This is a genomic window from Streptomyces sp. NPDC006544, from assembly GCF_040611715.1.
GTDB lineage: Bacteria > Actinomycetota > Actinomycetes > Streptomycetales > Streptomycetaceae > Streptomyces.
The window spans coordinates 1-42,049 of sequence record NZ_JBEXOV010000066.1 but is presented as its reverse complement, the minus strand read 5'-3'; the positions used below and the strand labels follow the sequence as shown (position 1 = coordinate 42,049).

The window sequence follows — 42,049 nt, the reverse complement described above, 5'->3', positions numbered from 1 at the left end:
CAGCGGCTCCAGCTTCGGGCCCCGACGAGGAACAGACGCACCAGCAGCAGAAGTCACACAACAAATAACGATCAACTACTGGCGCAGGACACTAGGGCTGGACGCCGTACGGGGGCTGAAGGCCGACGCCTGACGGGGGCGCGCGATGCTGAGGGTGCACTTCACCACCGAGGACCTGCTCAACGTCACTTTCGCGAGCGAGCCGCTCCCGATGGTGGAGACGGCGATGGCGCTGGTCGCCTGGCAGCGCCGGGACGAGCAGGCGGTTTTCGGCCGCTGGCGCAGCCGCGTGGGTCAGGAGTTACCGGGCCGGGTCCGGCCGCTGCTGGACCTGCTGCGGCCCGACGGAGACAACCCGCAGTTCGTCGAGCCGTACTCGCGCACCGTGGAAGAGGGGCTGGCAGCCGTACGGGAGGCCGGTCCGCTGCTCACCGCCGATCAGCTGGACCGCGTCATCGCGCGGGCCCACGGCCCGGCCTCGTGGCTGCGCGCGCTGTGGGGCCAGGACCGCGAGGCCTGGGATCAGCTCGGCGGCGCGCTCAGGTCCGCGTACGAGGTGCTCATCGCCCCGCAGTGGCCGCGGATCCGGCAGTCCTTCCAGGCGGACGTGGCCTGGCGCACCCGGCTGCTGGCCGCGCACGGGATCAAGGCCTGCCTGGCCAGTACGCATCCGCAGGCCGACTGGACGGGCCCGGTCTTCCAGGTCGGGCTGCCGCCGGACTACCCGACCGCTCTCGGCGGCCGGGGCCTGGTGCTGATGCCCTCGCCGTTCTGGACGGGGCGGCCGTTGCTGGCCGAGGGCCCGGAGGGACCCGACGGCAGGCGCCTGCTGATGTACCCGGCGCTGACCCCGCTCCCCCTGGTCGCCCCGGGGCCGGTCGAGGGCGCGCTGGACGCGCTGCTGGGCCGCACCCGGGCGGCGGTGCTCCAGCTGCTGATCCAGCAGCGCACCACGTCCGAGCTGGCCCGTGAACTCGACATCAGCCTCCCCTCGGTCTCGGAGCACACCCGCACCCTGCGCGCGGCCGGCCTGATCACCACCCGGCGCGACGGCAAGGCGGTCCTCCACTCGGTGACCGGCCTGGGCGTGGACCTGCTCCACAGCAGCGGCTGAGCGATGGTGTCGGCGGGGGCGCCCTCGGCTCCCCCGCCGCGGGTCCGACGGGTCGGGGAGCCGGTCGAGCAGGACCGGAAGGGCGCCGACCTCGACCGTCCGATCGGCAGGGACGGCCGGGACGGTGCCGTCGAGGTGGCGCACCGCGGTCACCTGCTTCGGTGCGGGGACGGGGGCCGTGCCCGTCGCGTGCCGGACGATCACCAGCTCGGTCCCTCCCCGGTCGAATGGGCCCCGCCGGACGCCGACCGGCAGGCCGGCCGCGTGTGCCGCTCCGTGGACCCGGCCCGCACCGGCTGAGTCCCGGCCGCGCGAGGAGCCGGGGCCCCGGGGGAATTCCCCCGGGGCCCCTTCTGTTCTGGCGGGTGTGGCAGAAAGTTCGAGTTTCAACTAAACTCGACGCAGAAGGAGGTTCCGACCATGCCTGCAGTGACTGTGGAGAACCCGTTGACGCTTCCCCGCGTCGCGGAGCCCGCCCAGGAGACGACGACCGCCCGCAAGGTGCTGGCCGTCACGACCGCCCCCGGTGGGTTCGAGGGCGAGGGGTTCCCGGTACGTCGCGCGTTCGCCGGGATCAACTACCAGTACCTCGACCCGTTCATCATGATGGACCAGATGGGCGAGGTGGAGTACGCGCCGGGCGAGCCCAAGGGCACGCCCTGGCACCCGCACCGCGGCTTCGAGACCGTCACCTACCTGATCGACGGAACCTTCGTCCACCAGGACAGCAACGGCGGCGGCGGAGTCATCAACGGCGGCGACACGCAATGGATGACAGCCGGGGCCGGTTTGCTTCACATAGAGGCCCCGCCGGAGTCGCTCGTCGTGTCCGGCGGACTCTTCCACGGCCTCCAGCTGTGGGTGAACCTCCCCGCCTCCGACAAGATGATGCCCCCGCGCTACCAGGACATCGGCGGCGGCCAGGTCCAGCTGCTGGCCTCCCCGGACGGCGGCGCCCTGCTCCGCGTGATCGCCGGCGAGCTGGACGGCCACCAGGGCCCCGGCATCACCCACACCCCGATCACGATGATCCACGCGACGGTGACCCCCGGCGCGCGGCTCACCCTTCCGTGGCGCGAGGACTTCAACGCCCTGGCGTACGTCATGGCCGGCCGCGGCACGGTCGGCGAGGACCGCCGGCCCGTCCACACCGGGCAGACGGTGGTCTTCGGCGAGGGCGGCTCGCTGACCCTGAGGGCGGACGAGAGCCAGGACTCCAACGCCCCGGCGCTGGAGATCGTCCTCCTCGGCGGGCGGCCGATCCGCGAACCGATGGCGCACTACGGTCCGTTCGTCATGAACAGCCAGCGCGAGCTGCAGCAGGCGTTCGACGACTTCCAGGCCGGACGGCTGGGCCGCATCCCCACCACGGCCCGCACCGGCCTCGGCCACCGCGGTACGGGCGAGGCGTCGGAAGCCTGACGGTCCGGGACGGCCGACGGGCCGACGGCACGGCCGACGGGCCGACGGGCGACGGGCCGGCCGAGGGGCCGACGGCCGACGGGCGGACGGGCCCCCTAACGGGGGCCCGTCCGCTTTTCCGCGTCCGCCCCCGCGCCCGCCGCCGCCTCGCCCGCGTACCGGGACCGCAGCTCCGCGACGATCCCGAACACGGCCGCGGTCAGCGGGACGGCCAGGAGCATGCCGAGGATGCCCGCGACGCTCGCGCCGGCCGTGATGGCCAGCATCACCACCGCCGGATGCATCTGCACCGTGCGGCTCTGCACCAGCGGCTGGAGCACGTACCCCTCGATCATCTGGACCGCCAGGACGAGACCCAGCGTCCACAGGCCGGTCACCCAGCCCCGGTCGGCGAGGGCGACGAGGACCGCCACGGCTCCCGAGAGGAACGCGCCGAGGTAGGGGATGTACGCGGTCACGAACACCAGGGCGGCCAGGCCCACGGCGCCCGGCACGTCCAGGACCAGCAGACCCGCGCCGATCAGCACGGCGTCGACCAGGGCCACGAAGGTGGTCCCGCGCATGAACCCCTCGACGGCCTCGTAGGCGCGCCGCCCCATCGCCTCCATCAGGTCGCCCGAACGGCTCGGCACCATCGAGCGGAGCGTCTCCACGGACCGGTGGGAGTCGCGGAGGAAGAAGAAGATCAGCACCAGCGCCAGCAGAGCCGTCGCGATCATCGTCCCGACCACGCTGAGACCGGTGACCACGCCGGAGGCGGCCGTGCCGCCGAACTTCGTGAGCAGGTCCCTGGAATGCTCGGCGACGTCCTCCACGGAGGTCCCGAGCGCCCCGAAGTGATCGGCGACGCTCTGGCCGGCCCGTCGCAGGGCGTCGACGATCTGGTCGCCGGTCTCGAGGAGCGCGAGGACCACGACGTACGCGGCCCCGCCGACCACGGCGACCACGGCGAGGCAGGTGAGGGCCGCGGCGAGCGAGCGGTTGACCTTCATGCCGACCAGCCGTCGGTGCAGCGGCCCGAGCAGGGCCGTGCCGAGCACGGCGAGCAGGACGGGTGTGACGACCAGTTGGAAGACGGTGCACAGCCACACGACGAGGGCCAGCACGGCGGTCACGAGGAGGACGACGGCGCACCAGGCGGCCAGTCGCCGCACGGGCTCGGGCAGCGGAGAAGTCGGCACGCTGTATCCAAGCACGGGAGGGGCCGGGCGCCCGGAAGTCAGTCCAGCCGGTCGGACTCCGGTTTGGAACGCTCGCCGAGTTCGAACCAGGCCGCGCGGATCCACGCCCCAGGCGTCCGCCAGCATCTCCAGCAGCAGGACGCCGCGCCCGCTCGACGCCATCTCGCCCGGCTGGCGCTTGTGCGGCAGCTCGTCGGAGCCGTCCGCCACCTCGACGCGCAGGCGGCGCGCACCCCGCTCACCCACCGCCTGCGCCGTCAGCAGGGCGTCCCCGTCCGTGTGCACCAGGACGTTCGTCACCATCTCGGAGACCATCAGCACCGTCGCGTCCACCTGCTCCGCGTCCGCCCAGTCGTGCAGCAGCTCCCGGATCTGCTGGCGCACCCCCGCGACCCGCTCCGGCTCCGCCTGCGCGACCGTCAGCATGGTGCGCCGGGTCGGCGCCGCCGGGTGCAGCAGCGGGGTCTCGCAGCCGCACCCCGCACCCTCGCGGCACAGCAGGACGACGGCTATGTCGTCCTCCCGCCGGTCGGCCAGCGGGCCCGTGGTGTGGTGCGAGGACGGACCGTGCACCGCTTGGACCAGCAGGTCGGCCAGTCGTTCGAGGTGCGGGGGCTCGAGGTGGCGGGGCTCCGGGTCTTCGGGGTCCCGCAGGCCGTCCTGCACGTCCTGCGTGTCCGACTCCAGGATCGCCCGCAGCCGTGCCCAGCCCGTGTCGAGGTCGTGGCCGCCCGTCTCGATGAGCCCGTCGGTGCACAGCATCATCGTCTCGCCCGGTTCCAGGGTGAAACGCGTCGTCGGGTAGTCGGTGTCGGGCACGATGCCGAGCGGCAGTCCGCCGGCGGTCGGCCGGATCAGGACCGTGCCGTCCGTCATCCGGATCGCCGGGTCGGGGTGCCCGGCGCGGGCCACCTCCAGCAGGCCGGTCTGCGGGTCGCACTCCACGTACAGGCAGGTCGCGAAGCGCGGGCTCTGGAAGTCGGCGTCGTCCGAGTCCGCCGTGTCGTCCGGGGCCTCCTGGGCCGAGCACAGCCCGGCCAGGAAGCGGGAGGCGCGCGAGAGCACCGCGTCGGGGCGGTGGCCCTCGGAGGCGTAGGCGCGCACCGCGATGCGCAGCTGGCCCATCAGCCCGGCCGCCCGGACGTCGTGGCCCTGGACATCGCCGATGACCAGCGCGAACCGTTTCGACGGCAGCGGGATCATGTCGTACCAGTCGCCGCCGACCTGGAGCCCGCCGCCGGTCGGGACGTAGCGCGCGGCGATCTTCATGCCCGGGATCTCGGGGCCGAGCTGGGGCATCATCGACCGTTGCAGACCGGTGGTGAGTTCCCGCTCCGATTCGGCCACACCGGCGCGCTGGAGCGCTTGCGCGAGCATCCGGGCGACGGTGGTCAGCACGGAGCGCTCGTCCGGGGAGAAGGACACGGGGTGCTTGAAGGCGGCCATCCAGGCGCCCATGGTCCGCCCGGCCACGATCAGCGGCAGGAAGGCCCAGGAGATCCGGCCGAAGCCCTGGGCGAGCGGCCAGGTGGCCGGAAAGCGTCGTTTGTAGTCCTCGGGGCTGGGGAGATAGATCGCCCGCCCGGTACGGACCACCTCCGCGGCCGGGTAGTCGGTCTCCATCGGCATGTCCGCGAAGGGGCCCTCGTCCCCGGGGTCGTGCCCGTGGTGCCCGATGATCGACAGCCGGTCGCCGGACACGCCGAAGACGGCCAGCCCGTCGGGGATGAAGCCGGGCATGGAGAGCGAGGCCGCCACCCGCAGGACCTCGGCGGTGGAGCGGGCCTCGGCCAGCGCCCGCCCCGCGTCCAGCAGGAACGCCTCGCGCGAACGGCGCCAGTCGCCGGTGATGGGGGTGTGCACGGCCGTGGTGCCGGGCTGGGCCTCGGCGATCTCCTGGATGGTGCCGATCAGCTCGTAGTCGACGCGGCCGTCGGCCGTCCGGTTCTCCACCGGCTTCGAGCGGCTCCGTACGGTGCGCAGCACGCGCCCGTCCTCGTCCATGATCCGCAGCCGGGCCTCGGCGAGGGTGCCTTCGGCGACCGCGAGGTTGATGATGCCGTTGATCTCGTTCCAGTCCACCGGGTGGAACCGGGAGCGTACGGCGACCTCGGGCAGGTCCACGGGCTCCGCGGGCAGCCCGAGCAGCCGGGCGGCCTCGCTGTCGAGGGTGACCGTCCCGGAGGCGTTGTCCCATCGCCACAAGCCGGTCGCGATGGCGGCCAGGACGTCCTCTGTGCGCACCCCGTCATCTTGACAGGTCATACGCCTGACGTGCCTGTTCACCGTCCTGCGCGGGCGCGCCCGCACGGCACCCGGCCCGGACGGTAACCTTGGGACGGTTGAATCCACCCTCGTATCCCGTAGAACTGGATGACTGATGCATCGGTACAGGTCCCACACGTGCGGCGAGCTCCGTGCCTCCGACGTCGCTTCCGACGTCCGGCTGAGCGGCTGGCTGCACAACCGTCGAGACCTGGGCGGCATCCTCTTCATCGATCTGCGTGACCACTACGGCATCACGCAGCTCGTGGCCCGTCCCGGCACCGCCGCGAACGAGGCGCTGAGCGCGGTCAGCAAGGAGACGGTCGTCCGGATCGACGGCAAGGTCGTCTCCCGCGGCGCCGACAACGTCAACCCGGAGCTCTCCACCGGCGAGATCGAGATCGAGGTCTCGGCGGTCGAGGTGCTCGGCGCCTCCGCCCCGCTGCCCTTCACGATCAACACCGACGACGGTGTGAACGAGGAGCGGCGCCTGGAGTACCGCTTCCTCGACCTGCGCCGCGAGCGCATGCACCGCAACATCATGCTGCGCTCGGCCGTCGTCGCCGCGATCCGCTCCAAGATGGTGGCCCTCGGCTTCAACGAGATGGCGACGCCGATCCTCACCGCGACCTCTCCCGAGGGCGCCCGTGACTTCGTCGTCCCCTCCCGCCTGAACCCGGGCAAGTTCTACGCCCTGCCGCAGGCGCCGCAGCAGTTCAAGCAGCTGCTGATGATCTCGGGCTTCGACCGCTACTTCCAGATCGCGCCCTGCTTCCGCGACGAGGACGCCCGCGCCGACCGCTCGCCGGGCGAGTTCTACCAGCTCGACGTCGAGATGTCCTTCGTCGAGCAGGAGGACGTCTTCCAGCCGATCGAGCGCCTGATGACCGAGCTCTTCACCGAGTTCGGCGGGGGCCGCGAGGTCACCTCCCCGTTCCCGCGGATCCCGTTCCGCGAGTCGATGCTGAAGTACGGCAACGACAAGCCCGACCTCCGTTCCAAGCTGGAGCTCGTCGACATCACCGACGTGTTCGAGGGCTCGGAGTTCAAGGCGTTCGCCGGCAAGCACGTGCGCGCCCTGGCCGTCCCGGACACCGCCGCCCAGCCGCGCAAGTTCTTCGACGGGCTCGGCGAGTACGCGATCTCGCTGGGCGCCAAGGGCCTGGCCTGGGTCCGCGTGGGCGAGGACGGCGGCCTGACCGGCCCGATCGCCAAGTTCCTCACCGAGGAGAACGTCAAGGTCCTCACCGAGCGTCTGGGCCTGGCCGCCGGGCACGCCGTGTTCTTCGGGGCGGGTGAGTTCGGCGAGGTCTCCAAGATCATGGCGGGCGTGCGCGTCGAGGCCGCCAAGCGCGCCGGCCAGTTCGAGGAGAACGTCTTCCGGTTCTGCTGGATCGTCGACTTCCCGATGTACGAGGCGGACGAGGAGACCGGCAAGATCGACTTCTCGCACAACCCCTTCTCCATGCCGCAGGGCGGGATGAAGGACCTCGAGGAGAAGGACCCGCTCGACATCCTGGCGTGGCAGTACGACATCGTCTGCAACGGCATCGAGCTGTCCTCGGGCGCCATCCGCAACCACGAGCCCGAGGTCATGCTGAAGGCCTTCGCGATCGCCGGTTACGAGGCCGAGACCGTCGAGCGCGAGTTCGCGGGCATGCTCCGCGCGTTCCGCCTCGGCGCCCCGCCGCACGGTGGCATCGCCCCGGGTGTCGACCGCATCGTGATGCTGCTGGCCGACGAGCCGAACATCCGCGAGACCATCGCCTTCCCGCTGAACGGCAACGCCCAGGACCTGATGATGGGGGCGCCCACCGTCCTGGAGGAGTCCCGCCTGCGCGAGCTGAACATCGCGCTGCGCAAGCCGGTGGAGACCAAGACCACCGAGCCCGTGGAGAAGTCGGTCAAGCCCCACCAGTAGGCCGTAGCGCCCGCCGTGGCGCCCGCCGTACGCGAGGGGCCCGGGATCCGTTCGGATCCCGGGCCCCTCGCGCGTGTCCGGAGGCACCGGCCTTCGGTCAGAACTGCTCCAGGACGCCCTTGAGCAGGGCGGCGGAGGTCAGCTCGGCCGGGGCGGGGCCGGCGTGGAAGAAGCCGGCGTTGTCGGCGTCCAGCTTGCGCAGGAAGTCGAAGGCCTTGGACTCGGTGTCACCGAAGGCGACGAACTGCCAGTGGATGTCGTACGCGGCCGCGTCGGCGATGGCCTGGCGGGCGGGCTGGCGGTTGTCGGGGGCGCCGTCCGTCTGGAACACGACGAGGGCGCGGCCCTCGCCGCCGTCCTTCTGGTAGCGGGTCAGGACTTCCTCGACGGCGCGGTGGTAGCTGGTCCGCCCCATGCGCCCGAGCTCGGCGTGCCGGGCCTCGACCCAGGAGCCGTCGTGGGCTTCGAGGGTGAGGTCGGCGGTGCCGTCCACGTCCGTGGAGAAGAACACCGTGTGCACGGTGGCCTTCTCGTCGAGGTGCGCGGCGAGGGCGAGGACGTGGTCGGCGAGGTACTGGGCGCTGCCGTCCTTGTAGAACGGCCGCATCGACCCGGAGCGGTCGAGGACGAGGTAGACCGTGGCGCGCGCGCCGGTCTTCCCCCGGGCCTTGAGCACCTGGCCGGCGGCCTTGTGGGCCCCAGCCAGTGCGGGTGCCTGCCGCTTCACCGCGGCGAGGGCGTGCGCGGGGCCGCCGACGGCGACGGGCTCGGCCTCGGCCTCGGCGTCGGCCTCGGCGTCGGGTGCGGTTTCCGGCGCGGCTTCGGCCTCGGGCGCGGCTTCGGCTGCCGGCTCGGCCTCGGGTGCGGTCTCGGCTTCCGGTGCGGCAACGGCTGCTTCGGCGACGAGGACTTCGGCTTCGGTGGCGAGGGGCTCCGCATCGGCGGCCGCCGCGAGCGCCTCGGCCTCCGCCTCAGGGGTCGCGGCGGCGGCCGGGGCGGCCTCCGTTTCCGCTTCCACCGCTGCGTGCGCCACGGCGGCGACGAGGACCTCCTCGGCCTCGGCCGCGGTCTCGGCCGGTACGGGCTCGACGGTTTCCCGAGCCTCCGGCTCCACGGCCTCCGGCTGCACGGCCTCCGGCTCCACGGCCTCCGGCTGCACGGCCTCCGGCTCCACGACCTCCGGCTCAACGGCCGGGGTCTCGGCAGCCTCGGCCGTGACCGGCTCCGCCTCGGCGGCAACGGCGGCCAGGGGCTCCGCCTCGGCCTCGGCCTCTGCGGCCGCGGCCGCGAGCGGCTGGGCGTCCGTCTCCGGCGCCGCGGTGGCGGCGGGCTCGGCCGCCGGCCCGACGACGTCCGCCTCGGCGGCGACGAGGATCTCGGCCTCGGGCTCGGCCTCAACCGCGACCGCGACCGCGACCGCGACCTCGGCCTCGGCCGGTACCGGCTCGGCAACGTCCGCCTCGACGGCGGGCGTTGCGGATGCTTCGGCCGCGACGGGCTGCGGCTCGGCCACGGCCGGGGCGGTGGCCGCGGCCGGCTCGGCGGTCGCCGTCTCCCGTGCGGCAGGCGCCTCGGAGGCGTGCCGGCGGGCCTCCGGGACCGTGGGGTCCGGGGTGGGGGCGGTCGGCGCCGGAGCCGTGAGGACGGTGCCCGGCTCGAGTTCGCGCGGTGCGGACTGCGGGGGGACGGTGGGGTTGTCGAAGGACGCCGCGACCAGTTCGGCCGCCGCGTCCAGGGGGGTGCGTTCGGTCTGGCTCGGGAGGGCCGCCGAAGGGGCGCCGGTCGTCTCCGGAACCGCCTCGGTGGTCCGTCCGAATACCTTGCGCAACAAGCTCCGAATACCCATGGGCCAGGCCTTTCGCATGAGTGCGTGCGTCATTTGTCCGTACTGCGCGGTAGATCCTTGCCCAGAGTGGACACGTAAGGTTATCGGCCCCTTGGCTGGAACTTCGGCAGGGGCACCTTTCGTGGCGCCTCGCGCCCTCCCACGCATCGCGCACCTGCGAACTCCCGCCCCGACGTGCCGGATTCACCCGGCGTTCATCCGTGCGCCGCCGCTTCGGCGCAACCCGCGCCTAGCGTCACCGACGGATTGTTCCGACACGCTGTCGGGGACCGGGTACCAACGGAGGACATTCGTGCGCAAGCTCCTGCCGCTCATCGGCACCCCGCATGGGGGCGGCCGTTCCGCCCTCACCTGCCGCTACCGCTGTGGCGACGCCTGCTTCCACGAGGTGCCGAACACCAGCGACAACGAGTACGTCGGCGACGTCATAGCCCGCGCCTACTCGCGCCGGTCGATGCTCCGCTCGGCCGCCGTCGTCACGGTCGCCTCCGCCGCCGGTACCGCCCTCACGCTGAGCGGCAACGGCTCCTCCGCCAACGCCGACCCCGCCGCCGACACCCGGAGCGCGGCCGGTGGAGCGGGCGGCAACGCCGACGGCGCCCGCGGCCTGCGCTTCAAGGCCGTCGCGCCGAACACCGCCGACAAGGTCACCGTCCCCGAGGGCCACGAGCAGAACGTGGTCATCCGCTGGGGCGACCCGATCGTCAAGGGCGCGCCCGCGTTCAACCCCGACAAGCAGACCGCCGCCGCGCAGGCCGGTCAGTTCGGTTACAACAACGACTTCCTGAGCCTCCTCCCGCTCGGCGACGACTACGAGCGCCAGCAGCTGCTCGTGGCCAACCACGAGTACACGGACGAGATCCTCATGTTCAAGGGATACGACCCGGCCAACCCGACCCGCGAGCAGGTCGAGATCGCCTGGGCCGCGCACGGCCTCGGCGTCGTCGTGGTCCAGGAGGACCACCGCAGCGGCAAGCTGACCGCGGTCAACCGCCACCAGCTCAACCGCCGCCTCACCGCCACCAGCGAGTTCAAGCTGACCGGTCCGGCCGCGGGCAGCGCCCTGCTGAAGACCTCCGTGGACGCCACCGGCACCAAGGTGCTCGGCACCCTCAACAACTGCGCCGGCGGCACCACCCCGTGGGGCACCACCCTCCACGGCGAGGAGAACTTCAACCAGTACTTCGCCAACGCCGGCCAGGTGACCGACCCGGTCGTGGCCGCCCGCCTGAAGCGCTACGGCGTGACCGCCGGCGCCTCCGAGCGCAAGTGGGAGCGGTTCGACAAGCGCTTCGACGTCGCGCAGGAGCCCAACGAGTCGCACCGCTTCGGCTGGGTCGTCGAGCTCGACCCGTACGACCCCAAGTCCACCCCGCGCAAGCGCACCGCGCTGGGCCGCTTCAAGCACGAGGCCGCGCAGCCCCGGCTGACCGAGGACGGCCGCCCGGTCATCTACATGGGCGACGACGAGCGCTTCGACTACTTCTACAAGTTCGTCTCCTCGAAGCAGATGAAGAAGGGCGACTCGCGCGCGGCGAAGGAGCACAACCTCACGCTGCTGGACGAGGGCACCCTCTACGTCGCCAAGCTGACCGGTGACTCGCCCGCCGCGGGGATCGACGGCACCGGCAAGCACCCCGCCGACGGTGAGTTCGACGGCTCCGGCGTCTGGATCAAGCTCGCCACCGGCAACGTCTCGCACGTCGAGGGCATGACCGCCGAGGAGGTGTACGTCTTCACGCGCGAGGCCGCCGACAAGATGGGCGCCACCAAGATGGACCGCCCCGAGGACGTCGAGCCCTCCCCGCGCACCGGCCGCGTCTACATCGCGCTGACCAACAACACCGACCGCGGCAAGCCCGGCAAGGCGGGCGCGGACGAGGCCAACCCGCGCAACCTGAACAAGCACGGGCAGATCCTGGAGCTCGCCGAGAACTTCGACGACCCGGCGGGCGACGGCTTCGCCTGGCGGCTCTTCCTCGTCGCCGGCGACCCGAACGACCCCGCGACCTACTTCGCGGGCTTCCCGAAGGAGAAGGTCAGCCCGATCTCCTGCCCGGACAACGTGGCGTTCGACCCGCACGGCAACCTGTGGATCTCCACGGACGGCAACCAGCTCGGCTCCCACGACGGCCTGTTCGGTGTCGCGACCGCCGGTGAGCGCCGCGGTGAGCTGAAGCAGTTCCTCACGGTGCCGCGCGGCGCCGAGACCTGCGGTCCGCTCATCCAGGACAAGCGGGTCCTGGTCTCCGTCCAGCACCCGGGCGAGATCGACGGCGCGTCCGTCGAGAAGCCGCAGTCGGTGTGGCCCGACGGACCGGGCAAGATCGTCCGCCCGGCGGTCGTGTCCGTCTGGCGCAAGGACGGCAAGAACATCGGCGTCTGATCCGATGAGTTGAACGCCGCGGGGTGGATGTTTCACGTGAAACATCCACCCCGCGTGCGTGTTTCACGTGAAACACTCCCCGGCCTCCGCTCAACTTCCGTCAGGCGGTCCGGCCCGCCGTCCACAGCCTGTGTGCAGAGCGCGGCCCGCCCGGCCGTGCGCGGGTCGACGAGCTGCCCGGTCCCGCCGTCCCCGGCGGCCGCGGAGGTGAGGTCCGCGCGGAGGACCTTCAGCGCGTTCACCCCGCGCAGGGACGGCCGGGGACCTTGGGGAGTCCGGGTACCACGGTGGCCGTCCCGGGCTTCCGGTCGGGCCCGCCGCTACGGGGCTTCGTGCCGGGGGCCGGCCAGGGCGCGGGCCGCCGCCAGCTCGTGGCGGACCGGGGCCAGGACCGAGGTCTCGTCCACCACGGGCGGGGCCGGAGGGTTCAGCTGGGCCGGAGTACGGGCCGTTCGCACGCCCCGGGCCAGGCCCCGCAGGTCCTCGGCGATCGCCGCGACCTCCCGCTCGTCCGGCGGCTGCGCGCCGTGGTTGACCCGGACCCGGGCCGCGGTGGTCGCGTCGACGATCCGCTCGAGGGCGACGACCAGGGGCCACCACGCGGCGGCTCGTGCCCCGGTGGGTGCGGGCTCCGTCAGCGCCCGCTGGAACTCGCTCCGTACGCCCGACAGGTCCCGGTAGATCCGGCGCCGGGCCTGGAGCCGGGCCGTGCGCGCCGCCCGCGCTCCCGCCTCCGTGTCGGGACGTCCGCCGAAGGCCCGTTCGACGTACCGGGCGGCGTCGTCCACGGTGTCGGCGAGTCGGTGCCCGATCCGGGTGTGCCAGCTCTCGGGCCACAGCAGATAGCCCGCGAGGAGGGTGATGGCGCAGCCGATGAGGCTGTCCAGCAGCCGGGGCCGGATCAGGTCGAAGCCCTGGTGGTTGAGCAGGTCCGAGAGCAGCAGGATCACCGGGGTGATCGCGGCGGTCTGGAAGGCGTACCCCTTGGCGGAGAACGCGGGGATCAGGGCGGCGAGCACCGCCATCACCGGCACGTCCCACCAGCCGCGCGGCACCTCCGCGAGCACGGCGGCCGCGATGACCAGCCCGGCGGCGGTGCCGAGCGCGCGCATCACGGCCCGGGAGAACACCGAGCCGAAGTCGGGCTTGAGGACGAAGGTGACCGTCAGCGCGACCCAGTAGGACCGCTCGATCTCCACCACCGACACCAGCGCCTGGGCCAGGCCGATGCACAGCGCGAGCCGCAGCCCGTACCGCCAGGAGGCCTCGGAGAACATCATGTCGCGCACGGCCCGGCGGGCCCGGATGCCCAGGGCGGCGGGACGGCCGAGCCGGTCGTCGACGTTGTACGGATCCGGCTCGGCCAGCAGCACGATGGTCGCCGCGTGGCGCAGGGCCGCGTCGATGGCCCGCTCGGACGGGCTGCCCGGCGCGGGGAGGTCCAGTACGGGTGTTCCGGTCCGGCCCTCCTCGACGGCCCTGGCCAGTTCCCTCACGGCCGCCGGGATCTCGGGCGGCAGGGGTGTGCCGCGCAGGTGCGCGGCGGGTGCGGCCTCGACGAGCGGGATCACCACGTTCAGCTGGGCCAGCATCCGCACGAGCGAGGGGCTGCGCCCGTGCACCCGGGCCCGGCGGCCCAGCACCAGGTCGTAGGCCTGGTTCAGGGCGTGGGTGATCCGGTGGCGGCACTCCTCGTACGCGGGCCCCGGACCGCCGGCGGCTTCCAGGGTGTCGGCCAGCGCGCGGTAGGTGGCGGCGACCGCGGCGCGTTCCGGCTGTCGGCCCCGCAGCGGCCAGGCGGCCAGGGTCAGCGCGAGGACGAACAGCCCGCCCGCGCTCAGCAGCAGCGGAGCGGTCCACCAGGGCTGGGGCAGGGGCAGTCCGGCGCCGACCACGGCGTTCAGCAGGAGGAGCAGCCCCGAGACGGAGGCGACCGTGCCGATCGAGGAGATCATCCCGGAGACCAGGGCGATCGCGGTCAGGACGCCGACCGCGAGCCAGCCGTGCCCGAACACCAGGGTGCCCAGGGCCACGCCGACGGCGCCGAAGAACTGCGGCACGGCGATGTTCAGGAGCCGCATCCGGTAGGCGTCCGCGGTGTCGCCGATGACTCCGGACAGGGCGCCCATCGAGACGAGCGCACCGTACTCGGGCTCGTCGACGGCGAAGCCGACGGCCAGCGGTACCGACAGGGCGATGCCTGCGCGCAGCACGGCGGCCCACGGGATCGGGGCGGTACCCGGCCGGAGGCCCTTCAGCAGCCAGGCGGGCGGGCTCAGCGGGTGGGGCCGTCCCGGCGTGTGCCGGGGCCGCCCGGACGGTATCTCTTCGGTGCGTCCTGTGCTCATTCCCGCAGTACTCATTCCCGCTTCCGTGGCCCCGCTCGCGAATCGGTTCTTCTGCCCTGTTCTGCGATTTTGGGCGCCATTCGGTACCTTCCGAGCTTATGGGGTGCGGCGGATCCGGCCCATCAGCCAGGCGGCCAGTGCCGCAGCGAGGCCGACGGCCAGCACCACCCAGGCGGTGGTCCGCAGGAACGCGGTGAGCGCGTCGTACACCGCCTCGGCGGCGCCCCGGTCGATGTCGGCCGGCAGATCGTCGAGGGTGAGGCGGCGGCCCAGCGCCACGGCCGCCCACAGCAGCACGGCGCCGGCCGCGAGCCCCAGACCGGTGGCCACCACCGCGCGGCGCCGGTGGACGGCGACGGCGATGGCCGTGCCGGCCAGCACCACGGTCAGCAGGGGGAGCCAGACACCGGCGACCTGCAGCATGCGGAACCCCTTCCGGAGCGAACCGAGGTCGTCGTACTCCATGACCTTCACCGCGACGTGCGTGACCGGGATGCGGTCGGCGAGCGGCACCCCGTTGCCTACGAGATCGTCCTTGACCTGGGCGATCACGGGCGCGAGGTCGATGGTGACGGCATCGCCGTGGCCGGTGGTGAGCGCTTCGAAGAAGGCGGCGTGCGCGGCGCGGTTCGCGGCGTCCCACGCGGTGCGGTAGGCGGGGGTGCCGACGAAGGAGCGCAGTGCCTCGCCGAGCAGGGTGTCGAGCCCGCCCTGGAACGGCCCGGCGTCGATCTGCCCGGAGAGGGCGTGGCCGGCCTGGGTGACGACGAGCTGCTGTACGGCGGGATCCATGGCGAGCGGGGACATGGCGGCGGTGTACCGGTCGGCGTTGCCGAGCTCGTGGTCGGCCCAGTACGCGACGGCGCTCGCGGGCACCAGCAGGGCCACGAGCGCGATCAGTACCGCCGAGAGAAAGGTCCGCACGTCACCAGGGAAAGGCGGGCGGCCGGGCGGCGCGAGCGGGGCTGCTGCGAGCGGGTGGCGCGCGCCGCCCCCCCGAGTGATCCAGTTGCCGGCCGGAGGCGGCGGGTGTGCCCTGGATGGTGGAAGAGAGGAGCCCGTCATGGCACACGCGGCACCCACCGCCCCCGGGCGGCACCGTCAGCCGGCGGCCGGCGCGACCACGCACATGAACATGGCAGCAGCGCTGGCCGGTCCCCTGCTGGCGGGACTCGTCTACGGCGTCTACGCGGCCTTCATGAAGCGCCAGACGGGGCCCGTCGACGCGGGCAACGTCTTCTACGGGATCCTGTGCGGCGCGATCTTCGCCGCCTGTCTGTTCGCCCTCGCCCGGTTCGGACCGAGGCTGGCGCGGGAGCTGCACGCCGCGGCGTACGGGGCCTTCGCCGGCATCTCCTTCGGCTACCTCTACAGCCTCTCCGGCGAGAGCATCTTCAAGTGCTCGGGGCTCTCCCTGCTGATCGGCGCGGGCGTCGGGCTGGCGGCGTTCTACCGCTACTACACGCGGGAGGACTAGCGGCCGGCGCGAGGGCGCCCACGAGTGACAGAGGCGCCGGTTTCCGTGCCCCCGTGGTCGAACCTCACGTGACCACGTCCGTTGTCGGGTGCGGAAACCGGCGCCGCCTCACGTCCGCTCGCGGACCCGGACTACTCGGCCGCGGCGTCCTGGGTCTGAGCCTGGGGACTCTTCGCGGGTTCCGGTTCGGACGGGCGGGCCTGCGGAGCCGGCGGGGAGAAGCGGGCGGCCTCGGCGCGGAGCAGGGCGTTCAGGGCCAGGTACGGGTCGAAGGGCATGGCGGAACCTCACGGTGTTCGGGGGTGTGGGGGAGCTGAGCCGCTGATCGGTCGGGACCGCTCAGCAGCGCAGGACCACACTCCGCACCGGCAGGGGGGATCCGGCCGCGACCGTCGCCCCCGTCTCGTGCGGTTCCGCCGCCCGGGCACGCGCGTGTTTCACGTGAAACACCGCCCGCCGCGGGCCCCGTACGCCCGGGACGCCGCGCACGGTCAGCCGGACGGCTCCGCGCACCTCGGGATCGCCGGCCGGGTCGGCCGGTGCCTCGGTGGGCTCGGCGGGCGCGGAGGAGGAGCCGCGTGAGGTGTCGGCCGACGAGGCGAACGCGTCGGCGCCGCCCGTCCCGAACAGGCACAGCAGCACGACGCAGAGCACCGTCAGGGGCACCCTCAGGGCCCTGTCCAGTGCCGCTCGCGCGCACCGCATCCCGCTCATGCGGAGGGTCTGCCCCGGCACGCCGACCGACTCTCCGCGCGGCTCGCAGATCCCCCCGACCGGCGGACGAAGACACCCCCCACGGCTGACGGGCAGCCGGGGAGGGTGGCCGCTAGCGAGGTGAGCGACGGTGCCCGGTGAGGCGGGCCAGGACGGCCGTCTCGCCGCTCATGAGACGGAGTCTGGCCTTGCCGGAGGCGTTGCGCTCGGCCACGCCCGTGGGGGAGACCCGGTACACGGTGAACACGGCCGTACGGCGGTCCGCGCGGGGGATCTCGATCGTCTGCCCGCGCCGGAGCTCGGACAGGCGCTGGAAGTTCCCGTAGACCTCGGCGGTGCCGGCCGTGCCCGGGGCGGGACCGGCGGCGCCCCACACGGCGCCGTCCCCGCCGTACGCACCGCCTCCCTCGTACCCGTCGTCCTCGGGGTCCTTGGCGTCCTCGCGGTCCCTGCCGAGCCCGTGGTCCGTGCCCCCCGCACCGGCGCCCGGTGTCCCGCCCGTCAGCGGTACGTCGACCCCCAGGCTCCGGATGACCAGCCGCAGGGGCCGCGCCGCCGGCAGGGGCGTGATGCCCGACCGCAGGGGCCGCTGGGAGCCGCCGCCGGTGGTGTGCCCGCCCGAGTGCTCCAGCTGCCGCGCCACCCGGCGCGGACCGGAGAGTCCCAGGACCCGGGAGGGCAGGGCGTCGCCGGCGGTCGGGGCGGTCGGACCGGCGCCCTCGGTGGCACGCAACACCCCTATGCCGGTGAGCAGCAGAGTCACCGTCAGCACGCCGACCACCCACTGGGCGCGGGGCATGAGATTCCCTTCTGGTCCGGCTCGGGCGGCCGGGTCCTGAGAGCAGTGGACCGCTCCCGGAGCCCGGGTACCCCCCGTAACACGAAGATCTGACGCGACGTCATCCTGCTGTCACCCGGCGGCGGGAGCGTCTTCGCAGATGGCGGGCGGTGGACCGGGAGGAGATCACGTCGTGTGGGGCGTGCGCCCGAACGGGTGAGATCGTCAAGGACGGGCCTCGGCCCCGCGCTCGCGCTCCTTGCGCGCCAGGGACTCCAGGGCCACGTTCAGTTCCAGGACGTTCACGCGCGGTTCGCCCATGAAGCCGAGGGTGCGGCCCCGGGTGTGGTCCGCGACGAGCTGCGCGACCTCCGCGACCGGGAGGCCGTTCTTCTGCGCGACGCGGTGCAGCTGGAGCTTCGCGTAGGCCGGGGAGATGTCCGGGTCCAGTCCGGAGCCGGAGGAGGTGACCGCGTCGGCGGGGATCTCGGAGGGGTGCGGGGTGTAGCCCGGGACGGTGTTGTCGAGCAGGACCCGGGTCCGGGCCTCGCGGACCGCCTCCAGCAGTTCCGGGCTGTCGGCCGCCTTGTTGGTGGCTCCGGAGACCAGCAGCTCGTACTGGGTGTTCACGGTGTTCGCGGCGAGTCCCGCCGCCGGGCGGCCCTGGAACCGGCGCAGGTCGCCCCCGTACGACTGGCCGATCAGGGAGGAGCCGACGACCCGGCCGTTCTCGTCCTCGACCTCCGAGCCGTTGGCCCGGTGGCCGAAGGCGGCCTGGGCGACGCCGGTGACGGCGAGCGGGTAGAGCACCCCGCACAGCACGGTGAGGACGAGCAGCGCGCGCAGGCCGGCGCCGAGGAGCCGGGCGGTGTTTCCGACGGAGTTGTTCATGGTGGTCAGCACGTTCCTTGTTCAGCGCAGCCCGGGGACGAGGGAGACGATCATGTCGATGAGCTTGATGCCGACGAAGGGGGCGACCAGGCCGCCCACGCCGTAGAGGGTGAGGTTGCGGCGGAGCATCCTGTCGGCGCTGGTGGGCCGGTAGCGGACGCCCTTCAGGGCGAGCGGTACGAGGGCGACGATGACCAGGGCGTTGAAGATGACGGCCGACAGGATCGCGGAGTCCGGCGAGTGCAGGCCCATGACGTTGAGCTTGTCGAGGCCCGGGTGGACCACCGCGAACATGGCGGGGATGATCGCGAAGTACTTCGCGACGTCGTTGGCGATGGAGAAGGTGGTCAGGGCTCCCCGGGTGATCAGCAACTGCTTGCCGATCTCCACGATCTCGATGAGCTTGGTGGGGTCGGAGTCCAGGTCCACCATGTTCCCGGCCTCCTTGGCGGCCGAGGTCCCGGTGTTCATCGCGACGCCGACGTCCGCCTGCGCGAGGGCCGGGGCGTCGTTCGTACCGTCGCCCGTCATCGCGACGAGCTTGCCGCCCGCCTGCTCCCGCTTGATGAGGGCCATCTTGTCCTCGGGCGTGGCCTCCGCGAGGAAGTCGTCCACGCCCGCCTCCGCCGCGATGGCCTTGGCGGTGAGCGGGTTGTCACCCGTGATCATCACGGTCTTGATGCCCATGCGCCGGAGCTCCTCGAAGCGTTCGCGCATGCCCTCCTTGACCACGTCCTTCAGGTGGATGACGCCGAGGACGCGGGCGCCCTTCTCGTCGGCGACGGCCACGAGCAGCGGCGTACCGCCCGCGCCCGAGATCTCGTCGACCTTCGCGCCGGTGTCGGGGGCGGCGGTACCGCCCTGCCCGGCGACCCAGGCGGTGATCGAGGAGGCGGCGCCCTTGCGGATCTCGCGGCCGTCCACGTCCACGCCCGACATGCGGGTCTGCGCGGTGAAGGGGATCCACTCCGCTCCCGTCAGCTCGCCCTGACGGCGTTCGCGCAGTCCGTACTTCTCCTTCGCGAGGACCACGATCGAGCGGCCCTCGGGGGTCTCGTCGGCCAGTGAGGACAGCTGGGCGGCGTCGGCCAGGTCGGCGGCGTCGGCTCCGCTCACCGGGACGAACGCGCAGGCCTGGCGGTTGCCCAGGGTGATGGTGCCGGTCTTGTCGAGGAGGAGGGTGGAGACGTCGCCCGCGGCCTCCACGGCCCGCCCGGACATGGCCAGGACGTTGCGCTGGACCAGGCGGTCCATGCCCGCGATGCCGATGGCGGAGAGCAGGGCGCCGATCGTGGTCGGGATCAGGCAGACCAGCAGGGCCGTCAGCACGATCATCGACTGCTCGGCGTGCGCGTACACCGCGAAGGGCTGGAGGGTGACGACGGCCAGCAGGAAGACGATGGTCAGCGAGGCGAGCAGGATGTTCAGCGCGATCTCGTTGGGCGTCTTCTGCCGGGCCGCGCCCTCCACCAGGTTGATCATGCGGTCGACGAAGGTCTCGCCCGGCTTCGTCGTGATCTTGATGACGATGCGGTCGGAGAGCACCTTGGTGCCGCCGGTCACGGCGCTGCGGTCGCCGCCCGACTCCCGGATGACCGGGGCCGATTCGCCCGTGATCGCCGACTCGTCGACCGAGGCCACGCCCTCGACGACATCGCCGTCGCCGGGGATGACGTCGCCGGCCTCGCAGACCACGAGGTCGCCGATGCGCAGCTCCGTGCCGGGCACCAGCTCCTGAGCCGGGCCGTTGAGCCGGCGGGCGACCGTCTCCGTCTTGGCCTTGCGCAGCGTGTCGGCCTGGGCCTTGCCGCGGCCCTCGGCCACGGCCTCCGCGAGGTTCGCGAAGACCGTGGTCAGCCACAGCCAGGCGGTGATGGCCCAGCCGAAGACGTTGCCCGGGTCGGAGACGGCCAGCACGGTGGTGAGTACGGAACCGATCAGCACCACGAACATGACGGGGGACTTGACCATCACGCGCGGGTCCAGCTTGCGCAGGGCGTCCGGAAAGGACTTCAGCAGCTGCTTCGTGTCGAAGACGCCTCCGCCGCTCCGGGGCCTCTCGGACGCGTGGCCGCCGGGCAGGTCCCGTTGGGGGGTGCGGGTGGGGGTGACGGTGCTCATGAGGCGAGCCCTTCGGCGAGGGGGCCCAGCGCCAGCGCCGGGAAGTAGGTGAGGCCGGTGACGATGAGGATCGTGCCGGCGAGCAGGAAGGCGAACAGCGGCTTCTCGGTGCGCAGCGTTCCCGCCGTCGCGGGGACGGGCTGCTGTTCGGCGAGCGAACCGGCCAGGGCCAGGACGAAGACCATCGGCAGGAGGCGGCCGAGCAGCATCGCCAGCCCGGTGGTGGTGTTGAACCACTGGGTGTCGGCGTCGAGGCCCGCGAAGGCCGAGCCGTTGTTGTTCCCGGCCGAGGTGTAGGCGTAGAGGACCTCGGAGAAGCCGTGCGCGCCGCCGTTGGACATCGAGTGGCCGGGGGTGGGCAGGGCCATGGCCAGGGCGGTGAAGCCGAGGACGAGCGCCGGGGTGACGAGGATGTAGCAGGCGGCGAACTTGATCTGGCGGGTGCCGATCTTCTTGCCCAGGTACTCGGGGGTCCGGCCGACCATCAGGCCGGCGATGAACACCGCGATGACCGCCATGATCAGCATGCCGTAGAGGCCGGAGCCGACGCCGCCGGGCGCGATCTCGCCGAGCTGCATGCCGAGCAGCTGGATGCCGCCGCCGAGCCCGGTGTAGGAGGAGTGGAAGGAGTTGACCGAGCCGGTCGACGTCAGCGTCGTGGCGACCGAGAAGATCGCGGAGGCGCCGATGCCGAAGCGGGTCTCCTTGCCCTCCATCGCCCCGCCGGCCGCCTGGAGCGCCGGGCCGTGGTGGCTGAACTCCGTCCACATCATCAGGGCGGTGAAGCCGATCCAGATGACGGCCATCGTGCCGAGGATCGCGTAGCCCTGACGGACCGAGCCGGCCATGCGGCCGAAGGTGCGGGTCAGGGAGAAGGGGACGAGGAGGACCAGGAAGATCTCGAAGAGGTTCGAGAAGGGCGTGGGGTTCTCGAAGGGGTGGGCGGAGTTGGCGTTGAAGTAGCCGCCGCCGTTGGTGCCCAGCTGCTTGATGGCCTCCTGCGAGGCGACCGCGCCGCCGTTCCACTGCTGACCGCCCCCGCCGTGCCCGTTCGCGAACTGCCCCACCTCGTGGATCCCGGCGAAGTTCTGGATGACCCCGCAGGCCACCAGCACGATCGCCGCGATCATCGACAGCGGCAGCAGGACACGGACGGTGCCGCGCACCAGGTCGGACCAGAAGTTGCCGAGTTCGCCGGTGCGGGAGCGGGCGAAGCCCCGTACGAGGGCCACCGCCACGGCCATGCCGACCGCGGCGGAGACGAAGTTCTGCACCGCCAGGCCGCCGGTCTGGACGAGCGGGCCCATGGCCTGCTCGCCCGCGTACGACTGCCAGTTGGTGTTCGTCGCGAAGGAGACGGCCGTGTTGAACGCCTGGTCCGGCTCGATGGAGGCGAATCCGAGCGAGCCGGGCAGGTGGCCCTGCAGGCGCTGGAGGAGGTAGAGGAACAGGACGCTCACCGCCGAGAAGGCGAGGACCGAGCGCAGGTACGCCGGCCAGCGCATCTCGGCGTCGGGCTGGGCGCCGACGGCCTTGTAGATCCACCTCTCGGGTGCGTAGTGCTTCTTCGAGGAGTAGACGCGGGCCATGTGGTCGCCGAGGGGGCGATGGGCGAGGGCGAGGGCCGCCGCGAGCGCGAGCAGCTGGAGCACCCCGGCGAGAACGGGACTCATCGGGGACTAGAACCTCTCGGGGAACACGAGGGCGACCACGAGGTAGCCCAGCAGCGCGGCGGCGACCAGCAGGCCGATGACGTTCTCGGCGTTCACAGCTTGGCCACCCCCTTGGCGACGAGTGCCACGAGCGCGAAGACCGCGATCGTGGTCACGAGGAAGGCCAGGTCGGCCATCGGGGGCTCCAGGAGAGGCGTGGGGTGTTTTTCGGACACTCCGAGTGGAACGCCTTTTCGAGGCCCCACGGGCTTCCTTGACGGGCCCCATACGCCGGGGGGCGCGGCGTTGACGGGTCCCTAACGCGGAGCGCCGGGGAGCACCCCGCGCCACCCGCGCCACCCGCGCGCTCCGAGGTCCGGGGGTACGCGAGCGGCAAGGTCCTGACCGTCGACGGCGGCCGGCACGTCGTACGATCGCCCGGAGGAGCATCCACATGCTGGACAACTACGCTCGGCCCATGAACGCAGAAGCCGACGCCCTCGCCGCTGCCAAGGCGGCAGTGAAAGAAGCCGACCGCAAGCACGTCTTCCATTCGTGGTCCGCACAGGAACTCATCGACCCCCTCGCCGTCGCGGGCGCCGAGGGCTCGTACTTCTGGGACTACGACGGCAACCGCTACCTCGACTTCTCCAGCGCGCTCGTCTACACGAACATCGGCTACCAGCACCCGAAGGTCGCGGCGGCCATCGCCGAGCAGGCCGGCACGCTCTGCACCGTCGCACCGGGGTTCGCCGTCGACGTGCGCTCCGAGGCCGCCCGGCTGATCGCCGAGCGCACCCCCGGCGACCTCGACAAGATCTTCTTCACCAACGCGGGCGCCGAGGCCGTGGAGAACGCCGTCCGCATGGCCCGGCTGCACACCGACCGCCCCAAGATCCTCTCGGCGTACCGCTCCTACCACGGCGCCACCTCCACCGCGATCAACCTCACGGGCGACGCGCGCCGCTTCGGCAACGACACCGCGACCGCCGGAGTCGTGCACTTCTGGGGGCCGTTCGCCTACCGCTCGCCCTTCTACTCGGCCACCCCGGCCGAGGAGTGCGAGCGCGCCCTGCGCCACCTCGAGGACACCATCGTCTTCGAGGGCCCGCAGTCCGTCGCCGCGATCATCCTGGAGACCGTCGGGGGCGCCCCCGGCGTGCTCGTGCACCCCGACGGCTACCTGGCCGGCGTCCGCGAGCTCTGCGACCGCTTCGGCATCGTCTTCATCCTCGACGAGATCATGGTCGGCTTCGGCCGGACCGGTAAGTGGTTCGCCGCCGACCACTGGGACGTGCGCCCCGACCTGCTCTGCTTCGCCAAGGGCATCACCAGCGGCTACGTCCCCCTGGGCGGAGTCGCCATCTCGGCCGGCATCGCCGAGACCTTCGCCCGCCGTCCCTACCCGGGCGGGCTGACGTACTCCGGGCACGTGCTGGCCTGCGCCGCGGCCGTCGCCACCGTGAACGTCATGGAGGAGGAGGGCATCGTCGAGCAGTCCGCCCGCACCGGCACGCAGCTGCTCGGTCCCGGCCTCGCCGCCCTCGCCGAACGCCACCCCTCGGTCGGGGAGGTCCGCGGTTTGGGCACCTTCTGGGCCCTGGAACTCGTCCGGGACCGGCGCACGCGCGAGCCGCTCGTGCCGTACAACGCCGCCGGGGCCGACAACGCCCCCATGGCCGAGTTCGGCGCCGCCCTGAAGAAGGCCGGGCTGTGGCCGCTGATCGCCGGCAACCGCCTCCACGTCGCGCCCCCGTGCAACATCTCGGCCGAGGACGTCGCCAAGGGCCTGCGGATCATCGACGAGGCCCTGTCCGTCGCGGACGCGCACACCGTCTGACCCCGCCCGTTGCGAGGTCGCCCAAGCCGTGGGTGCCCGTATCGGCTGAGCCGCGCGCCCGGCCCGCTCCGCCCGGTTCGCTCCGGCCCGCTCCGCCCGGTTCGCTACGCGGGCTGCCCCACGAGCAGGTTCCAGCGGCCGGAGCGCCCCGTCAGCGCCGTCACCGACGCGGGCCGTACGTCGAGGCGCCAGAAGGCCGCCGGGGGCAGCTCGAGGGCCCACACCACGGCCGCCCGTACGACGCCCTGCCCGACCACCGCCCGGTGCGTGCCGGGAGCCAGCCCGTCCAGGTGTGCGCCGACCCGCGCGATCAGCGCGTCCACCGACTCCCCGCCGCCCGGGGGCGCGTACGCGGTCTCGGTCATCCAGCGGTGCAGCGCGGCCGGGTCCTCGGCCGCGACCGCGTCCATCGTCCGGCCGGCCCAGGCGCCGTGATCCTGGCCGCGGAGCCCCTCGTGACCGGGGCACGGGTCCCCGGAGGGGAAGCGGTGGCGGCGCTCTCCCTCGTCCAACGGCGGTCTCACGAGATGAACTCGTACCAATGGGGGGTTCATAAGGTGAGCGTAAGCGGGGTACGGTCACGTTCGACAAGACGACGGTATGACGGAAGCCCGGTGACAATCCGGCACGGTCGCGCCACTGTGAATCCTCCCGGAGGGGGAGGGAAGTCAGACCCGCCACCGTCGTCGTGAGCACCAATGACCGGGACGCGTGTTCCCCCTGGAGGTTCCTGCCATGGCCCACTCCGCCGTGCCCACGACTGCCACCCCTGTGGCCGTCGCTCCCATCTCCCTCTCCGCACTGGCCCCTTGGGCCCTGTTCGTCGGCATCCTCATGCTGGTCCTGCTCTACCTCGTGGGCGCCGAGCAGGGCGCCACCGCGATCTTCGAGGGCGACACCGTCCACGAGTGGATGCACGACGGCCGTCACCTCCTCGGCTTCCCCTGCCACTGACCGGCAGGGGACGGCTCACCATGAACGACAGCTCACCCATGCCCGCCATCGCTCCCCGGGTGTTCCTCGTCCGGGGCATGCTCGCGGGCCTGTTGGCCGGTGTCGCGGCCTTCCTCTTCGCGTACCTCCTCGGTGAATCCAAGGTCGACGCGGCGATCGCCATCGAGGAGGCCGGAGCCCACCACCACGGGGAGGAGGCGGCCCCGGTCAGCCGGGCCCTGCAGGCCACGGCCGGCCTCGGCACCGGAACCCTGCTCTACGGCGTCGCGCTCGGAGGCATCGCGGCGCTCGTCTTCTGCTACGCCCTCGGCCGCATCGGCCGCTTCGGCCCCCGGGCCACGGCGGCACTGGTCGCCGGCGGCCTGTTCGTCACCCTCGGCCTGGTGCCGTTCTTCAAGTACCCCGCCAACCCGCCGGCCGTCGGAGACCCCGAGACCACGGTCCAGCGGACCACGCTCTACGTCCTGATGATCGCGCTCAGCGTGCTGCTCGCCGTGGGCGCGCTGATCCTGGGCCGGCGCCTGGCGCCGCGCCTCGGCAACTGGAACGCCTCGATCGCCGCCTCGACGGCCTTCGTGGTGGCGGTCGGCATCGCGTACGCGACGCTGCCCGGGGTCAACGAGGTCCCGGCGGACTTCCCCGCCGCGCTCGTCTGGCAGTTCCGGCTCGCCTCGCTGGCCATCCAGGCCGCGATGTGGACCACTTTCGGCCTGGCTTTCGGATTTCTTGCCGAACGGGCCCTTGTCCCGGCCGTAGCACCCAAGGAGGCTGTACAGCCTGCGAGTTGACATCTCGTAAAGGCGATCGAAGGGCTGGTGGCGGCATCATGACGAGGGAGATCCGGGACTGGCGCGGCTGGACCGGCGCGGCCCCGTTCTGGCTCAACTCGTTCACGCTGCTGCTGGCCCCCTTCACCACGGTCACCCTGCTCGCCCAGATCGGCATCATCGCGGCGCTGGCCGCGGTGGGCGGTCTGGCCCGGCACCTGTGGTCGGGCGACTACGGTCATCCGGCCGTCCACTCCGCCGCCGCGCTCATGGGCGCGGCGGCGGTGGCCCTGGTCGTGGTCTGAGAGCCGGCCGGGGTCCCGTCGCTACGCGTCGGCCGCCGCCGTTGCCGGCTCGAGCGAGTCGATGTCCTCCATGAAGGCGAGCATGCGGGCGTTGACCACGTCGGGGTGGTCGATCTGCGGGCCGTGGCCCGTGGCGGCGACGATCTCGGCGCGGGCGCCCGGGATCAGCCGCGGCACCCGCTCCAGCTGGCGCTTCGGGTGCACGAGCAGGCTGCGCTTGCCCATGATCAGGTAGAACGGCGTCCGGATCGAGCCCAGTTCGGCGTCCGCCAGCGGCAGCGGGGCGGGACGTCGGATCCGGAAGGCGCGGACGCCCGCCTGGATCCACGCGCGCAGTTCGGGAACGACGAGGACGGGCTGCTCCAGCCAGGCCGCCAGCCGGGGCCGCAGCGCCTTGGGGGCGAAGGTCGCGAAGAGGCTGGCGAAGATCCAGACGAAGAAGCGCAGGCCCACCTTCTCCAGGCCGCCCGGGTCGAGGGCCGTCACCGAGGCGAGCCGGCCCGGGCGCAGGTGCGCCTGGTTGATGACCAGCCAGCCGCCGTAGGAGGAGCCGACGAGGTGGACCCGGTCGAGGCCGAGCGCGTCGAGGGCCTCGTCCATCCACTGGGCCGCGCGCTCGGGCTGCCACATCGGCTCGCGCTGGACGCTGCGGCCGGGGTCGCCGGGGGTGTCGAGGGCGTAGACGGGGCGTTCGGCGCTCAGGGCGCGGGTGTTGGGGTACCACTGCGCGGAGCAGCCGCCGGAGCCGTGGATCAGGACCACCGGGGTACGGGACGCGGCGGCGGGGTCCGTGGGACCGTACCGGTAGACGTGGGTGGTGCCGAAGCTGGTCTCGACGTCCGTCTCGGAGCGGGCGGGCGCGCCCATCGCGTAGACGGCGTCGCAGGCGGCGAAGTAGCGCTCGCGCAGCTCGTCGCTCACGTAACGGCCGATGTCGCGGCGCGGACTGGTCGTGTTCTCGGGCACGGGGCACCTCCGGGAAGATCCGGTCTTCGTGATACGACCGTACCATAATGGTGGTACGGCGGTACCATGAACCGGTCCGGGGACGCCGGGCCGCGAACCCACAGCGACGGGCGGAGGCGCCGGCACATGCCGAAGCGCGTGGACCACGAGGAACGACGGGCCCAGATCGCCGAGGCGCTCATCCAGGTCGCGGGTCGGCGCGGACTGCACGCCGTCGGCATGCGGGACGTGGCCGCGGAAGCGGGTGTGTCGCTCCGGCTCGTGCAGTACTACTTCGAGACCAAGGAGAAGCTCCTCTTCTACGGTCTCCAGCACCTGACCCACCGCTTCACGGCGCGGGTCGGCGCCCGCCTCGCCGCCGCCGGTCCGAACCCCGGCCCGCGCGCGACCATCGAGGCGCTGCTGCTGGCCTCCCTGCCCACCGACGAGGAGAGCCGCACCTTCCACCTCCTCTACAGCTCCTACTCGATCCTGTCCGTCACCGACGAGGCGCTGGCCGCCCAGCCCTTCATCGACAACCCCGACGCCGCCGAGAACGCGGTGTGCGGGCTCCTCGAACAGGCCCAGGCGTCCGGCCTCGCCGACCCCGGCGCCGACGCGCGCACCGAGGCGGTCAGCCTGCTCGCCATGACGGCGACCATGGGCACCAGCATCCTCGTGGGCCAGCGGAGCCCGGAATCCGCCGTCGCCGTGCTCCGCCACCATCTGGACCGGATCTTCAGGACCTCGCTAGATTGAGCGCATGTCCACACCGCCTGTGATCCTGCTGCTGTCGGGGAGCCTGCGGGCCGGCTCCTCCAACGAGTCCGTGCTGCGCACCGCGCGGGCCGCGGCCCCCTCGCCGGTGCGGACCGTCCCGTACGAAGGGCTCGCGGAGCTCCCGCACTTCAACCCCGACGACGACGGCGACACGCTGCCGGCCCCCGTGGCCGCGCTGCGCGCGGCGATCGGCGAGGCGTCCGGGATCTTGATCTGCGCCCCCGAGTACGCGGGCACCCTGCCGGGCTCCTTCAAGAACCTGCTGGACTGGACGGTCGGCGGCACGGAGATCTGCGACAAGCCCGTGGCCTGGGTGAACGCGGCCGCCCCGGGACGCGGCCAGGGCGCGGAGGACACGCTGCGCACCGTCCTCGGCTACACCGGCGCCGCCATCGTGGAGCCGGCGTGCGTGCGGATCCCGGTGGACCGCGGCATGGTCGGCCCCGACGGCACTATTACCGACCCCGCCGTCCGGGAGCAGCTCGCCGGGGCCCTCGCCCTCCTGGCGGCTCCTCGCTCGCCCGCGGCTCCGTAGCCTCGTGGCCTCGTGGCCTCGCGGCCTCGTGGGGCTTCCGGCGGCGGGGCCCGTGGACGGGCCGCCGCAGCCGGGGTTGACCCTCGACCTGGTGGAGGGATCAGGGTTCCGGGTGTGGAGAACGACATGCGCGGCATCGGCGAGATGGCCCGGACCTGCGGACTGAGCGTGAGCGCCCTGCGGTTCTACGACGGCGCGGGCGTGCTGGTCCCGGCCTGGGTGGACCCGGTGAGCGGCTACCGCTGGTACGGACCCGGGCAGCTCGAAGAGTCCCGGGTGCTGGCCCGGCTGCGCCGGGCGGGGATGCCGCTGGCGGACATCCGGCTGGTCCTGGCCGGCTGGTCCGGCGCGGACGGCGACCTGGTGCGCAAGCTGCTCGGGGCCCATCTGCGCCGGCTCGAACGGGGGCTGGCCGATGCCCGCGGTGAGTTCTCCACGCTCCGAGCGCTACTCGAATGCAGGGAGAGCCCCATGACCGTCCTCCGTTCCGCCGATTCCGCCGCGTCGTCGGCCGACGCCGACGCCTCCGCCTCCGCCGAGCCCGTCCGGGTGGCGGTCTCCGCGGCCGGGCTGGCCGCCGCCCTGGACGCCGTCCGCTTCGCCGCGGGCGGTGACCCGGAGCTGCCGACGCTCGCCGGTGTCCTGTTCGACTTCGACGGCGCGGATCTCCGCGTCGTCGCCACCGACCGCTACCGGATGGCCGTCGCCCTGGCCGGTACCACCGGCCACGTCGGGCCCCGGGTGCAGGTCGTCGTACCGTCCCCGCTCGCGGACGCCATGCGGGCGCTGCTGGGCGCCGACGCGTCCGTCCACATCACCGTGGACGGCGACCGCGTCGGCCTGGAGACGGGGGACCGGCAGGCGGCCGGCCAGTGCCTCGGCCACGACTTCCCCGACTACCGCCGCCTCGTCCGCCTGCCGGCCGGGCGCCGCGCCCTCGTCGACGTCCCGGCCCTCCGGGAGGCGCTGGAGACCGGCCCCGTCCGCGCGAGCGAGGTGCGCGGGCAGGACGGCGCGTCCTACGACCTCAGCCTGCTCGAGGTGGCGGCCGACGGCTCGGTGACCGTCTGCGGGGACCGGGACGGGGACGGCGCCGGTGACGCGCGGGGAGCCGTGGGGGACGGCGGCGCGGGCCGCAGCCGCGTCGCCGTCAACCGCGCGTACCTGTTGCAGGCCCTCGCCGCGGGGGACCGGGACCGGCTGGAGCTCGAGTTCGGCGCCCCCAAGGCACCTCTGGCCGTCCGCCGGACCGACACGGAGGACACGTTCTCGCTGCTGATGCCCGTCCACCTGGAGAACGAGCACTGAGGGCGGGCCGCGGCAGAACCGGGCGGGCCGGCCGGCGAAGCCGAGACGATCCGAAAGAGACGCCCTAGACGGACGAGGCGCCCGGTACCGGGGGCTCCGGCCTCTCGCGCGTGGCCAGGACCGTCACCACCTTGGCGCGGCCCCACCGGCACGTCAGCCGGAGCAGGCAGAGCGCCGTCGGGACCCACAGGGCGGCGAAGAGCCAGAGGGGGCCCGGCGAGGCCGACACCGCGGCGCGTACGAAGAGAGCGGCGCAGGCGACGGCGAGCAGGGACGTGCAGAGGCCGAGGCGATGGTCGAGGGCGGTGTTCCAGGCACCGGTCCACGGCCTCATGCCGCGGCTCAGCGTACGGAGGCGTCGGTCGAGGAGTTCGTCCGTGCGCAGTCCGCCCTCGATGTCCTCGAGGATCATGCGCTCCTGGTGGGTAAGCTCCGGGCCGTCCATGGCGGGTCCTCGCTAGCGTCCGGAAGGCGCGGGGGCACGGTACCGGCCGCTCCGGCGCCGTGCGGATCCCGCGCGCGGGAGGCCCCCTGGACGGCGCGGTCGACGCCCCCGGCGTGAGCCGGGGCGGCGATCGTGGCTGCCTCCCATGGCGTGGGGTGTGTTTTACGTCTACCCCCGTGGGGCTGCGCTCACACCGCGGGAGCCCCCTGACGCGACACGCGCCCCTCCCGTCGGGGTTTGGCGACCGGCGCAACGGTAAGACGCCCAGGTACGGGAGGTGGTGGGAATCATGACCCGACAGGTCCACGAAGTGATGACCGGGAACCCGGTGACCGTCGAGAAGCTCACCTCGCTGGCGGAAGCCGCGCGCGTCATGCGCGACGCCGGCATCGGCGACGTCCTCGTCGTCGACGAGGGACGGCTCCGCGGCATCCTGACCGACCGGGACCTCGTCATCCGGGGCGTTGCCGAGAACCGCGATCTCGCCGACACCACGGTGCACGCGATCTGCAGCACGGACCCGCTCACCGTCAGGCCGGACGACCACGTCGAGCAGGCCGTCGACCTCATGCGCCGGCACGCCCTGCGCCGCCTCCCCGTACAGACCGAGGCGGGCGAACTCGTCGGTGTCGTCACCCTGGGCGACCTCGAGGTCGAACGGGACCCGGGCTCGGCCCTCGCGGCCATCTCGGCCGCGGAGCCCGGCCACTGAGCTCCCCGCCCCCGCCTCAGGACCCGCCCGGCCCGCCCTCCGGCTCGTGCACCGCCCCCATCGGGAGCAGCTCGGTGATGACGAAGGCGACCACGGCCGCCAGGATCACCACGGGCATCATCGCGGTGCTGCCCAGCAGCAGGACCACGAGCAGCACGCTGCTCACCGGCAGCCGCAGCGCGATGACCGAGGCCGCGGCCATGCCCGCCGCCATGGCCGGTACGACGCCCAGACCCGGCAGGGGCGAGAGCAGGACGCCCGCCGCGGCGCCGAGGAAGAGCGCCGGGAACACGGGGCCCCCGCGCAGGCTGCCGAGACAGAGCGCGTAGGCCGCGCCTTTGAACAGCAGGACGGCGAGCAGCGCACCGACCCCCCACGCGTGCGGGTCGGCGGCGAGTGCGGCGAGGGTGGACTGGCCGGACGAGGTGACCTGTACGGGCGAGCGGTCCGTGATCAGCGCGTAGAGCCCGGCGCAGGCGGCGGCGCCGAGGGCGCACAGCACGGTCCGTACCAGCGGCCGCTCCGCGACGTACGAGGCGATCAGCCGGGCCCCGGCCAGCAGCGGGTGCAGGACCGCGGCGAGGACCACGGCGATGGCCAGCGCCCAGAGCACGTCGGCGAGGTCCAGCCGGGGGAGCGGTGCGGACAGCTTCAGGGAGAGGTTGCCCGTCGCCAGGCCGGTCCAGCGGCCGAGTCCGGTGAACACCAGGGCCCCGACCCCGCTGGAGAGCAGGGCGGGGAGCATGACCGCGAACAGCTGCGGCCCGCCGACCCCGGCGACCTCCATGAGGAGCACCGCGGCGATCAGCGGATTGCCGAAGATCGCGGACACGGCCGCCGCCGCTCCGGCGGTACCCAGCAGGACGGCGCTCCGGGCGGTCGCCGGCACCTGCGCGAGGTTGCGGAACAGCAGCGCCAGGCCGCCGCCCAGGGCGATCAGCGGGGCCTCCGGTCCCAGGACGGCGCCGAAGGGCAGGCTCGCCAGCGCCGCGAGGAGGACGCCGGGCAGCGCGCGCGACGAGGGCGGCCCCGAGTCGTCCAGTCCGGAGACGGGGACGTGGCCGCCGGCCCCGGGCAGGCGGGCGGCGATCAGGCCGACCCCGATGCCGGCGACGAGCAGCAGGGGGAAGGGCCACCACCAGGGCGGGGTGTCCCAGCCCAGGGCGTGGGGGAGGTTCGCCCACAGCGCGTGTTCCAGTTCGTGCAGCAGGACGAGGAACCAGAAGGCGACGAGGGACACCGGTATGCCGATCAGGGCGCAGAACGCGAGCGCCTTGAGGTAGCCGGGGCTGCGGAGCAAGTTCCTCAGTACGACCGCTTCTTGCGGTTGCGACCCCCCGGCCGCCGGGGCGGACCGGGTACGCGGCTCGCTCATGGGTTGTCCCCTCGTCTGCGCATCCCGAGCCGGACCGCGCCGAACAGGGCCTTGGCGATCACTCCCACCACGATCAGATCGGCGACCATCTGCGAGGTCGTCAGCACGCGGGCGGCCTGGGTGACGGGTGCGATGTCCCCGAAGCCCACGGTCGCGAACACCGTGACGGTGAAGTACAGCGCGTCGGTCCGGTTCAGCGGCTCCGTGAACGATTCCGGCACTTCCTGCGCGAGCAGGAAGTAGGTGGAGGAGAACAGCACCAGGAACAGCGGCACGGCGGTGGCCAGGGCTTCGAGGGCGCGCAGCCGCGGATGCTCCGCATGGGAGATGAGGGCGATCTGCCAGACGACCAGGCTGCCGAAGAGGACCAGGCCGAGGAGCAGCAGGGTGAGGGTCAGGGCGTCGAGGCCGCGGTCCAGCGGGATCAGGTAGTACAGCGCGGTGAGCACGACGGCCGAGGCCGCCGAGCGGAGCAGGTAGCCCGCCAGCACGCGGCGGTGACGGGGGCCCGGCTCAGGCCACAGCGGTGGGCTGCCCGCCACGTTCACCGGCTCCCGCTGCGTCGCTCATGACCACTCCTCACAGACGACCGGCGGTTCCCGCGCCCCACCGGCGGCGGAGCGCTCCACCCATTGCAGCATCGGTCCGATCGGCACGCACTCCGGCGACGGGCGCCGGGCTGGTCCCGCGGGCGGGCGCCGTGGGGGCCTGGGGGCGGGGGCCGGGCGGCCGGACACCCCTCTAACCGTCCGCGGGGTCCTCCCAGGTCAGCGGAGAGGCTTCGCTCCCCGTCCGGTGGACCCAGCCCAGCCGGTCCCGCAGGACTCCGCGGCGGCCCTCCGGGCTCTGCTCCACCAGCCTGGCCAGCAGGGTGCGCATCCTGCGCAGGGCCATCGGGGAGCCGCCGGCGGCGAAGACCAGGTCGTCGACGGCGGTGCGTACGAACTGCTCCCAGCCGGGCACCGGGACCGTCACCCGCAACGCGCCGTCGTCGTCGGCGAAGCGGCCGACGTCCAGGTCCCGTCCGGCGAGGCGGGTGAGCAGGTCCTCCAGGCGGTCCAGGCAGTCCACGGCCGTGGCCGGATCGTTGACGGCCGGGGAGAGGGCGCGGAGGGCGATGTCGACGAGCAGGCGCAAGGGCAGCTGCGGATCCTGGTGGAAGGTGCGCTCCAGCCCCGTGACCATGTGGTCGCGCAGCACCCGTTCCGGCAGGCGGCCGCCCCTCACGTCGGCGAGGGCCACGCCCTGCGACACGGCCTGTCCGGGCGCGACGCGCAGCGCGATCGAGCAGTCGTGCGCCTTCGCCGCGCCGACCAGCGCGGCCACGTCGATCTGCTGGAGCACGGCCCCCGGCCCCTGCCAGCGCAGGAGGGCGGCGCCGGCCGCCGGGGGAGGCGCCGCGGCGACCTCGCGCGGATCGTACGGCCGCACGTACAGGGTGTCGAACAGCCGGTGCGCGCGGGTGACGATCGCGGTCAGCGCGTGGGCGAGCTGGATGGAGTCGAACGCCTTCATCTGGAGCGTCCGCATGAGGGCGAGCGAGACCAGGGTGAGCAGCATGGCGACGAGGGGGACGACGACCGAGACGGTTCCGCTCGCGCCGCCGATGGCCAGACCCGAGGTGATGCAGAAGACGAACACCCCGATGGTGAAGGCGAACGCGCGCCAGACGATGGGCTCGTCGCGGAAGAGGCCCAGACGTGGTGTGAAGGTGCTCGCGGAGAACTGCACGACGAGGAACAGCACCGAGTAGATGATGCTCACCAGGCTGATGACCCCGAACCCGATGGTGAACAGCAGGGTCGCCACCTGTCCGGACTCCACCCTCGGCCCTCCCGAGAGCCTGGGGACGAGGAGCCCCAGCGCCAGCCCGACGACCGCGCAGACGAGCTGGGACAGGTCCCTGCGCAGTGCGCGCGTAGGACGCTGGAACAGTGCGCCCCGCTGATGCCGTGTCTCGGAGCCGAGGCGCGCGGGGACATCAGCCGAGCCGGACATCCAGCCTCCTCAACGCTCCTTGTTCCCCGTGGACGTGGTCGCAGCGCTGGTTGGAGATGCAATCACGGGAGCGGCGGGACCGAGTGGCGAAATGCCGGATAACAGATTAATTCCGTCATTGTTCTCGACAAGGGCGGCGCAGCCGCCGCGAACCGCGCCCCGAGGAGTTCCGCCGTGCCCGAACCGGAGGCCGGACATCGCTTTCGCGCCGTCCCGGGCTGGATGCGCAAGCACACCCCGCTGCTCGGCCGGCTCCTGGACCAGCTCGCGACGGTCAGGGTCCTGGACTGCGCGACCAGGCTGGCCGCCCAGGCCTTCCTCGGCGCGCTGCCGGCCGTCTTCGTCATCGCGGCCCTCGCTCCCGACTGGCTCCAGGGCCAGCTCGTCGCGTCCATCCGTACGACACTGGGCCTCCGGGACGCCGCACTGGACCAGGTGCGGTCGATGTACTCCGCCACCGATTCCACGGTCCTGGCGAGCACGGGCGGAGTGGGGGTCGTGGTGACGCTGCTGTCGGCCACCGCGTGCAGTCGCGCCCTGCAGAAGACGTGCGAGCGCTGCTGGCACCTGCCCAAGGCCAAGGCCCGGGTCGCCGCTTGGCGCTGGCTGGCCTGGCTCGCCGTCTGGCTGGTCGCCCTGCTGTTCCAGGGGCTGGTGCAGACGGCCTTCGGCACCGGCCGGGCCGCCGGTTTCGCCTTCGCGGTGGTCAGCGGCACCCTGCTGTGGTGGTGGACGCCGCACCTGCTGCTCGGTGGCCGCGTCCCGTGGCTGCCCCTGCTGCCCGGTGCGCTGCTGGCCGGGTTCGGTGAGCAGTTCCTGACCGTGGGATCGCAGATCTACATGCCCCATGCCGTCGAGCGCAGCATGCAGCAGTTCGGCAGCCTCGGCTCGGTCTTCGTCCTGCTGTCCTGGCTCATCATGTTCTTCATCGTCATCACCCTCGCCCTCGCCGTCGGGTACGTGGTCGCCCACGAGCCCCTCCCGGCGACCTGGCTCCGCACGCCCGCGGACCCTCCGCGGCCGTGACGCGCCGACGGGGCGCGGCTCCCCGCTCAGCGGTCCCCGGTCCGGCCCGTCGGACCCGCCGTCCCCGCCGGCCCGGGCTGAGCCGTCTGCGAGGCGCGGCCGCCGGCCGCCAGCAGGGCCAGCACGGCGAGCACGGCGAGCAGGACGAGGACCAGGAGCAGGACGGTCAGTACCGTCGGGTGGTTCCACAGCGCGAACACGAGCGCGAGGACGAGCAGTACGCCGATGGTGAGCGCGCCCCGGCGGGCCTGTACCCACGTGCCGACCCGCCCGGTGTGCACGCCGTGGCCGGCGCCCCATCCGGCGGCGGAGTCGGCCGCGCGTTCGGCGCGGCCGCGCACGCCGCGCGGCAGCCGGCCGGCGCCGGAGAGGTAGGCGCCGAGCGCCACGACGACCCCGAGGACCAGCGCGGTCCGCAGGCTCACCTTCAGGAACCGCACCAGGGTGTCGAAGACCGCCGCGGCCGCCGCCGGTGACTGGACCTCCGCGGGGAGGTGGTCGAGGTAGTAGTGGCGAACGACGACCAGCACGATGGCGACGAGGAGACAGGCGCCGGCCGCGCCGAGTGCCGTGGCCACCAGGGCCCGGCGGCGGCGCCGGGCGAGCATCACTCCGACGGCGCCGAGGACCACGGTGAGCACGGGCATCCAGTTGCCGACGACGTCGAGGAGGTGGGCCGCGCCCCTGACCTTCTCCAACTCCTCGGACTGGAAGAGCACCATCTGCTTGTGGACCTCGGGGATCTTCTCGGCCGGGGACAGACCGGCGTTCACGAGGTCTTCCTTGACCTTCTCCACGGCGGCGCCGACGTCGAGGGTGACGGTGCCGTCCTCGACGCCCACCGCGCCGCGGCCCTCACCGGTCAGTGCGTGCACCACCGCGGAGTGGGCGACGCGGTTCGCGGTGGTCCAGACGGTCTCGAACCGGTCGCTCTCGACGAACCGGGTCGCCACCTTGGAGACGGCCGTGTCCGCAGCCGAGTCCAGCTGCGGCCCCAGCGCCTTGACCGCCGTTCCGACGCGGGGCGGCAGCCCCTGGGACTCCAGCCACTTCGCGAGGTCCGACGCGACCTCGGCGCCGTCGACCCGGACGTCGGCCGCTTCGGTGATGCGGTGGACGGCGGCGGCCTCGATCGCCGGGTTCGAGGCGAGCGGGGAGACCGTGGACACGTAGCGGCCGGTGTCCAGCACGATGTCGTGCACCCAGACGGTGAGCAGGGAGACGGGCACGAGGATGCACGTGAGTGTGATCAGCACGGCCGAGACCGAACTCATCGCCACCCGCCCTGCGCTGCCCTGACCCTTCCGCGGCGGCGGGGACACGTCGTCGGGCGGATCGGACGGCAGACGCATGGCACTCCCGTGAACGATGGACGCGAAAACCCGATACGGCCCATTGGACACACGACGTCGCCGGTTGCGCGCGTTCGGTTGCTCTCACCGTGTGACCCACCCGCGGGGCCGTCGAACTGCGCGGATCGACGGCCGGATCCGGTCTGCCGGTGCGTCCGCCGGTGCGTCCGCCGGGTCTGACCGGGTCCGCTCGGCCGGGTCGTCGCCCTCAGGTCCCGGCGGCCGCCTGGGGTGTCCCGCTCGCGCGGCGGTATTCGGCGTTGAGGCGCTGGGCCTCTTCGAGTTGGTCCTCGAGGATGATGATGCGGCAGGCGGCCTCGATGGGGGTGCCCTGGTCGACGAGTTCCCGGGCGCGGGCGGCGATGCGCAGCTGGTAGCGGGAGTAGCGGCGGTGGCCGCCCTCGGAGCGCAGCGGGGTGATGAGGCGGGCTTCGCCGAGGGCGCGGAGGAAGGCCTGGGTCGTGCCGAGCATGTCCGCGGCCCGGCCCGTGGTGTAGGCGGGGTAGTCGTCGTCGTCGAGACGGCCGAACGGGGCGTGCGGTGTCATCTCCTCCTGCTCGGTCTCGGCCACGAGAGAAACCATAGCCATGACGCTTCCGATTGTCTACGATGGCCAAGATAGATTTTCAGTTGTCCGACGAGGAGGTATGGGGGGTCGAGCAGGGCCCGCGTCCGTGTGCGGAGAGGCGTCGGAGCCGGGCCCCGCCGGACGCGCCCACGCCACGGCTCCGTCTACGATCTTCGCGAGGACACGCACGGCCAGCACGACACGTGACCTGCGGCTCCCGACCCGACCGGACCGGGCGACCGGGTCGCGGGGCCACGCCCGTACATCCAAGGAGTGATCCACCCATGGTCGAACGCCCTCCACGCGGGGCCGGCGGAAAGAACATCGCCGTGGAGGTCCTGGACCGCACCGTCGCGGTCAGGCCCGTCGGCGAACTCGACATCGAGACCGCGCCCGTCCTGCAGCGCGCCCTCACCGAGGCCCTCGCCCACGCCTCGCCGGTCAAGGCCGTGGTGATCGACTGCAGCCGGCTGAGCTTCTGTGACTCCTCGGCGCTCAACGTCCTCCTCGCCGCGCGGCGCACGGCGCAGGAGTCCGGCGGCGTCATCCGGCTGGCAGCCCTCAACTCCCAACTCCAGCGGCTCCTGGAGATCACCGGCGCCCTGGCCCTCTTCCCCCTGGACCCGTAGCCCGACCCGCGACGCGGCCGCCGGTGCGCGCGGCCGCCGCTGTGCACGCTCAGGCCGGCCGGGCGGGGGCGATCTCCGCGATCAGGCCCTCGACGAGCTTCCTGATCTCCTCGCGGATCGGGCGTACGGCCTCGACGCCCCGGCCCGCGGGGTCTTCGAGTGCCCAGTCGAGGTAGCGCTTGCCCGGGAAGACGGGGCAGGCGTCGCCGCAGCCCATGGTGACGCATACGTCCGAGGCCCTCACCGCGTCCACGGTGAGGATCGAGGGGGTCTCGGCGGACATGTCGATGCCGACCTCGCGCATGGCCTCGACCGCGGCCGGGTTCACCGCGCCGGCGGGGGCGGAACCCGCGGAGCGGACCTCGATGCGGTCCCCGGCGAGGTGGGTCAGCCAGGCTGCGGCCATCTGGGAGCGACCGGCGTTGTGGACGCAGACGAACAGCACGGACGGCTTGGACACGGCAGGTTCTCTTCTCGTGCGCGACGAAGGCCGGGCGGCGCCAGTGGTATCGGTCACCGCTGATGTGAAAATATCAGCCCATGCTGACATCAGCCAATGCTGACCTGATCAAGGTTCTCGCCGACCCGCTGCGGCTGGAGATCGTGACCCTGCTCGCCCGGGAGACCCTGTGCACCACGCACCTCGTCGAGGAGACGGGCGCGAAGCAGACGAATCTCTCCAACCACCTGCGGGTCCTGCGGGAGGCCGGGGTCGTGGACACCGAGCCGTGCGGCCGCTTCACGTACTACCGGCTGCGTCCGGAGGCCCTCGAAGCCCTCGCGGGCCGGTTCGCGGACCTGGCCGCAGCGGCCCGTACGACCACCGCGGCCGGCCGCAAGAGGTCCTGCTGATGCCCGCCGCCGAACCGGTCGCCCCCCGGAGGCCGACGGCCGCCGAAGGCGGCGGGGTGGTGGGCAGGCTGTCCACCCTGGACCGCTTCCTCGCCGTGTGGATCCTGCTCGCCATGGCCCTCGGTCTGGGGCTGGGCCGGCTGGTCCCCGGCCTGGGCGACGCCCTCGCCGTGGTGGAGACCGGCGGCATCTCCCTCCCGATCGCGGTCGGCCTGCTCGTGATGATGTACCCGGTGCTCGCGAAGGTCCGGTACGACAGGTTCGACGCGGTCACCGGAGACCGGCGGCTCATCGTCTCCTCGCTCGTCGTCAACTGGCTCGTCGGCCCGGCCGTCATGTTCGCGCTGGCCTGGATCTTCCTGGCCGACCTGCCCGAGTACCGCACCGGCCTGATCATCGTCGGCCTGGCCCGCTGCATCGCCATGGTCGTCATCTGGAACGACCTCGCCTGCGGCGACCGCGAAGCCGCAGCCGTGCTGGTGGCCCTGAACTCGGCCTTCCAGGTCGTCGCCTTCGGCCTGCTGGGCTGGTTCTACCTCGATCTGCTCCCCGCCCGGCTCGGCCTGGGCGACGGCGAGCACCTCGACGTCTCCCTGTGGAAGATCGCGCTCAACGTCGTCGTCTTCCTCGGCGTCCCGCTGCTCGCCGGCTACCTCACCCGCCGCGTCGGCGAGCGGAAACTCGGCCGAGAGGCGTACGAGTCCGGCTTCCTGCCGAGGATCGGTCCCTGGGCCCTCTACGGCCTGCTCTTCACGATCGTCACCCTCTTCGCCCTCCAGGGAAGGACGATCACCTCGCACCCGCTGGACGTCGCGCGGATCGCGCTCCCGCTCCTCGTGTACTTCGCGGTCATGTGGTTCGGCTCCTTCGCCCTCGGCAGGGCCGTCGGCCTGCCGTACGACCGCACCGCCACGCTGGCCTTCACGGCGGCCGGCAACAACTTCGAGCTGGCCATCGCGGTCGCGATCGCCACCTTCGGCGTCACGAGCGGTCAGGCGCTGGCGGGCGTCGTGGGCCCCCTGATCGAGGTCCCGGTCCTGGTCGCCCTCGTCCACGTGTCGCTGGCCCGGCGGCGGAAGTTCGACGCCACCGGCCGGTAGGCGCCGCGACCCCGGCCGACGGCCCGTCCCGGGCGGGGCGGTCAGCCGTCGACGGTGCGGCTCCGGCGTTCCAGCAGGACCACGTCGCGCCACACGTCATGGTGGAGGCCGATCCGCTCGCGGGTTCCGATCACCCGGAATCCGGCCCGCCGGTGCAGCTCCAGACTCGCGGTGTTCTCCGGGAAGACGCCCGACTGGATCGTCCAGATGCCGGCCGCCTCGGTCGAGGTGATCAGCGCGTCCAGCAGCGCGCGGGCGACGCCGCGGCCCCGGGCGTCCGGATGTACGTACACCGAGTGCTCGACCACGCCCGCGTACGCGCGGCGGTCGGAGACCTTCGACGCGGCCACCCAGCCGAGCAGCTTCCCGTCGGGGCCGAGCGCGGCGAAGCGGTGCCCGGGCAGCCTCGCCGCGTCGAACCGGGCCCAACTGGGGGCGGAGGTCTCGAAGGTGGCGTTCCCCTCGTCGATGCCCGCCTGGTAGATGGCCAGGGCCTCCTGCGCGTGGGTACCGGTCAGTGGCTCGACGCAAAAGCTCATGCCGCGCCGGTCCGGACGAGGAGCCGGCCCATCGCGGCCAGTACGGCCGGTTCCACCCGGTAGTACACCCAGGTGCCGCGCCGCTCGGAGGAGAGCAGACCGGCGTCCTTCAGCTTCTTCAGGTGGTGGGAGACGGTCGGCTGGGAGACGCCGACGTCGGAGATGTCGCACACGCAGGCCTCGCCGCCCTCGTGCGAGGCCACCAGGGAGAACAGCCGCAGGCGCACGGGATCGCCCAGCGCCTTGAACATGACGGCGGACCGCTGGGCCTCCTCGGACGTCAGCGGGCGCTCCGACAGCGGCGGGCAGCACGGGGCCGCGTCCGGCTCCAGCAGGGGCAACGCCTTCGTGGTCGACATGCCCTCCATCATCGCCAGAAATTCGACAGATGTCTATGTTGACGAACGTCGATACACGGTGCCAGTCTGGAGTCCTCAGGACATCGACACATGTCGAATCAATAGGGAGTCCGTCGTGAACGCATCCACCGAAGCCCTGCCCGTCGTCGTGATCGGCGCCGGACCGATCGGCCTCGCGGCAGCGGCCCGGCTCATCGAGCGGGACATCGAGCCCCTCGTCCTGGAGTCCGGTCCCGTCGCCGGGTCCGCGGTGCGCGAGTGGGCACACGTACGGCTCTTCTCCACCTGGTCCGAGGTCGTCGACCCGTCCGCCGAGAAGCTCCTCGCCCCGACCGGGTGGGCCCGCCCCGACGGCGCCGCCTACCCCAACGGCGGCGACTGGGCCACGCTCTACCTCCAGCCGCTCGCCGACGCCCTCGGCGACCGCGTCCGCTACGGCGCCCGGGTCACCGGTGTCTCCCGGGCCGGCCGCGACCGGGTCGTCGACTCCGGCCGCGAGGCCCAGCCCTTCACCGTCCACCTCCTGGGTGCGGACGGACGCGAGGAGCGGATCACGGCCCGCGCCGTGATCGACGCCTCCGGCACCTGGACCACGCCGAACCCGCTCGGCGGCGACGGTCTGCGCGCCCTGGGCGAGCGCACCGCCGCCGACCGGATCTCCTACCGCGTCCCCGACCTCACCGACCCGGCCGTACGGGCCCGGTACGCGGGCCGGCGCACCGCCGTCGTCGGCACCGGCGCCTCGGCCTTCACCGCCCTGGCCCTCCTCGCCGGCCTCGCCGAGGACGTACCGGCCACCCACGCCACCTGGATCCTGCGGCGCGGGATCGGCGGCGACACCTTCGGGGGCGGAGCGGCCGACCAGCTTCCCGCCCGCGGCGCCCTGGGCCGGCGTGCCCAGGCCGCCGTCGAGGCCGGCCACGCCACCGCGGCCACCGGGTTCCGCACCGCCGCCGTCGAACGCGACGGCGGCCGGCTGATCCTCGTGGGGGAGGACGGCCGCCGCCTCGACCCGGTCGACGAGGTCATCGTCCTCACCGGCTTCCGCCCGGACCTCACCTTCGTCTCCGAGCTGCGCCTGGCTCTCGACGAGCGCCTCCAGGCCCCCGTGGGCCTCGCCCCGCTCATCGACCCGAACGTCCACTCCTGCGGCACCGCCTACCCCCACGGCGCGAACGAGCTGTCCCACCCCGAGCGGGACGTCTACCTCGTCGGCATGAAGTCCTACGGCCGCGCCCCGACCTTCCTCGCCCTCACGGGCTACGAGCAGGTCCGCTCCGTCGCCGCGGCCCTGGCCGGCGACCGCGAGGCCGCCGAGCGGGTCGAACTCGTCCTCCCCGAGACCGGGGTGTGCGGCGGTGCCGGCCTCTTCGACCAGCCGGACCCGGCCGAGGACCTGGCCGGGGGCTGCTGCGCCGCACCCGCACCGGCCACCCTCCGGATCGGCGTCGGGGCGGATGACCGGACGGCCGGCAACACGGGCGCTCCGGCTCCGGCGCGCGGCGGCCGCTGACCGCCGCGGCCCCGCCCGGCCGCACGCCGGC

Annotated in this window: 41 protein-coding genes; 18 read left to right on the top strand and 23 right to left on the bottom strand. The window is 72.9% G+C overall.

The window, feature by feature from the left end:
• Positions 1-145: 145 nt before the first annotated feature.
• On the top strand, positions 146-1,114 hold the full coding sequence (locus ABZY44_RS26555) for a winged helix-turn-helix domain-containing protein (RefSeq protein ID WP_356657967.1): 969 nt from the start codon (positions 146-148) through the stop codon (positions 1,112-1,114).
• A 420-nt stretch (positions 1,115-1,534) separates the two neighbouring features.
• Complete coding sequence (locus tag ABZY44_RS26550) at positions 1,535-2,536, top strand: pirin family protein (protein WP_356657965.1); 1,002 nt, start codon at positions 1,535-1,537, stop codon at positions 2,534-2,536.
• A gap of 95 nt (positions 2,537-2,631) precedes the next feature.
• On the opposite strand, the gene ABZY44_RS26545 is transcribed toward ABZY44_RS26550, so the two are convergent.
• Positions 2,632-5,961, bottom strand: a complete 3,330-nt coding sequence (locus ABZY44_RS26545; protein WP_356657963.1) for an AI-2E family transporter — start codon at positions 5,959-5,961, stop codon at positions 2,632-2,634.
• A gap of 136 nt (positions 5,962-6,097) precedes the next feature.
• Between ABZY44_RS26545 and aspS the strand changes: the two genes are divergently transcribed.
• On the top strand, positions 6,098-7,903 hold the full coding sequence (gene aspS, locus ABZY44_RS26540; protein ID WP_356657961.1) for an aspartate--tRNA ligase: 1,806 nt from the start codon (positions 6,098-6,100) through the stop codon (positions 7,901-7,903).
• A gap of 97 nt (positions 7,904-8,000) precedes the next feature.
• On the opposite strand, the gene ABZY44_RS26535 is transcribed toward aspS, so the two are convergent.
• Positions 8,001-9,734 (bottom strand): VWA domain-containing protein, encoded by a 1,734-nt coding sequence (locus tag ABZY44_RS26535; protein ID WP_356657959.1) that lies wholly within the window; start codon positions 9,732-9,734, stop codon positions 8,001-8,003.
• Positions 9,735-10,041: 307 nt separating this feature from the next.
• Between ABZY44_RS26535 and ABZY44_RS26530 the strand changes: the two genes are divergently transcribed.
• Positions 10,042-12,135 carry a PhoX family phosphatase gene (locus tag ABZY44_RS26530; RefSeq protein WP_356657957.1) on the top strand — a complete coding sequence of 698 codons (2,094 nt, stop codon included), beginning with the start codon at positions 10,042-10,044 and terminating at the stop codon, positions 12,133-12,135.
• A 320-nt stretch (positions 12,136-12,455) separates the two neighbouring features.
• Here ABZY44_RS26530 and ABZY44_RS26525 read toward each other — a convergent pair whose 3' ends face one another.
• The gene (locus ABZY44_RS26525) at positions 12,456-14,483 is read right to left on the bottom strand and encodes an FUSC family protein (protein WP_356657955.1); all 2,028 of its coding nucleotides are present in this window, start codon (positions 14,481-14,483) and stop codon (positions 12,456-12,458) included.
• Between the two features lie 96 nt (positions 14,484-14,579).
• Positions 14,580-15,407 (bottom strand): hypothetical protein, encoded by an 828-nt coding sequence (locus tag ABZY44_RS26520; RefSeq protein ID WP_356657953.1) that lies wholly within the window; start codon positions 15,405-15,407, stop codon positions 14,580-14,582.
• A gap of 139 nt (positions 15,408-15,546) precedes the next feature.
• Here ABZY44_RS26520 and ABZY44_RS26515 point away from each other — a divergent pair, with 139 nt between their 5' ends.
• A complete protein-coding gene (locus tag ABZY44_RS26515) occupies positions 15,547-15,960 on the top strand; it encodes a hypothetical protein (protein ID WP_356657951.1) in 414 nt (137 codons plus the stop codon).
• 131 nt (positions 15,961-16,091) lie between these two features.
• On the opposite strand, the gene ABZY44_RS26510 is transcribed toward ABZY44_RS26515, so the two are convergent.
• From ABZY44_RS26510 to ABZY44_RS26475, 8 genes are all read right to left on the bottom strand, one after another.
• Positions 16,092-16,238 carry a hypothetical protein gene (locus ABZY44_RS26510; RefSeq protein ID WP_356657949.1) on the bottom strand — a complete coding sequence of 49 codons (147 nt, stop codon included), beginning with the start codon at positions 16,236-16,238 and terminating at the stop codon, positions 16,092-16,094.
• Positions 16,239-16,299: 61 nt separating this feature from the next.
• The gene (locus ABZY44_RS26505; protein WP_356657947.1) at positions 16,300-16,674 is read right to left on the bottom strand and encodes a hypothetical protein; all 375 of its coding nucleotides are present in this window, start codon (positions 16,672-16,674) and stop codon (positions 16,300-16,302) included.
• 112 nt (positions 16,675-16,786) lie between these two features.
• Positions 16,787-17,473 (bottom strand): hypothetical protein, encoded by a 687-nt coding sequence (locus ABZY44_RS26500; RefSeq protein WP_356657945.1) that lies wholly within the window; start codon positions 17,471-17,473, stop codon positions 16,787-16,789.
• A gap of 204 nt (positions 17,474-17,677) precedes the next feature.
• Entirely contained in the window at positions 17,678-18,343 is a 666-nt protein-coding gene (gene kdpC / locus ABZY44_RS26495) for a K(+)-transporting ATPase subunit C (RefSeq protein ID WP_356657973.1), read from the bottom strand.
• A gap of 21 nt (positions 18,344-18,364) precedes the next feature.
• The gene (gene kdpB, locus ABZY44_RS26490) at positions 18,365-20,464 is read right to left on the bottom strand and encodes a potassium-transporting ATPase subunit KdpB (RefSeq protein ID WP_356657943.1); all 2,100 of its coding nucleotides are present in this window, start codon (positions 20,462-20,464) and stop codon (positions 18,365-18,367) included.
• Positions 20,461-22,137: a potassium-transporting ATPase subunit KdpA gene (kdpA, locus tag ABZY44_RS26485; protein ID WP_356657941.1), complete on the bottom strand. Its 1,677-nt coding sequence runs from the start codon at positions 22,135-22,137 to the stop codon at positions 20,461-20,463. The genes kdpB and kdpA overlap by 4 nt, the downstream gene beginning before the upstream one ends.
• 6 nt (positions 22,138-22,143) lie before the next feature.
• The gene (gene kdpF, locus ABZY44_RS26480; protein ID WP_356657939.1) at positions 22,144-22,233 is read right to left on the bottom strand and encodes a K(+)-transporting ATPase subunit F; all 90 of its coding nucleotides are present in this window, start codon (positions 22,231-22,233) and stop codon (positions 22,144-22,146) included.
• On the bottom strand, positions 22,230-22,352 hold the full coding sequence (locus tag ABZY44_RS26475) for a hypothetical protein (RefSeq protein WP_356657937.1): 123 nt from the start codon (positions 22,350-22,352) through the stop codon (positions 22,230-22,232). The genes kdpF and ABZY44_RS26475 overlap by 4 nt, the downstream gene beginning before the upstream one ends.
• 242 nt (positions 22,353-22,594) lie before the next feature.
• On the opposite strand from ABZY44_RS26475, the gene ABZY44_RS26470 reads away from it, so the two are divergent.
• The gene (locus ABZY44_RS26470) at positions 22,595-23,956 is read left to right on the top strand and encodes an aspartate aminotransferase family protein (protein WP_356657935.1); all 1,362 of its coding nucleotides are present in this window, start codon (positions 22,595-22,597) and stop codon (positions 23,954-23,956) included.
• A gap of 104 nt (positions 23,957-24,060) precedes the next feature.
• Here ABZY44_RS26470 and ABZY44_RS26465 read toward each other — a convergent pair whose 3' ends face one another.
• Positions 24,061-24,480, bottom strand: a complete 420-nt coding sequence (locus tag ABZY44_RS26465; protein ID WP_356657933.1) for a histidine phosphatase family protein — start codon at positions 24,478-24,480, stop codon at positions 24,061-24,063.
• A 211-nt stretch (positions 24,481-24,691) separates the two neighbouring features.
• Here ABZY44_RS26465 and ABZY44_RS26460 point away from each other — a divergent pair, with 211 nt between their 5' ends.
• The 3 genes from ABZY44_RS26460 to ABZY44_RS26450 are packed head-to-tail and all read left to right on the top strand — an operon-like array spanning position 24,692 to position 25,982.
• Positions 24,692-24,910, top strand: a complete 219-nt coding sequence (locus ABZY44_RS26460; protein ID WP_356657931.1) for a CbtB-domain containing protein — start codon at positions 24,692-24,694, stop codon at positions 24,908-24,910.
• Positions 24,911-24,948: 38 nt separating this feature from the next.
• Complete coding sequence (locus tag ABZY44_RS26455) at positions 24,949-25,698, top strand: CbtA family protein (protein ID WP_356657971.1); 750 nt, start codon at positions 24,949-24,951, stop codon at positions 25,696-25,698.
• Between the two features lie 38 nt (positions 25,699-25,736).
• On the top strand, positions 25,737-25,982 hold the full coding sequence (locus ABZY44_RS26450) for a hypothetical protein (RefSeq protein WP_356657929.1): 246 nt from the start codon (positions 25,737-25,739) through the stop codon (positions 25,980-25,982).
• A 21-nt stretch (positions 25,983-26,003) separates the two neighbouring features.
• Here the strand turns inward: ABZY44_RS26450 and ABZY44_RS26445 are convergent, their stop codons facing one another.
• Positions 26,004-26,948, bottom strand: a complete 945-nt coding sequence (locus tag ABZY44_RS26445) for an alpha/beta fold hydrolase (RefSeq protein ID WP_356657927.1) — start codon at positions 26,946-26,948, stop codon at positions 26,004-26,006.
• A 126-nt stretch (positions 26,949-27,074) separates the two neighbouring features.
• Here ABZY44_RS26445 and ABZY44_RS26440 point away from each other — a divergent pair, with 126 nt between their 5' ends.
• From ABZY44_RS26440 to ABZY44_RS26430, 3 genes are all read left to right on the top strand, one after another.
• Entirely contained in the window at positions 27,075-27,686 is a 612-nt protein-coding gene (locus ABZY44_RS26440) for a TetR/AcrR family transcriptional regulator (protein WP_356657925.1), read from the top strand.
• 4 nt (positions 27,687-27,690) lie between these two features.
• Positions 27,691-28,242 carry an NADPH-dependent FMN reductase gene (locus ABZY44_RS26435; protein ID WP_356657923.1) on the top strand — a complete coding sequence of 184 codons (552 nt, stop codon included), beginning with the start codon at positions 27,691-27,693 and terminating at the stop codon, positions 28,240-28,242.
• Positions 28,243-28,356: 114 nt separating this feature from the next.
• Positions 28,357-29,550, top strand: a complete 1,194-nt coding sequence (locus tag ABZY44_RS26430) for a MerR family transcriptional regulator (protein ID WP_356657921.1) — start codon at positions 28,357-28,359, stop codon at positions 29,548-29,550.
• A gap of 64 nt (positions 29,551-29,614) precedes the next feature.
• On the opposite strand, the gene ABZY44_RS26425 is transcribed toward ABZY44_RS26430, so the two are convergent.
• On the bottom strand, positions 29,615-29,995 hold the full coding sequence (locus tag ABZY44_RS26425; protein WP_356657919.1) for a hypothetical protein: 381 nt from the start codon (positions 29,993-29,995) through the stop codon (positions 29,615-29,617).
• Between the two features lie 289 nt (positions 29,996-30,284).
• On the opposite strand from ABZY44_RS26425, the gene ABZY44_RS26420 reads away from it, so the two are divergent.
• Positions 30,285-30,707, top strand: coding sequence for a CBS domain-containing protein (locus ABZY44_RS26420; RefSeq protein WP_356657917.1), 423 nt, complete (start codon positions 30,285-30,287; stop codon positions 30,705-30,707).
• A gap of 16 nt (positions 30,708-30,723) precedes the next feature.
• On the opposite strand, the gene ABZY44_RS26415 is transcribed toward ABZY44_RS26420, so the two are convergent.
• The 3 genes from ABZY44_RS26415 to ABZY44_RS26405 form a co-directional block, all read right to left on the bottom strand.
• A complete protein-coding gene (locus ABZY44_RS26415; protein WP_356657915.1) occupies positions 30,724-32,082 on the bottom strand; it encodes a chloride channel protein in 1,359 nt (452 codons plus the stop codon).
• Positions 32,079-32,624, bottom strand: coding sequence for a potassium channel family protein (locus tag ABZY44_RS26410; RefSeq protein WP_356657913.1), 546 nt, complete (start codon positions 32,622-32,624; stop codon positions 32,079-32,081). Before ABZY44_RS26410 ends, ABZY44_RS26415 begins: the two co-directional genes overlap by 4 nt.
• 199 nt (positions 32,625-32,823) lie before the next feature.
• Positions 32,824-34,080, bottom strand: a complete 1,257-nt coding sequence (locus ABZY44_RS26405) for a DUF2254 family protein (protein ID WP_356657911.1) — start codon at positions 34,078-34,080, stop codon at positions 32,824-32,826.
• A gap of 174 nt (positions 34,081-34,254) precedes the next feature.
• On the opposite strand from ABZY44_RS26405, the gene ABZY44_RS26400 reads away from it, so the two are divergent.
• Positions 34,255-35,106 (top strand): YhjD/YihY/BrkB family envelope integrity protein, encoded by an 852-nt coding sequence (locus ABZY44_RS26400; protein ID WP_356657909.1) that lies wholly within the window; start codon positions 34,255-34,257, stop codon positions 35,104-35,106.
• Between the two features lie 26 nt (positions 35,107-35,132).
• Here ABZY44_RS26400 and ABZY44_RS26395 read toward each other — a convergent pair whose 3' ends face one another.
• A complete protein-coding gene (locus ABZY44_RS26395; RefSeq protein WP_356657907.1) occupies positions 35,133-36,362 on the bottom strand; it encodes a hypothetical protein in 1,230 nt (409 codons plus the stop codon).
• Between the two features lie 304 nt (positions 36,363-36,666).
• Positions 36,667-37,041: a MerR family transcriptional regulator gene (locus ABZY44_RS26390; RefSeq protein ID WP_356657969.1), complete on the bottom strand. Its 375-nt coding sequence runs from the start codon at positions 37,039-37,041 to the stop codon at positions 36,667-36,669.
• A 269-nt stretch (positions 37,042-37,310) separates the two neighbouring features.
• On the opposite strand from ABZY44_RS26390, the gene ABZY44_RS26385 reads away from it, so the two are divergent.
• Positions 37,311-37,655, top strand: coding sequence for an STAS domain-containing protein (locus ABZY44_RS26385; RefSeq protein WP_356657906.1), 345 nt, complete (start codon positions 37,311-37,313; stop codon positions 37,653-37,655).
• Between the two features lie 49 nt (positions 37,656-37,704).
• Here ABZY44_RS26385 and ABZY44_RS26380 read toward each other — a convergent pair whose 3' ends face one another.
• Complete coding sequence (locus tag ABZY44_RS26380; protein ID WP_356657904.1) at positions 37,705-38,115, bottom strand: arsenate reductase ArsC; 411 nt, start codon at positions 38,113-38,115, stop codon at positions 37,705-37,707.
• A gap of 80 nt (positions 38,116-38,195) precedes the next feature.
• On the opposite strand from ABZY44_RS26380, the gene ABZY44_RS26375 reads away from it, so the two are divergent.
• Complete coding sequence (locus ABZY44_RS26375) at positions 38,196-38,507, top strand: metalloregulator ArsR/SmtB family transcription factor (RefSeq protein ID WP_356657902.1); 312 nt, start codon at positions 38,196-38,198, stop codon at positions 38,505-38,507.
• Complete coding sequence (gene arsB, locus ABZY44_RS26370; RefSeq protein ID WP_356657900.1) at positions 38,507-39,607, top strand: ACR3 family arsenite efflux transporter; 1,101 nt, start codon at positions 38,507-38,509, stop codon at positions 39,605-39,607. The genes ABZY44_RS26375 and arsB overlap by 1 nt, the downstream gene beginning before the upstream one ends.
• Before the next feature lie 41 nt (positions 39,608-39,648).
• Here arsB and ABZY44_RS26365 read toward each other — a convergent pair whose 3' ends face one another.
• Positions 39,649-40,146: an N-acetyltransferase family protein gene (locus ABZY44_RS26365; protein WP_356657898.1), complete on the bottom strand. Its 498-nt coding sequence runs from the start codon at positions 40,144-40,146 to the stop codon at positions 39,649-39,651.
• Complete coding sequence (locus tag ABZY44_RS26360) at positions 40,143-40,505, bottom strand: metalloregulator ArsR/SmtB family transcription factor (protein WP_356657896.1); 363 nt, start codon at positions 40,503-40,505, stop codon at positions 40,143-40,145. The genes ABZY44_RS26365 and ABZY44_RS26360 overlap by 4 nt, the downstream gene beginning before the upstream one ends.
• A 115-nt stretch (positions 40,506-40,620) precedes the next feature.
• On the opposite strand from ABZY44_RS26360, the gene ABZY44_RS26355 reads away from it, so the two are divergent.
• A complete protein-coding gene (locus ABZY44_RS26355) occupies positions 40,621-42,018 on the top strand; it encodes an NAD(P)-binding domain-containing protein (protein ID WP_356657894.1) in 1,398 nt (465 codons plus the stop codon).
• The last annotated feature ends 31 nt before the right edge of the window (positions 42,019-42,049 follow it).

Excerpts from the sequence above, each read along its gene's own strand:
- ABZY44_RS26550 (WP_356657965.1), top strand. The coding sequence starts at position 1,535 with ATGCCTGCAGTGACTGTGGAGAACCCGTTGACGCTTCCCCGCGTCGCG.
- arsB (WP_356657900.1), top strand. The coding sequence starts at position 38,507 with ATGCCCGCCGCCGAACCGGTCGCCCCCCGGAGGCCGACGGCCGCCGAA.
- kdpC (WP_356657973.1), bottom strand. The coding sequence starts at position 18,343 with ATGAACAACTCCGTCGGAAACACCGCCCGGCTCCTCGGCGCCGGCCTG.
- ABZY44_RS26455 (WP_356657971.1), top strand. The coding sequence starts at position 24,949 with ATGCCCGCCATCGCTCCCCGGGTGTTCCTCGTCCGGGGCATGCTCGCG.
- ABZY44_RS26440 (WP_356657925.1), top strand. The coding sequence starts at position 27,075 with ATGCCGAAGCGCGTGGACCACGAGGAACGACGGGCCCAGATCGCCGAG.
- kdpA (WP_356657941.1), bottom strand. The coding sequence starts at position 22,137 with ATGAGTCCCGTTCTCGCCGGGGTGCTCCAGCTGCTCGCGCTCGCGGCG.
- ABZY44_RS26525 (WP_356657955.1), bottom strand. The coding sequence starts at position 14,483 with ATGAGCACAGGACGCACCGAAGAGATACCGTCCGGGCGGCCCCGGCAC.
- ABZY44_RS26505 (WP_356657947.1), bottom strand. The coding sequence starts at position 16,674 with ATGAGCGGGATGCGGTGCGCGCGAGCGGCACTGGACAGGGCCCTGAGG.
- ABZY44_RS26510 (WP_356657949.1), bottom strand. The coding sequence starts at position 16,238 with ATGCCCTTCGACCCGTACCTGGCCCTGAACGCCCTGCTCCGCGCCGAG.
- ABZY44_RS26390 (WP_356657969.1), bottom strand. The coding sequence starts at position 37,041 with ATGGTTTCTCTCGTGGCCGAGACCGAGCAGGAGGAGATGACACCGCAC.
- ABZY44_RS26470 (WP_356657935.1), top strand. The coding sequence starts at position 22,595 with ATGAACGCAGAAGCCGACGCCCTCGCCGCTGCCAAGGCGGCAGTGAAA.
- ABZY44_RS26500 (WP_356657945.1), bottom strand. The coding sequence starts at position 17,473 with ATGCCCCGCGCCCAGTGGGTGGTCGGCGTGCTGACGGTGACTCTGCTG.
- ABZY44_RS26515 (WP_356657951.1), top strand. The coding sequence starts at position 15,547 with ATGGCACACGCGGCACCCACCGCCCCCGGGCGGCACCGTCAGCCGGCG.
- ABZY44_RS26450 (WP_356657929.1), top strand. The coding sequence starts at position 25,737 with ATGACGAGGGAGATCCGGGACTGGCGCGGCTGGACCGGCGCGGCCCCG.
- ABZY44_RS26460 (WP_356657931.1), top strand. The coding sequence starts at position 24,692 with ATGGCCCACTCCGCCGTGCCCACGACTGCCACCCCTGTGGCCGTCGCT.
- ABZY44_RS26365 (WP_356657898.1), bottom strand. The coding sequence starts at position 40,146 with ATGAGCTTTTGCGTCGAGCCACTGACCGGTACCCACGCGCAGGAGGCC.
- ABZY44_RS26435 (WP_356657923.1), top strand. The coding sequence starts at position 27,691 with ATGTCCACACCGCCTGTGATCCTGCTGCTGTCGGGGAGCCTGCGGGCC.
- ABZY44_RS26360 (WP_356657896.1), bottom strand. The coding sequence starts at position 40,505 with ATGTCGACCACGAAGGCGTTGCCCCTGCTGGAGCCGGACGCGGCCCCG.
- ABZY44_RS26405 (WP_356657911.1), bottom strand. The coding sequence starts at position 34,080 with ATGTCCGGCTCGGCTGATGTCCCCGCGCGCCTCGGCTCCGAGACACGG.
- ABZY44_RS26425 (WP_356657919.1), bottom strand. The coding sequence starts at position 29,995 with ATGGACGGCCCGGAGCTTACCCACCAGGAGCGCATGATCCTCGAGGAC.
- ABZY44_RS26555 (WP_356657967.1), top strand. The coding sequence starts at position 146 with ATGCTGAGGGTGCACTTCACCACCGAGGACCTGCTCAACGTCACTTTC.
- ABZY44_RS26385 (WP_356657906.1), top strand. The coding sequence starts at position 37,311 with ATGGTCGAACGCCCTCCACGCGGGGCCGGCGGAAAGAACATCGCCGTG.
- ABZY44_RS26375 (WP_356657902.1), top strand. The coding sequence starts at position 38,196 with ATGCTGACATCAGCCAATGCTGACCTGATCAAGGTTCTCGCCGACCCG.
- aspS (WP_356657961.1), top strand. The coding sequence starts at position 6,098 with ATGCATCGGTACAGGTCCCACACGTGCGGCGAGCTCCGTGCCTCCGAC.
- kdpB (WP_356657943.1), bottom strand. The coding sequence starts at position 20,464 with ATGAGCACCGTCACCCCCACCCGCACCCCCCAACGGGACCTGCCCGGC.
- ABZY44_RS26420 (WP_356657917.1), top strand. The coding sequence starts at position 30,285 with ATGACCCGACAGGTCCACGAAGTGATGACCGGGAACCCGGTGACCGTC.
- ABZY44_RS26415 (WP_356657915.1), bottom strand. The coding sequence starts at position 32,082 with ATGAGCGAGCCGCGTACCCGGTCCGCCCCGGCGGCCGGGGGGTCGCAA.